Raw genomic sequence first — 57671 nt, forward strand, 5'->3', positions numbered from 1 at the left:
ATGTTAGTAGATTGGTGCATTTTGAAAATAGTCTAGTAAAATATTTCCCCTATATTGTACACGAGCAAAAAGTACAATTTTTTGCTTTACGTGATTTGTATACAAATTGGAATAGAAAAGCCAATCTTATTTCAAGAAAAGATATAGGAAATTTATACGAGAGACATGTACTACATTCCCTAGGTATTGCACAAATAATATCCTTTTGCGATTATTCCACAATATTGGATGTGGGGACAGGGGGTGGTTTTCCAGGAGTACCGTTGGCTATTTTGTTCCCAAATGTTCGGTTTCTTCTTTTGGATAGCACAGCGAAAAAAATAAAAATACTAGAAAATATCATCAGCAAACTTAATTTAAGAAATGTAAAATGCAAATGTATGCGAGCAGAATATGAGCGAGGACAATTTGATTTTATTATCAGTCGTGCAGCAATGCCCTTATTAGAATTGGTGAATATTACACAGAAAAATATCAGTATAAAGCAACAAAATACTTTACCTAACGGATTCCTTTGTTTAAAGGGCGGGAATTTACATGACGAGCTGGAACCATTTAAAAAAAGAGTGATAGAATACAAATTGAGCAACTATTTTCAAGAAGAATTTTTCAAGAAAAAAAAAGTAATCTATTTGCCCGTATAAAAATTTTATTTTAATTGTTTCTTTTCCCAGTAAAATAATTTTCATATTTCTTCGTTATTTCCGTATCACCTTTATTGAATTTCCATTCTCTATCTGAATAATACTAGATGGCTTTGCTGATTGAATTATATTCCTTTTATAATTCACCACATAATCCACAGACTCAATAATTTCATTACTTATTTCTGAAAAGGTAGTAGGAGTAGCTTGACCGCTAATATTGGCAGAGGTCGATACCAAAGGATTTTTCAATTGAAAACATAATTGCTTAGAAAAAAAATCTTTCGTTATACGAATACCTAAAGTACCATCGGAAGCAATCAAGTTAGGAGCTACATTTTTCGCTCCTGAGTAAATAATTGTTAATGGTTTCTTATGAAAAATATCTATCAAATCGGGAGTAATTTCAGGAAGATTTTCCACATAATTATGCAATTCATCGAAAGAATCTAGTAATATTAACATAGTCCTAGTATTAGGACGCTTTTTAATAAAAAAGATCCGCTCCACTGCCTCTTCGTTGGAGGCATCACACCCAAGTCCCCAGATAGTATCAGTAGGATAGAGAACAATTCCTCCGTTCCTCAAAATTTCACACGTTTTTGCTATTTCTTTTTGAATCAAAACTAAAATGCAAATTTGTTTTTTATTTATTGCCCATAGCTTTTAAACTCATATCAAGACTCTTTGCAGAATGAGTTAATGCTCCAATAGAAATATAATCTATACCCACTTCAGCATAATCACGAATAGTGTCATAAGTAATCTTTCCCGAAGATTCAAGCTTATATCTACCATTTACTCGTTCAACAGCTCTACGGGCATTTACTACATCGAAATTATCTAACATAATACGATCTATATTTCCTGTTTCTAACACCTCATCTAATTCGTCAAAGGTACGTACCTCTATCTCAATTGGAAGCTGCAATTTCTTCTTCTTGAGATATTTTTTTGTTTGGATAATGGCATTCCGTATACCTCCTGCAAAATCCACATGGTTATCCTTTATTAATATCATATCAAAAAGACCCATACGATGATTATCTCCACCACCAATCCGAACGGCTTCTTTTTCAAGCACACGTACACATGGCGTTGTTTTACGAGTATCTAATAGACGAGTATTTGTACCTTCTAATTTTTTAACATACTTACGAGTAATAGTAGAAATTCCACTCATGCGTTGCATAACATTCAATACCAATCGCTCGGTCTGAAGTAAAGACCGGATCTTTCCTTCTACTGTAAAAACCACATCTCCTTGCTTTACTTCTCTCCCATCTGAAACGTAAACACTTACATTCAAATTTGAATCAAATGTATAAAATATTTGCTTAGCAATTTCCACCCCAGCCAAAATACCTTCTTCCTTTATTATCAACTTCATTTCCCCTTTTGATAAAGGAGGAACAGTTGCAAAAGTTGTATGGTCACATTCTCCGATATCTTCCTTAAATGCTAACTGAATAAGTTCATTTATCAACTCTTGTTTCACGTTTTTTATTGAAAAATTTTCCTAATTTTTTTTACATAGTCTAATTTCTCCCAGGTAAACAATTCTACTTTTAGTTCTTTTTTTAGGTCTTTGGACTTTGCTACATTCGCATACCGAGGGGTAAACACTTTTTTTACTATTTTTGGTAGACGTCCCATATGTCCATAGGCCGCCGTTTCTTTATAAATTGGATTGCGAAGTTTCAAACGATTTTCAATTGCTTTGGGACGTAAGTCAAATATTTCCAATACTCTTTCTGCTATTTGACTATCTGTCAATTTGACCTTACTTTTACCATAAGTATTGACAAAGATATTTATGGGTTTAGTAACGCCTATTGCGTAGGATACTTGTACTAATACTTCTTCAGATACACCTGCTGCTACTAGATTTTTAGCAATATGGCGAGCAGCATAAGCTGCAGAACGGTCTACTTTAGAAGGGTCTTTACCCGAAAAAGCACCACCACCATGAGCACCTCTTCCTCCGTAAGTATCTACAATGATTTTTCTACCTGTTAATCCTGCATCACCATGGGGACCACCAATAACAAATTTCCCTGTCGGATTGATATAATATTTGATTTTGTCATCAAACAAAGCTTGTATATTTTCAGAATAATTAGCCTTAATTCGAGGAATTAAAATGTTTCTAACATCCTTCATAATTTTTGATTGCATAACTTCCGCTGTATCAAACTCATCGTGTTGTGTAGATATAACAATAGTATCTATACTTTTAGGGATATCGTTATCGTGATAACGAATAGTTACTTGTGACTTAGCATCAGGACGAAGATAAGGCATTAGCTCAGGCTCGTACTTTCGGATATTAGTTAATTCTTTCATTAATTGGTGAGACAAATCTAAAGATAAAGGTATGTAATTGGCTGTTTCATTCGTAGCGTAACCAAACATCATCCCTTGGTCGCCTGCCCCTTGATCAAGGGGACTCTCTCTCTCTATGCCTCGACTTATATCATTTGATTGCTCATGAATAAGACTAATTATACCAGAGGATTTAGACTCAAAATGATATTCACTTTTTGTATAGCCTATACCTTCTATCACTTCTCTAACTATTTCGGGGATATCTAAATATACTTTAGACTTTACCTCCCCTGCCAATATTATCTGTCCACTAGTTACTAATGTTTCACACGCCACCTTAGAATTAGTATCATACGCAATGAAATAATCTAATATAGCATCAGATATCTGGTCTGCTACTTTGTCTGGATGACCTTCAGATACCGATTCGGATGTAAATAAATAACTCATTTGTGAACATACAGATTCCTTTCCCTCTCAACTAAAAATCGTACAAAGATATAGTATTCCAATTAAAAAATCCTCTCCGGAAGAATACTATTTAGTAGTGTTCTCTCTATAACACAAAAATTATTAAACTTTATTCATGAGTTATAATTCAAACTGATACTGATACTGAAACTAAAATAAGATTTAATCTTCTGCAAAATTCTTTTGCAATACATCTCTGTAAGCACTAAATATCTTAGATTTTGATATCATCCCTATATAATGCTTTTCCTTGTCTATAACTGGAAGATTCCATGCTTTACTATCTTCAAACAAATACATAATTTCATCCATAGACATATCATTTCTGATTTTCGTTAAAGACGAAATCATAAATTTCTCAACATTGAATCGTTCGTATAATTCTGGACGAAACATGATATTACGAATATTGTCCCATAATACAACACCCTGCAAAATACCATTACTATCAATAACAGGATAAACACTTCGATTGGATTGTGCAATGACTTTAACCATATCCCCTAATGTCATTTCTGGATAAATAGTCTGAAAATCAGTTTCTATAAGTGTGTTCACGCATAAAAAATTTAATACAGCATGATCTTTATCATGAGTAAGAAGCTTACCTTCGTTTGCTAAACGAATGGAATGGATACTGTATTTTTCAAAAAGCAAGATGGTGAAATAAGCACTGCTAGAAACGATCATCAATGGCAAGAAAAGGCCAAATCCACCTGTTAATTCAGCAATTAAGAAAATAGCCGTTAATGGAGCATGTAATATTGCTGACATCATACCAGCCATTCCTATCAATGAAAAATTATTTTCTGGTAAAAAATTATTCCCTCCTAGCAGATTTAATAAATGAGAAAAAATAAATCCAATAGTACAACCTAAAAATAGTGATGGGGCAAAAATCCCTCCACATCCACCTCCTCCAGTTGTAGCTCCTGTAGCAAAAACTTTTGTAAAAATGACAAGCATAAAAAAAAGAACAGACACTCCAGAAATATTCATACCTGAAACAAACGTATTATTGAGTATTTGATCGTATTGGTTATTGATAAGATCGTCAATAATATCATAACCTTCTCCATAAAGAGGAGGGAATAAAAAAACAAGAATATTCAGTATAACAGCACCCAGAGCAAAGCGTTGCCAATAATTTTTTAAACGATTAAAAATACTTTCTATCCAAATCAACACTCGTACAAAATAGACGGTAATCAATCCACAGGTTACACCTAACAACAAAACATATGGAATATTTTTTATATCATGTGCTACTGTTTGATTGTATTTAAACATAGCTTCGGAACCTGTAAAAATATAAGAAATACTGGCTGCTGTTACAGAAGAAATTAAAAGTGGAAGAACCGAGACAGTGGTTAAATCTAGCATCAACACTTCAATTGTAAAGAGTAATCCTGCAATAGGTGCCTTGAAAACCCCAGCAATAGCTCCTGCTGCCCCACAACTTATTAACAACATAAGTGTTTTTTGGTCCATTTTGAACAATCGTCCCAAATTGGAGCCAATAGCTGAACCTGTTATAACACTTGGAGCTTCTGCTCCAACAGATCCTCCAAATCCTATTGTAACAGAACTTGCTATCAATGAAGTCCATAAATTGTGCATTTTGAGACGACTTTTTCGTTGAGAAATAGCATAGAGAATTTTAGTAATTCCATGCCCTATATCATTTTTAGCAATAAATTTCACAAACAATCCAGAGAATAAAATTCCTATTGCAGGACAAACAAGGTATGAGTATTCGTTATAAGTGGTATATATTTCATTTTTTAGAAAATATTGTATAAGACAAATGATCTTTTTTAATAAAACACCTGCAAATGCAGTCAAAATACCAGTTATAAAACTGAGTATAAGAATAAAATGTGGCTCTTTAATATGCTTTTCTCTCCAATGCCAATGGAGAACATAAGCAAATATATTTTTTACGCTCATTAATCTTTTAATGTTTATTAGAAATCCATTTACGGGCATTGACAAATGCCTCTATCCAAGGGCTTACTTCGTCTTTATTACGATTTTGAGGATAATATGCCCATTGCCATGGAAATACTGCTCGCTCAAGATGAGGCATTAAAGCTAAGTGGCGACCATCTTCCGAGCAAATACCAGCCACAGCATAGTCTGATCCATTTGGATTTCCTGGATAAGTATTGTAAACATATTTAGCAACAATGTGATATTCATGTTCTTTCATCGGCAACTGGAATTTTCCCTCACCATGAGCTATCCAAATACCCAACTTACTATTTGACAATGTACGAAACATTATTGAATGATTTTGAGGTATTTCTACCGATACAAATCCAGATTCAAATTTGTGTGAATTGTTATGAAGCATTAAATGTCGTTTTTTATTCTTTGAATAAATTAAACTAAGTTCGACCATTAACTGACATCCATTGCAAACCCCTAGACTTAATGTATTATCTCGAGCATAAAATTTTCTTAAAGCTGTTGCTGATTTTTCGTTATAACGAAAAGCTCCCGCCCAACCTTTCGCCGAACCCAATACATCCGAATTAGAAAATCCACCACAAAAAACAATCATGTTGATTTCTTCTAATGTTTCACGTCCAGTAGCTAAATCCGTCATATGTACATCTTTTACATCAAAACCTGCTAAATATAAGGCATAAGCCATCTCTCGTTCACCATTAGTTCCTTTCTCACGGATAATAGCAGCTTTAATACCTGATTGTATTTTTCTATCAGCAGAAATATTATAACTACTCAATTTCCCATCGAATGATTTCGGAAATACATTTATTAATATTTGATGTTTATAGTTTGCAAAACGTTCTTTCGCTCTAATTTTCCCGGATTGTTTCCTATCTAATAAATAAGAAGGGTAATACCATATATCACGTAAATAGTTTATATCAAGACGATATTGCATTTTTAAGTCAGATAATAAAATACAGCGTTCTTTCATTGGAGAACCAATATTAACTCTTCGTATTTTTTGTTCATTCAAATATTTTTCAACAACTTCCGTATCTTTCACTTGTATAATAATACCTACATTTTCACTAAAAATTTTTTTGATTATATCAACATCTCCTTTTCCCAAAGATGATAAACAAATCTTCATACCTCCTGTTTCATTGGCAAAGCACATTTCCAATAAAGTAGTTATCATACCTCCTGCCGAAATATCATGTCCTGATAAAATTAATCTCTCTTTTATCAATCCTTGAACAATATTAAAAGCCTTTTTGAAATATTGTGTATCATTCACTGTTGGAATATCCTGACCCACTGTATCCAAAGATTGAGCAAAGGCAGACCCCCCCAATTTAAAATTATCCGAAGAAAAATCGATATAATAAATTGTCGTATTAACATCATTAACCAACACAGGGGAAACAATTTTTCTGATATTTGAAACCTCTGCCGCTGCTGAAATAATAACTGTTCCAGGTGCATATACTTTACTATCTTTATATTTTTGAGTCATGGATAAGGAATCTTTTCCGGTTGGGATATTAATTCCTAAATCACAAGCAAATTGGGAACAGGCTTCCACAGCTTTATACAAACGGGCATCTTCACCTTTATTTTTACATGCCCACATCCAATTAGCACTTAAGGAAACACTTTTTAGTCCATTTTTCAAAGGAGCAAATAAAATATTGGTTAAGGATTCTGCTATAGCCATTACTGAACCAACAGCGGAATCGACCAAGGCTATTTGTGGTGCGTGACCGATAGCTGTTGCAATTCCAACTTGTCCATAGTAATCTAAAGCTACTACTCCTAAATCGCTTAATGGTAATTGTATTTCTCCAACACACTGTTGACGGGCTACCATTCCTGTTACTGAGCGATCTACTTTGTTGGTCAGCCAGTCTTTGCAAGCAACTGCTTCCAATTTTAATACTTGTTCAATGTATTTGAAAATATTGTCCTTATTGTATTTAGGGTTTTTAAATGATTCCTTGACAGTTACATCTCTAATAATCATATGAGGTGGTTTTCCAAAAAAATCATTTAAATGCATATCTAAAGGACGCTTACCATCTTTTTGTTCAAAAACAAATCGCATATCCCCAGTAGTTTTACCGACAATATACATTGGAGAACGTTCACGTTCAGATATTTTACTTACCCTTTCAACATCCTCTGTTTTTAACAATAATCCCATTCGTTCCTGACTTTCATTACCAATAATCTCTTTTGCTGATAAAGTTGGATCTCCTATTGGCAATTTATCGATTTCTATATATCCGCCCGTATTTTCTACTAGTTCGGAAAAGCAATTCAAATGTCCTCCAGCACCATGATCATGAATGGAGATAATTGGATTATTATTTGATTCGGAGAGAGTACGAATAACATTCGCTATTCGCTTTTGCATTTCTGGATTTGCCCTTTGTACAGCGTTCAATTCTATACCATTACAATATTCTCCTGTATCAACTGAAGATACAGCACCTCCTCCCATACCGATACGGTAGTTATCTCCTCCAAGAACAATTATTTTTTCTCCAACTTTCACTTTCCCTTTTAAAGCATCTTTTCGTTTTGCAAAACCTATTCCTCCCGCTAGCATAATTACTTTATCGTATCCATATAGTTTTCCATTCTCTTGATGTTCAAAAGTTAGAACTGAACCACAGATAAGAGGTTGCCCAAATTTATTACCAAAATCTGAGGCTCCATTGGATGCTTTTATCAAAATTTGCTCAGGACTTTGGTATAACCACTTCCTATTCACTCCTTTATTCCAAAGATAAGATGTCATATATACTGCTATACCTGCAATGGGTAATGATGCTTTGCCTCCCCCTAAACGGTCTCGTATTTCTCCACCACTTCCTGTTGAAGCTCCATTGAAAGGTTCTACTGTAGTAGGGAAATTATGCGTTTCCGCTTTTAGCGAGATAACAGTCTCTATTTCTTTTATTTCAAAAAAATCAGGTTTATATCCTGCAGCTGGAGCAAATTGCTTTATTATTGGTCCCTGATTGAAAGCTACATTATCTTTGTATGCTGAAACTAAATAATTGGGATTTTTTTCAGATGTCCTCCTGATTAATTGAAAAAGAGTGAACTTTTTATTCACTCCATCAATTATAAATGTTCCATTAAATATCTTGTGTCGGCAGTGCTCTGAATTCACTTGTGAAAAACCAAACACTTCACTATCAGTAAGATGTCTTCCTAATCTTTTACTTACTCCATTAAGATAATCTATCTCTTCTTCGCTTAAAGCCAATCCTTCCAAAGAATTAAAATTGGCAATATTTTTTACTAAAATGATACCTTCTGGTTTTTTATTTATGGTGAAAATATCTTGTCCAATGCTACGATATAATTGATAAAGCATTGGATCATATGTTGTTTTTAGTTCTTTTTCAGAAAGAGTTTGAGATAAAAGTTGAAACTTTTCTATTCTTAGAATTCCCTTTATGCCCATAATTTGGGTAATTTCCATTGCATTAGTACTCCATGGAGTAATCATTTCACGACGAGGTCCTACTACAAGGACATCTATATGACTGTCTTTTAGCAATTCTGCTCCCCCAAAAAGCCAAATCAATTTATCTATATCTGTACTATTTAATTCTTGAATTGTTTGGACTGCTAAAATAGAATTAGTAATTGCTTTAAAAAAAAATACCATTTCCAGATTATAAAAATTTTGTACACTTCTTTCCTCTGACAAAAATAAAGAAAATGTCCAAAATGCTAAGATAATAAATGAATAAGCAGTACGTAATTAATCAATCCCCTTTTTTCTATAAATTTGTATTATCAAAAATTTAAGATTTATGACATTATGGTAATGTTTTGTCATTCGCTGATTTTTTATTGGATTGAAATAGTGCCTCTATTATTTTTCCCTAAGATTTTGGAAACCGAATCGTTTGGAATTGAACGGACACAATCTCATATCCAGACTAGTTCGGCAAAATTAAAACTAGTAGAAACAGATTCTTTATATGATGTTATTAGCGAGATACCTGTAATCATAGAAAAAGACACTTTATTCTACATATATAAAGGCAGTGGAGGGCTACGCCCTATACAAAGAGCAATTCAAATTCAATCTACCATTGAAAAGCTAGGTAAAAAAAATGGAATAAATCCCGACAAAGTTTGTATTATCTCAGATAATTACACGACCAATATAACATATGATGGTAAGCCAATTATGACTTTGACCGATAAAGATGCTTACTGTACTCAAATGTCTCGAAGAGATTTAGCTGTATTGAATAAAACAATTATTGTTAAAGCACTGAAAACATTGCAAAAAAAACATAGGCTAGAAAATTCAATTAAAAATATTGTTCTAGTTTTATTAATATTAACAATTCAGTACATTTTATTTAAGGCAACAAATAAGGGGTATTGGAATTTGCGAAAAAAGGTAAAATTAATACGAAAAAAACGATTAAAGCCATTTTTTATCAAAAACTATGAATTGCTTAACGTTGGAAGACAAATAAGAATTATTTATGCTTTATTGAAAGCATTGAGATTCGTCGTTATTACTATTCAGTTACTAATATTTTTCCCTATTATTTTTAGCATCTTCCCTCAAACAGAAAATTTATCGATACAAATCTTTTCTTATATATGGAGTCCAATAAAAAAGATAGGTGTGGGCATTGTCCAATATATACCCAATTTATTTACTATCATAATTATTTGGATAATATTTTATTATGTAATAAAAGGAGTTAGAGCATTAGCAGAGGAAATTGAAAAGGAACGATTAAAATTACACGGATTTTATCCAGATTGGGCAAAACCAACATTTGGCATCATACGATTTTTATTATATGCTTTTATGATTGCTTTAATCTATCCCTACTTACCTCATTCTGAATCAGATGCATTTAAAGGTGTTTCAGTTTTAGTAGGCTTGATATTTTCCCTTGGCTCTAGTTCAGCTATCAGTAATTTAGTAGCTGGAATAATCATCACTTATATGCGTCCGTTCAAAATAGGAGATATGATAAAAATAAATGATATCATGGGAAATGTTATTGAAAAGACACCTATCGTAACTCGTATTTTAACTATAAAAAACGAAATAGTAACTATTTCTAATGCTACAGTAATTAATGCACAAACTACTAATCTGAGTGAATCGGCAAGAACAAACGGATTAATCTTACATTTCGATGTAACTTTTGGATACGATACTCCTTGGCGAATTATACATAAAATTCTTCTTGACGGAGCAGAAGCCACACCCAATATTTTAAAGGAACCCCATCCTTTTGTTCTCGAAACAAGTTTTGGGGATTTTTATACTACTTATCAAATAAACGCCTATATAAATGACGCTGATAAATTGATACAATCTTTTTCTGAACTAAGGCAAAATATTCAAGATAAATTCAGCGAAGCTGGTCTTAGTATGGTTGCTCCCCACTATTATAAGCAGAATATGAAAATGACAAGAGAAGCAAAATAACTTTTTTGCAAAGTTATTTTGCTTCTACCTAATTTATCTACCTAAATTTTTGAGTTTTTGTATTCTAGCTTTCATTTGACAAATAATAGTTTCATGATAATCATCATTATCTGCTGTTGTCATCCATTTAATTATTAAAACAAGTAACTCTCTATCATAAGGGAAAATATAGTACAAACACATATTGTAATCCACGATGATATCATCATTTTAAATTTGAGTAACTCAGTTTAAATTTGGATTTATTTGAGATTGCGTACGCACCTCGTTACCAACAACTTGCATACGACTTGTTGAATCCTTTTGTTTTTGTACACTAGTAGATGTCGCTGAAATAAAAAGATTTCTGGCAATATTTTTATTAGGAAGATCTTTTTCAATTTCTTTTTTTAAGATTTCATTATTAATTCGGCCAATTTGATCATTTATCTCTCTTGTTTTTATCGGCAAAATCATCTTTAAAAAGAATTTGATCAAGTATATAATAGAACCAATAATTAACACAAGACAAGCAAGCAGAAAACGGTAAGATCCATGGGATGAAATCAGACGTAAAAAAGCATTATTACTCCTCTTATTTTACCATTAATGAGAATAATTATTCTTTTCTACTTGAAAAGTATAACCAATAAATCCCAGAGTGTAGCAATAATAAGCATTGCCGATAAATATTGTTTCACAGTCTCTACCGTTACTTGACTACAATCGTTTATAATCTCAGGATTGTATCCTGTAAGAAAACAACCAAATCTTATCTATCAACTTTTCATATTTCTTGATATTTTTTATATAATCGAATCTTTTTCATTTAGAGAATCTCTCACTATATCTTTGATTATTTTTTGAAGCCTTTTTCAACTTCAATGACTTGTTTCAGTTTTTTTCGTTAAATCTACTCCGTAGAGGAGGAGTACATAGATAACTGATTGAATAAGCGATGAAATTCATCTTGTAAAATCTTTCTGGTAAGCAAAAAATATGTCTCTATAAATATTTCCTTGATTATTTTCCAAACCGTTCTCTATATTCTTGATTTCCTCAGTATACGAAAGTACTTTTTCTTTTATGATTTGAAGTTTTTCACTAGACTCATAAGCCCTTATTTGCTTTGGAGAGCAAAATGAAAGTCAACATCATGCATTTTATTTTCGTAACCAGCCTTAACTTTTCTTATCAAAATTTGTAAGTCATTTTGATAAGATCGACATTCGCCATCTAATTATCAGGATTTATTAACGCACCATTGTATCCTTGATTTTCAAGGTCTTTATAACGGAAAATTAAAAATTGACTTCTATCTCTTTCGTATAATCACAAATATCTTTCCATTTAATTGACTCATAATTAGGCAATATTCGTTCTATTTCCTCAATCACTATACCTCTTACGTTTGATTGATTTTGTAAATTGTCATTATATCAATTAAACGGTAATAATTTTTTATTAAAAAACTTATAATAAATCCATAAAAACAATAAACTTATTTCGTATATCCTATGTATTTCATACAGCTACAGACTAGTAAAAAAATACTAGTCATTTTCTATTATTAGAAATAATAAATGGTTTTTTACATTACTTAATGAAGTAATCTTTCATCAAGGAATCATAATAATTGCCTCTAGAGAGTTTTCCATTAATTAAAATAACAGCTTCTATTTTGCCTTTACAACATATTTTATTATCAATTTTGCGGCGAATACTTTGATGAAAAATAACTTTTGCTCCTTTTCGTTCAATCATCAAAAAAGAAATAAAAACATCATCTCCACGAAGCGAATATTTATAGTCTAATTCAACATGTGTTATAACAGAATCTATCCCTTTTTGATGTGCATCTGCAAAAGACAGTCCTATATAGAGTAAAAATTCATGTCTTGTATTTTCAAAATAATGCAAATAATTGGCATTATTTACAATTCCTTGTGAATCACATTCATAATCACGCACTTTCATTTCTATTTCAAAAAATTTTCCCATATAACGTTTATCTTAGTCTATTTGTTATTTTAAATATTTTATCCGAAGGACGTATTTTCTCGGATACGGGCATAGAAAATCGCTCTCCTTGTGCAGCTGTTTCTACGGGCAATAGATTTACCCGAATTTCATTGGCTTTCAAAAACAAAGCACCAGTTGTTGGTCCTGTAATTAATACTTTGTCACCTTTATGAAGTTCTTGTGTTTCCATCAAAAATTCACCTACCTGTATTTTGGGAAAATAATTAACAACTTTGCCAATGTACATTTTTTTTTCTAAAGCTTCGTTCCCATAGCAATTACTCCATTCACCCAGTCGCTGTCCTAAATAATAACCATTCCAGAAACCTCGATTAAAAACCCGCCTAAGTTGCCCATCCCAAGTATCTTTCATTTTTTCTGTAAAATTGTTTTCAAAATACGCCTTAATGGCTTTTTTATAGCATTCTGTCACTACTCGCACGTATTCTGGTCCTCTTGCACGTCCTTCTATTTTAAAAATTTCGATACCTGAATCTATCATTTTATCAATAAAACGTATAGTTTTTAAATCTTTAGATGAAAAAATATATTGGTTATCTATCTCTAATTCTATCTCCGATTGTTTGTCTTTAACAATGTATCCTCGTCTACAAACCTGATTACATTTGCCTCTATTAGCTGATGAATTCATTTCGTGTAAACTCAAATAACATTTCCCAGAAATTGCCATACAAAGAGCACCATGCGCAAATGCTTCTATACGTAGCAATTTACTACTAGGTCCCTTTATCTTTTGTTCAACAATTTGTCTACGAATTTCTTTTACTTGTTCAAGTGTTAATTCTCTTGCTAAAACTACTACATCTGCAAACTGTGCATAAAAACGAAGTGATTCTATATTGGAGATATTCAATTGTGTAGAAAGATGTATTTCCATACCCTTATCGCGAGCATAAAGCATTCCTGCTACATCCGCTGCAATAATTGCCGAAATTCCAGCATCTCGAGCAGCATTGATTATCGCACGCATGGAAACAAGATCGTTGTTGTAGAGGATAGTATTGACAGCAAGATACGTTTTTATTTGGTGTTGCTGACAGATTGGGACAATCTTTAGGATATCCTCTATTGTAAAGTTACTAGTAGAATTCGAACGCATATTCAAATCTTCAATTCCAAAGTAAACTGAATCAGCTCCTCCCTGTATTGCGGCAGACAAAGACTCGTATGAACCTATTGGAGCCATTACTTCAATGATCTTACTCTTTGCCATTTATCTCCTTGATTTATTTTCGTTCTTTTTTGAATCCCAACATTAAGAATTAGATGCCAAAGGTATACAAAAACACAGAGATAGCAAGAAAGTATTTTCTTAAATCTATCAATCTTAGGGATCTTATAAAAAAGTGTCTATTTTAAAATCTCCCCTTGATTTAAACTATTTTCTTATTCCAACCATAAAAACTTGTATAGACAGGGCCTAATCACGTATTAATAGATTAAAAACTGATTTTACAAAAAAATGTCGATTTTTTAAATATTCATATAAATACGCTTACACTTAAATATTATTGACTGAGCATATTTTAATTCTAAGCTAGAGTTTCATTTCAGAGCAATATAAATTAACTGACAATTCATTTATTCTGAAAATTTCAAAATATAGAAAATGATTTTACTTTTGTATTGAAGATTCTGAATTAGATATTATCAATGGTAAATCACAAATCAATACAATTGCTCCCTGGTTCTTATGCTCTGATAGAATCTCTTTTGCACGAAGGGGTGGATATTGTCTTTGGTTATCCGGGGGGGCAAGCTATACCCATTTATGACGCTTTGTACGACTATAAAGACAAGCTTCGTCATATTCTTGTTCGCCATGAACAAGGTGCTGTTCATGCAGCGCAAGGATATGCTCGTGTTTCGGGAAAAGTAGGCGTTACAGTGGTTACTTCTGGGCCTGGAATCGCTAATACAATTACAGGAGTTGCTGATGCGATGATAGATTCTACACCTATAGTGGTTATTGCGGGGCAGGTACCCTCCATTTTATTAGGCACTGATTCCTTTCAAGAAATAGATGTGATTGGGATCACTCAACCCATTACTAAATGGGCATATCAAGTACGAGATGTTGATGAAATCCCTTGGGCAATAGCTCGTGCTTTTTATATTGCTTTGTCCGGTCGTTTGGGGCCGGTTGTATTGGATATTACTAAAAATGCACAAACAGCACAAATTTCTTATCATCCTGTCTGTATTGATCATATCCGTTCGTATGTTCCGGTGCCAGGGTCAAGTAAAGAAAGTTTACAATCTGCAGCTAGCCTTATTAATCATTCCAAAAAACCATTAGCTTTGGTGGGACAAGGTGTGATTTTGGGCAACGCTGAGAAAGAACTGTTAGACTTTTTACAGCATGGAGATATTCCTGCCGCCTCTACTATGTTGGGGCTTTCTGCTTTGCCAAGTGATGAACCCTTAAATATGGGAATGTTAGGGATGCATGGTAATGTTGCTGCTAATTTGAAAACAAATGAATGTGATGTATTGATTGCCATTGGAATGCGTTTCGATGACCGCGTTACCGGAGATTTGAATACTTATGCTAAACAAGCTCAAATTATACACTTTGATATAGATCCTTCAGAAATCAATAAAAACGTTAAAGTCAATGTTGCCGTTTTGGGAAATATAAAGGAAACTCTTCCGGCGGTAAATAAATTATTAAAAAAAACACAACATACGGCTTGGAAAAAAACATTCAAATCTCTATTGGAACAAGAACTGAATACAGTTATCCAAAAAGAACTTTATTCTCAAGTAGGTCCTTTAAGAATGGGAGAAGTAGTACATAAAGTATCAGAAGCTACTGAAGGCAATGCAGTTCTGGTAACAGATGTAGGTCAAAATCAAATGATGGGGGTTCGTTACTTCAAATATAAACAAACTCGTAGTGTAGTAACTTCAGGGGGATTAGGAACAATGGGGTTTGGTTTACCTGCATCTATAGGGGCAAAATGCGGTGTTCCTAATCGTACAGTTTGTCTCTTTGTCGGAGACGGTGGATTTCAAATGACCATTCAAGAATTAGGAACAATTATGCAGTCAAATATTGATGTCAAAATCATTCTTTTGAATAATAGTTATTTAGGAATGGTTCGCCAGTGGCAGGAACTATTCTTTTCCGAACGATATTCTGAAACAGCTATGGATAATCCTGATTTCATTCAAATAGCATCTGCCTATCGCATTCCGGGAAGAAGTGTTTCTAGAAGAGAAGAATTAGATGAAGCTATTTACGAAATGTTAGAAACAAAGGGGACCTACTTGCTGGAAGCTAAAGTGTTATCAAAAAGTATGGTTTATCCAATGATTCCAGCTGGGGCATGCATTACACATATATTGTTAGGAGATGAAAAATAAAATACTTTATACAATAACAATATTTTCTGAAAATATTGTTGGCTTACTGAACCAAGTAGCTATTATTTTTACAAGGCGTGGACTAAACATAGAAACACTTTCTGTTTCTCAGTCTGCTCTTGAGGGTATCCATAAATTTACAATTACTACATTCGCTGATGCAGAAATCATATGTAAAGTAACAAAACAAATTGATAAACAAGTTGATATATTAAAGGCTTATTACAATATAGATGTAGACCTTGTTTTTCAGGAGATCGCTTTGTACAAAGTTTCTACATCTCGTTTGCTAGTTTTGAGATCTATTGAAGACCTTATTCGTCAATATAATGTTCGAATATTGGACATGACCGAAGTTTGGACTGTCTTAGAAAAGACTGGGCATTATGATGAAACACAAGCTTTGTTCACAGAGTTGAGTGAAAAGATAGGTGTTTTACAGTTTATTCGTTCTGGACGAATCGCCATTACAAAATCTAATGTAGAACGATTGAGTGATATGTTAGCGACAATAGAAGAAAAGATAAAAGCATGATAAAAGCATTGGAATCCTTGATAATAGAATCTTATTCTTATTAAGGAGCAGCTATCGATGAATAATACAAATCCGAAACTAATGATTTATGCCTTAACAGTTGTAAATTCATGATTTAGTAATAATTGCAAAACCGTTAAGAACACGTAGTCCTTTGCCGAAGGACTTCGTACAGAAGTACCGCAGTAGCAGCTGATACATTTAATGATGTAATATTCCCCAAGGTAGGGATCTTTACCAGTTTATCACAAAGATATAAAACAGCTGGCGAAATACCTTTATCTTCACTTCCTATTACGATAGCTGTTGGATATGTGTAATCAGTCTTTGTATAGAGAGTTGTAGCTTTCTCAGTAGCTGCATAAACTTTATATCCACACAGTTTCAGAAATTTGACAGCATTCATAATATTGGATTCACGACAAACAGATAGTGACATTAATGCTCCTGCAGAAATTTTTATAGCATCGGCATTAACTGAAACACTATTGACGAGTGGAATAACAATTGCATTTACTCCTGCACATTCACAACTACGGGCAATGGCTCCAAAATTATGTACATCAGTTATTCCATCTAATAATAAAATAAGTGGAACTTTTCCTTCTTCATATAAAAATGGAACAATACTCTCCAATTTTTGATAAGTGATGGTTGAAATAAAAGCAACTAATCCCTGATGATTTCTGCGAGTCAATCGGTCTAATTTTTCACGAGGTACTCGGCGAATAAGAATATCTGTTTCTTTTATGATGTTAAACAATTCATGAGACAGCTTACTCTGTAACCCTTTGCATATCAAAATTTTATCTATTTTTTTACCTATCTGTATAGCTTCTATAATGGCTCGTTTGCCGAAAATCATTTCAAATTCTTTCATTTTAATAATTCCTTGGCATTTTCTATAGCAGCACTTGTCAATTCCGAACTACTGAGTAATTGAACAATTACTCTTATCCTTTCTTTTTTAGATAACTGATGAATAAATATTTCCATAGAGGATTCTTTTCTTTGTTTTGTATATCACAAATTAATTGTCTCATCGTGCCGCTAATTACGGCAAACGGGTATTAATAACAATTACCTGCCATTACTCTGCCCATTTTCATTTTGTGCATTAGTTTTCCCATTTTATCAGCAATTTCTCCTGAAACATCCGTAATTCTATTTCATCAAAAATAATAGAAGGAAAGTGCTGTTACTTACAGCTAACAAAGCTTCTAGTCCCAACATTAGCCTTGGGAGCTTCACTATCTGAAGCTATTTGAAATATTACTCTCAAATCATTATTTTGATTTACTGGAAATAAGAATTTTAGATTGTCTGCCCAAAAGTATCCGGATTCTTATCTGTTATTTGACAATTAAACTGCATTTTTGGAATTCCTAAAGCACTAGCTTGCTTTTTTAATTGGGTTTCTAACAATATAGCTGCTTTACATCGAGTTCGAGTCAATTTTTGAGCTAATCAAAATATATTGGCCTATAATTCTTTCATTTGGCTTGATATATTCATCGTAATTCGCTATTTCTTTTAATTGTTTATTTAAAATGATTTTTCACTTCAATGAGTTTTCCCATATTATTTACTTTGTGTTTTTGCTATAAAGAATAAAGCAAATCTAGTCATTTGTTAACTTGTTGTAATCTATCAGGAGATAGTCCTAAACATTCTTGACCATACCTTCTATATCATTCAAATTCAAATGGACTGTTTGTAATTTATCTGCTATACTTATTCAACTTAGGGCACACTTTAGGGCACACTTTTCTTAAAGAAAAAACTATATTCAGAGATTTTTTCAATAAAAAAACAATTCCTTTTTCATCATGTGAAAGGGATTCCTATTCTCTTTGTTTTCTTTGCAATTCTACTTGTTCACCGAATTTTGGATTGGTCTCTTTCAACTGACTAAATTGAAAAGGAGATAATCTTATTCATTAGCAGATCTTTTAGATTTTTCTTTTAACCTTTGAAATTGATAATAAACAGATACGAAGGAAGTATAAACATTTTATACTCATTCTTTAAGTTTTTATTGCAGACTAATACATCCTGTAGTTAAAAGCTATTATCTTCCAATAATAAATTTCCATATTGTGAGAGAATATCAATTAAATAAAAACCTAATTCTTTCAAATCATTAATCCCATTGGAGCATCGAGTGCACGCAATTTACCTAACTTCCATATTTCTTTCTTTATTTATAATACAGTTTTTTGCTTTTGCATTATATTTTCTATGTTTTTCATTGAAAAAAGGATTAAATCCTAAAATTCAGAGATAAAGCTCCTGTAACGACGGATTTTCCAGAACCTATTTCGCCTGTAATGACAGAAAAATTTTTGGAGAAATTTATTTCCAATTTGGATATTAGGGCACAATTTCTTACGGATAAACTTTGAAGCATACTGGTTTTTTTGAAGGTTTAAATTTGCCATTAATTGTTAGAGTAAAGTAAGTTGTAATAAAATATGTTATGACTTCCCATATTAAAGATTTTTAAAGAAAATAGAATATAGAAAAAGCCAAACTGACTTTTCTTGCAATTTTCGATAGTATTCCAATACTATTATTGCTTTTCATCATGGCAATTTATTTCATAATTACATTAATGCCCTTTACATTTAATTATTCTGGAAAATCAACGTAAGGCTATAAGTATTCGAAGTACTTACTAAGGTATTTTCTTAGATGTTTCATTTGTAGAAAAAAACCATCTCAGAATGTAAGATCGTATGTGCACACCCGTGTACACATTAAATTTGCAAATGAAATATTTCCTATAGTGAATGAACTTTTTGTAAAAATTTTCTATATCACACGTGGTCACAATTTTCTTCCAATTCACTCAAAAATATCAATTTGTTGCTCATTAACATTTTCCACCTCTTTCTCTTGGGTAAATAGCCTAGAGGCTTAAAAACAATAAACTTACCAGGGAATAAAAGCTTTTTCATATTAAGTAAGTTTTGTAAAATGTAGTGAAACAAAATACCTGGATAGAACGCATTATTATAATAATTCAAGTACTTCGTTTTTTTGAAAACGAACATGTTTATTATGCACTTCTTTTTCTACTGTATTTTTTCGTTTTCAAAGTCCAAATCACCCAGTAGTTTTTGTGAATCAGGTTCAGGCAATGATTGTACGTTTTCTAATTTTTTTTCAATTTGTCTTGATCGGATGCCCGTTTTGGCCAATTCTTCACTTGCACTGTCAAGTTTCTTTTTTGCTGCTTCTACAACTTCGGCAAACTTACTGAATTGCGTCTTTACAGCACCTAATAAATCCCATATCTCACTTGTTCTTTTTTCAACAGCCAAACTTCTGAATCCCATTTGAAGACTATTAAGAAAAGCTGATATAGTAGTTGGCCCAGCAATTGTAATTTTGAATTCTACGTGTATACTTTGAAAAAGATTTGGTATGCGTAATACTTCCGCATACAATCCTTCAAAGGGTAAAAACATTATTGCAAATTCAGTTGTATTAGGAGGATCTATATATTTTTCATGAATATCTTTTGCAAACTTTTTTATTTTTGTCTCTAAATCTTTTTTAGAGCGTTCAATCATTTGTAAATCAGCTGTTTCATATGAAGACATAAGACTTTCATAATCTGCAGTTGGAAATTTTGCATCAATAGGTAACCATATAAATTCATGTGTTTCCTTTTTGCTAGGTATTTTTATCGCGAATTCAACATTTTCTTTGCTCCCCGATTTTGTTTTAACATTTTTGGCATATTGACTAGGCGGAAGAAGCTGTTCAAGTATTGCAGCAAGCTGATATTCACCCAGGACACCTTTTGTTTTAACATTGGATAATACTTTCCTTAAATCACCAACGTTACTAGCCACATTACGCATTTCACCTATTCCTCTTTGAAGTTTGTCTAAAGTGTTACTTACAGATTTAAATGATTCTGTAAATCTTTCTTCTAATGTATCATGTAGTTTTTCATCAACAGTTTTTCGCATTTCTTCAAGTTTCGCACTATTGTTTTTTTGTATTTCTGTTAGTTTCTTTTCTATTGTTTCCCTATTTTTTTCGAAAACAATATTTGTATCTTTTGCTAAAGAATCAATTCTTGCTGAAAATTTTTCTTCAAAATCTTTCAATGATTTTGTTAATTCTTCTCTACCATATTTATTAGCCATACTAACAGAATCTTGAATAGATTTGAATTCCCTATTCAATATTTCAGAGAAATTTGAAATATTTTTCGATAATTCTTCACGATTCATTTTTAGTGACGAAGATAATTCTTCTCTACTGTCTTTAGCAGATTTATTATTTTCATCTCTATTTCTTCTAAATTCATCACGAGTCGTTACATTATTTCTGTTTAAGAGAATAACATTAACAATTACAATTACCAAAACCAAAAATTGAAAAATCAACTCTAAATTCATGAAAGTGATCTTGTTAGTATTCTTGTTAGTATTTAAATATAAAAATCTTGCTATCGTTATTACAACGACATATTATAATGATAAGATGTAGTCAACAATATCTATTGCTACTTCTTTTTTCGATTTCAATGGGAACTCCTTTTGTTTTCCTATCATATTAATAATCGTTATTTTATTAGTATTTGTTTGAAATCCGGATCCTTTTTCTTTCAAAGAATTTAAGACAATGAAATCCAGGTTCTTTTTTTGTAATTTTTCTATTGAATTAGACAATTCATTTTCGGTTTCCAAAGCAAAACCCACCAAAATTTGTCCTGATTTCTTCATTTTACCTAAAGCAAGAGCGATATCTAGATTAGATGTCAATTCCAATGAAAACGGTTCATTTGCTTTGTGTTTAATTTTGTTTTCTGAATAATACAAAGGTTTATAATCTGCAACTGCAGCACAGAGTATTCCTATATCTATTTCTGAAAATTTGCTTAATGTAGCATTATACATTTCCTCTGCTGACTCAACATCAATCCTGAATATATTCGGATGAATAGTTTTCAATCGTACAGGACCACTTACTAAGATTACCTTTGCTCCTCTCTCAGCACATTCTTCTGCTAAAGCAAAGCCCATTTTTCCTGAAGAATAATTACTTATATAACGCGTAGGATCTATTCTTTCGTGGGTGGGACCAGCATTTATTAATATTTTCTTCCCTATTAATTGCTTTTTTTTTTCAAAAAAATACTCAATAATTTTTACAATTGTATCGGGCTCTTCCATTCTTCCCTTACCTTCTAAAGAACTGGCTAAATAGCCAATTGTAGGAAAAATAATATGATTTCCATATGATTGCAATTTATCAATATTATACTGTGTTGTAGGATGAATAAACATATCTGAATCCATGGCCGGTGCTACAAATACGGGGGCTCTCATAGATAAGTAAGTGGTTATAAGCATATTACTGGCTATTCCATTTGCCATTTTCCCAATAGTAGAGGCTGTAGCTGGTGCTATTAGCATAGCATCTGCCCATAAACCTAAGTTGACATGACTATGCCATGTACCTTCATTTGCAGCAAAAAAATCAATCACTACAGGTTTTTGGGTCAAAGCTGATAAGGTAACTGGCGTAATAAATTCCTTTCCTTTAGGAGTCATTACAATTTGTATTTCCACTCCTTTCTTTATTAATGCACGAGCAAGGTAAGCAGCTTTATAAGCTGCTATGCTTCCAGTAATTCCTAGTACAATCTTTTTCCCGTCCAACATAACATACCACACAAATATTTACAAAATCGATGCAAGTTAGTGTTTTTTTTTTACCTTCATGAAATTTTATTGAAAAGGCAAAAATTTATGAAAAAGGTTATCTCAACCAAAAATGCCCCAGAAGTTATTGGACCCTACTCACAAGCAGTAAAAGCAGGAGATTTTGTTTTTTTTTCTGGGCAATTAGGAATCAATCCGGCAACAGGAGAATTTATCTCGAATTCAATAACTGAACAAACTGAACAAATATTCAAAAATATAACTGCAATTTTAGATGAAATAGGGTTGACCTTAAAAAATATTGTCAAAACAACCGTTTTTTTGTCCGACATATCAAATTTTGCAGTAATGAATGAAATATATAGTAAATATTTTATACCTCATCCTTATCCAGCTCGTTCAGTTATTGCAGTAAAAACTTTGCCCAAAAATGCCCTGATAGAAATAGAAGTAGTTGCTATTTATTGATAAATTTGAGTTATGGCATCCAGAATATTAAAAATGATAGAAAAATTTAATAAGATGGTTGTTCAAAATTGCTATCTCCAATTTACCTGAGTATGCTTGTTGGGATAATAATGCTAAAATGCTATCTCAGTGAGGTCTTATCTATTCTTCAGTAAAAGTAAAATAGTAGAGTAAGGAGAAATATTACAAATGGCAGATTTCCTTCAACAACTCAATGAAAGTCAACGTGAAGCGGTTATCTACAATGACGGTCCAAGTCTAGTTATCGCTGGAGCTGGTTCAGGTAAAACACGGGTAATTACCTACAAAATCGCTTACTTATTAAAAAATGGCATTTCTCCTCATAGTATATTGGCTTTGACATTTACTAATAAGGCTGCAAGAGAAATGAAAGTACGCGTTACTGAAATTATAGGAGAGAATATGACTCGTTTATTATGGATAGGCACTTTTCATTCTATTTTTTCCAAAATACTTCGTAGAGAGGCATCCCGAATAGGGTTTTATTCCGATTTTACAATTTATGATAAACAAGATTCCAAAAATCTTATTAAAAATATTATTAAAGAAAAAAAGTTAGACGATAAAATATATAAACCTACATTTGTTCAAAACATTATTTCCAAAGCAAAAAACGCTCTAATTACTCCTAAGCAATATGCAAATAATTGTGATTTGATAGAACAATACAATCAAGCTCAAAAAGCTTATATATTATACGACATTTATTTAACCTATAGCAATCGCTGCAAGATTGCAAATGCTATGGATTTTGACGATTTACTATTTTATACCTACTTACTTTTCAACGAATGCAAAGAGATTGCTCAAAAGTATTGGAATCGGTTTCAATTTATTTTAGTAGATGAGTATCAAGATACAAATTTTGCCCAACATGAAATTATTCAGCAATTGACCATAGAACAACATCACCGGATATGTATAGTAGGAGATGATGCACAAAGTATTTATTCTTTTCGTGGAGCAAATATTAGTAATATTTTGAATTTCAGATCAATATATCCAGAAAGTAAATTATTTAAACTGGAGCAAAACTATCGTTCCACGCAAACAATAGTCAATGCAGCAAATTCACTTATCTCTAAAAATAGAGAACAAATACCAAAAACTATTTACTCTCAAAAAGCAATAGGTGAAAAAATCAGGTTGACTGGATTTTACTCTGATTATGAAGAAGGAAGTAGGGTAGCAAATTGTATTGCAGAAATGCACATGTTGAAAAAGTATGAATATAAAGATTTTGTTATTTTATACCGTACTAATGCACAAAGTCGGATCTTTGAAGAAGCGTTGCGTAAACTAAATATACCTTATAAAATATATGGAGGTTTATCTTTTTATCAACGTAAAGAAATCAAGGACGTAGTTGCCTATATGAGATTGGCTTCTAATCTAGCAGATGAAGAGGCAATTAGACGGATCATCAATTATCCGAATCGAGGTATTGGTGATATTACTGTGAATAAGATTATTGCAGCAGCTAGTTTTCACAATACAATCTTGTGGGAAGTGCTTTCTAATCCGTTGAGTTATAATTTGAAAATTAATGCTGCAACTTTCGAAAAATTGAAAAAATTCCAATTACTTATCAATCGCTTTGTAGAAAAAGTTTCCACTCAAAATGCTTACAATGCGGGACGAATGATTATTCGAGAAACTGGTCTAATTAATAATGAACTCTATGAAGATCAGACCCCAGAAAATATAAGTCGTATTCAAAACTTAGAAGAATTAAGCAATAGTTTATACACATTTGTCTCTTCTCGTATAGAAGAAGGAAATGCAAACATTAAAATAAGTGACTTTCTTGCGGAGATATTCTTACTTACAGATCAAGATACGGATAAAAATGAAAACATCAATTTTGTAACAATGATGACTATCCATTCAGCAAAAGGTTTGGAATTTAAAAATGTTTTTGTTGTGGGATTAGAAGAGGGTTTATTCCCTTCCGAATTGAGTAAACAAAACTTACAAGAAATAGAGGAAGAGCGTCGTCTGTTTTATGTGGCAATTACTCGTGCAAAGGAAAATGTTATTTTAACTTATGCTAAGAATCGTTTTCAAAATGGACAATTTCATGATAGATTACCCAGTCGATTTATTAAAGATATAGATGAACAATATTTATCATTGCCTTCAAAATCTCATGTTTGTACTAATTCTGGGGGAGGGGGGTCTTTCAAAGAAAGCTCTTTAATTAATCATCAAAATAATCAAAGTAATATTGGAGACTTGAGAATTGGCAACAAAATCAGGCATAAACGTTTTGGTGATGGGAGAATCGTGGCTTTAATAGGCAAAAACGATAACGCACAAGCAACTGTAGAGTTTGAACAAGTTGGAATCAAACAATTACTCTTAAAGTTTGCACGAATTGAGATGATTAATGATGATTAAATTTTTCAATTTGCTCTAGACTTAGAGCAGAAGAATATAAATTTCTTTGTTTCACACCCTCTTATCAAAAAAATCATAACTCCAACGATTATATAAATAAAAGAGCACTTATACAAGTACTCCCTTATTTGTATAATTAATTATTCGTTTTATTATCAGTTGTATGCTGTTTCTCCATGTTCGTAAACATCTAATCCTTCTTCTTCCATTCGCAATGATACTCTTATACCTACAATTTTATCTACAACACGAAATATTATAACTGTCATCACTGCACTATATATAATTGTAGCTATAGTTGCGACAACTTGTACTTCCAGTTGATGCCATCCTCCATATAGAGCACCTTCTACACCATGAGGACCACTAACCATTTTTGTAGCAAACACACCAGTAAGTATAGAACCAATTATACCTCCTATGCCATGCACACCAAAAGCATCTAAAGCATCATCATATTTTAATTTTGACTTGACTAAAGAAACCATAAAAAAACATACAAGCGAAGAAGTTGCTCCAATAAAGAAAGCCCCTAATAAATCTACTGTTCCAGCAGCTGGCGTAATAGCCACCAGGCCCGCAACTGCTCCTGTACATGCTCCAACAATAGTTGGTTTTTTTTCTCGTATCCAATCTATAGCCATCCAAACTATTACAGCTACGGCTGTAGCAAAGTGAGTTACAAGGAAAGCATTAGCTGCAAGCCCATTAGCTGCCAAACCACTTCCAGCATTGAACCCAAACCAACCCAACCATAAAAGTGCTGTACCGAGAAATACAAAAGGAATATTGTGTGGTGGAGGAGTTATACCATGTTTATAATTCTTTCTTTTACCTACCATAATTGCCATAATCAAGGCCGTAATTCCAGCATTGATATGTACAACCGTTCCCCCGGCAAAGTCAATAGCCCCAATGCCTTTCTCACCTATCCAACCACCTCCCCATACCCAATGGGCCATCGGATTATAAACAAAAATTGACCAAACAATCGCAAACACTAAAAAACCAGAGAATTTTACCCGCTCAGCAAAAGCACCAATAATTAAAGACGGTGTAATAACGGCAAACATACATTGGAACAATGCAAAAATAATTTCAGGAATGTTTGTCTCTGTCAAAGTGTTCAATCCAATACCCCTTAAAAAAACTTTGTCAAATCCACCCATAATAAAACCCAACGGATTTTTTTGCTCAGAAAATGAAGTCCCAAATACCCAACTATACCCAAATGCGAACCAAAGAATACTTACAACTGCCGTCAACACAAGGCATTGCATAATGACACTTAACACATTCTTCTGACGAACTAATCCTCCGTAAAACAGAGCCAATCCAGGTACTGTCATCAACATAACTAAAAGGGTTGCTACTATTATCCAAGCTGTATTTCCACTGTCCAATACAGTAGGCTTTATACATAATCCTTCCATATCAATTTTTTAATTATTTGTTAGTTATTTGTTAGTATATAAAGTTTCGTCTCCCTGTTCGCCAGTACGAATACTATATGCATTATCTATAGTCGAAACGAAGATACGCCCATCACCCACCTCACCTGTATGAGCAGATTTTTCAATTGCTTTGATAGCTTTTTCTACGTTTATATCACGAACAACAAGATTGATTTGAATCCGTTCAATAGAACTTGTATCATAAACAACTCCCCGATAAATTCTCTCTTGACGGGCTTTCCCTACACCCCTCACGTCTGAATAAGAAAACCACTCGATGTCAGCTTCTAACAAAGCTTCTTTTACCTCATCGAATCTTGTCTTACGAATAATTGCCTCAATCTTCTTCATACATTTTAACAATTTTTAAATTAGCCTGAAATTTTAAGCAGAAATAGTCTCCATTAAACATATTAAACATATTAAAATATATTAAATATATTAAATATATTTAATATATTATTAAATACATATCAAACCCCTATATCAACCCTATAATTAACAACCACCTTTATGAATACCCTCGGCGGGGGTAAATCATTTCGTCCCCAAAAGCAAGAATAAGATAAGTAAAGGACTCTAACTTTAACTTTCTAAATATTATAAAAAGAATGGAAACTTACCTTTTAGAACTTGAAAAATTGAAGAAAATACTGCAAATCTATGCGGCAATTTAAATAGCTCACAATTTATTTAACTATATGATGGAAGTTAAGTAATTTTCTTACTCCTTAAGATATGAAACACAAATCTATGTAGAGATAATAGATAAAACATATTCCTAAAGATTTGACTCAGTACAAAACTCCCATTTTTTTTTCCATAATTCATAGAAATAATGTGCTGTCATATCTACCTGCAAAGGAACTAGTGCAGCATATCCCTTTGACAATGCCCATTCATCACAACAAGTATTTTCTGGTTCTTCATTGGCAAATTCACCACCCAACCAGTAAATAACTCTATCGTAGGGATCTTTTAATTTTTCAATCTTTTCTTGCCAATTCCCCTTAGTTTGTGTACAAATTTTCAATCCCTTTACATCAGAAATACTGGGAACATTCAAATTCAAACAAATACCTTTAGGTAATCCTTCCAACAATACCTTTTCAGCCACTAGTTTTCCATATTTTACTGCTTGTGAAAAATCTGCATTAGGCGAATGGTCTGTTAATGATACTCCCATAGAAGGAATACCTATAATACATCCTTCTAATGTAGCACCAATAGTACCAGAGTAAATAACACACACAGCCGCATTAGAGCCATGATTAATTCCTGCAACTAATAAATCAGGCTTTCTACTCACAATAGAATTGACTCCCAATTTGACACAATCTACAGGCGTCCCTGAACAACTATATATTGTTAAATCTTCTTCTTTTCGTAACAAATCTATACGAACTGGATTTAGAGAAGTAATAGCTCCCGACATCCCTGATCGAGCTCCTTCAGGAGCAACAACTACAATTTCGCCTATTTTGCGAAAACCTTTTATTAGCTCATTCAATCCTTTTGCATAGATTCCATCATCATTAGTAATAAATACAAGCGGTCTTTTATTTTTTGACATAAATACTAAAAATCATATTTTCATTTGAGGTAACAAAGATAAATGAAATAAAACACATACTTCCATCTTCTTTCTCTTTTTGGCTATCCTTGTTTATTTTAAACTTGTAAAGTTATTTAAAGAGGAATTAATAATCTATAAATCGGACCACTAGGGGTAGTTAAAAAACTCACTAATTCAGATCAACTTACAAGTTATAAGTTTTATCAGGGATTTTAGATAAAAATATTACACAATACATAAAACTTTATCGTAATAACTTGTATTCTACAAAAGCCTCTATCGCTTCATAGTTTGCTAGACCTAATTGTCTATACAGCTCGGCAGTAGCCCTATTACGATCTTCGCTACGCTGCCAAAATAAACGTTCGTCGTTACCAAGAAATGGAGCACTTTCCATCTGAGACTGATGTCGAAGGATAGCATTTCTCTTGGTACGTAATTCTTCTGGTGAAAGAGGAACTGCCATTTCTATATCTTCTATTCTCCATTCCTGCCAAGCTCCACGATACATCCAAATTCGACAATTGTTGTTTAACCACTTTTCGCCTTTTAATTCATCAACGGCTGCCAGTACTATGTCTAAGCACATCTTATGTGTTCCATGAGGATCTGCAAGATCTCCGGCAACAAATATTCGGTCAGGTTGTAATTCACGCAAATAATCTATAATTATTCCTATATCTTTTTCTGAAAGAGGATTTTTTCTTATTTCCCCCGTTTCGTAAAACGGTAAATCTAAAAAACGAACCTTATTGGCACTTAATCCTAAATATCGGCAAGCTGCAATAGCTTCTTGACGACGAATACGTGCTTTTACAAAAAGGATATCTAGTATATCTACTCCATCTATTTCTTCTCCATGTAAAAGAAAACGAAGAATCTTATCATACTTCACCTTCAATATTGCATTAGTAGAATCATATCGTTGGCGTATATTTTCGAATAAAGAAATGTACCGTATTACATCTTCATCATTCACGGCAATGTTACCTGATGTTTCATAAACTACATATACATCATGATTTTGTTCAATCAATCGACGAAAAGTTCCACCCATAGAAATAATGTCATCATCAGGATGAGGACTAAAGATCGCTATTTTTTTAGGGTAAGGGAACGCCTTCTCAGGACGATTTGTATCATCAGTATTGGGTTTTCCACCTGGCCACCCGGTAATTGTATGTTGCAAATCATTAAAGACACGAATATTTACATTATAAGCTGAATTATAAATCGAAAGTAATTCTTCCAAGTGATTATCTTGATAGTCTTTATTGGTGAGTTTTAAAATAGGTTTATCTATTTTTTGACACAAATGCACAATAGCACGCCGAATTAACTTATCATTCCATTCACAATGAGTAACTAACCATGGTCGACTAATTCGAGTCAATTGATGTGCAGCTCTTCTATCTATATGAAGACAAATATTCAAATGATTGCAAAGGTGGGAAGCAATAGTATCAGGCTCGTTACCTTCAACAACATCATAAACACTACTAGCCTTTTCTCCTCCAAAGGCAATCATTACTATCCGTTTTGCTTGCATAATAGTAGATAAACCCATAGTAATAGCGCCTATTGGTACATTATTAATAGCACCAAAAATACTATCGGAAGCTTCTTTCTTTGATGGCATATCAAGCATAACTAGACGAGTAGAAGAATTGATACCTGAGCGCAGCATATTAATACCAATATTACCACTTTCACTCAATCCCAACAACATAAAATCTATACCTCCAACTCTTGCAATGATTTCTTCATATTGAAGACAATGACTTAGAATAACTTCCTTGTTTATTCTTCCATTAAGAGTATATATTTGTCGTGATGGGATATTAATGTGATCTATTAAAGTACTTTTCAAAAAACTAAAACTACTATTGGAATGTGGTTGCAAAGGGTAGTATTCATAAAGATTAAAGAGTATGACATTTTGGAAACTCAATCCTTCTTCCCGATGCACACGAATTAATTCTTGATAGATTGTTTGTAGAGAATTTCCGCTTTGTACAGCTATTGCTATCGGTTCGTTTATTGTTTGCCTTTCCCGTATCGCTTTGGCTATTTCTGTACATATTTGTGAAGAGGCTTCTTTTTCTGATTCATAAATTTTAACTGGCAACTTTTCCTGACGAGTTTCAAATTCGTTCTGTAATTGATAATATCGACTCGGAATATGTTCTAATATAATTTTTGAACTCAAATCTAATTTCATAGCACTATTCTTATTTTAAGAATTTTTAAGAATACCAATTCGTTTTATAATATTAATCGATAAAATATCAATAAAATATCAATAGAATATCAAGTAATATAATAAAATATTAATCAATAAACCGTCGAGTTAAATTCTCGTAAGCATCTATGCGACGATCCCTTAAAAAAGGCCATACGCGACGTATTTCTTCTTGTCTATGAAAATTTATATCAACAATTAGGTTTTCTTCTTGCATATCTGAAGCTTGAGCTATTATTTCACCTTGTCCTCCACAAACAAAACTGTTCCCCCAAAATAGAATTCCGTTTGTTTGTCCAGAAGAATCATATTCGTGTCCAACACGATTGACAGTCACGGAAGGTAGTCCATTATGAATAGCATGTGCTTGCTGTGAAATTATCCATGCATTTTTTTGTTTTCTTTTTTCTTCATCTGTGTCAGAACTTTCGTATCCAATAGCTGTAGGGTAAATTAAAATATCTGCTCCAGATAGTGCCATTAAACGAGCAGCTTCTGGATACCATTGATCCCAACATATTAGTATACCAAGCCTTCCAAGAGATGTTTGTATAGGTTGAAAACCCAAATCACCTGGAGCGAAATAAAATTTCTCGTAATAAGCAGGATCATCAGGAATATGCATTTTACGATATCTCCCTACAATATTTCCATCCCTTTCTATAACTACAGCTGTGTTATGATAAAGGCCTAATGTCCTTCTTTCAAACAAAGATAAAATCAAAATAATTCCAAGCTCTTGAGCCAATTTGCCGAATAATCTTGTAGAATATCCAGGTATACTTTCACTTATATCAAAAGCCTTTATATTTTCTGTTTGACAAAAATATAAACTATTGTGCAACTCGGGCAGCACAATCAATTGAGCTTCTCGAGCAGCACACCAGCGAATATTAGTAATTAATTTATGTATATTCGATTGAATATCAGAAGTGTTAGACTGCTGTACTAATCCTAATTTTATTAGTTGTGTCTGTATTGAAGTGTTATGGAACAAATTTTGTCTCATAAAAGGAATCCTTTAGGTATTTGCATTGTTACACAATGTAAGCTTCCACGTTGTTTAATTAACGGCAAACAATTTATTCCAATAATTTTTTTGTCTAAAAAAGCCTTCTGCAAAGACATTTGAGCTATTTCATCCAAATAAGAATCATAAGTTGGTATTAAGACAGCATCATTGATTATTAAAAAATTGGCATAAGTAGCAGGTAAACGTTTCCCCTGATAATAAATAGCTTCTGCCATCGGAAGTGGAACTAATTGATATGGATTCCCTTCCAAAGTTTGGAAGGTACTTAATTCTTTTTCCATTAAGGAAAGTTCCTCAAAATGCTCATCGTTTTTATTCGTACATTGCACAAAAGCAATAGTTTTTCTACTACAAAATCTTACTAAAGTGTCTATGTGAGCGTCCGTATCATCTCCAAAGAGGTAACCGTTATTTAACCACAGTACTCTTTTAACTCCAAATATTTTTTTGAATACATTTTCCAAATCAAATTGAGTCATGGATTCATTTCTATTTAGAGACAAAAGACAACGAGCAGTAGTCAAAAGAGTCCCATTCCCATCACTTTCAATACTTCCACCTTCTAAAACTATATCTATTTTTTTATAACCTACTGCTGGAGCAAAAATTTTACTTGCATATAAATGATGAGTTATCTGATTATCATAGTTCGCAGGGAATTTTAATCCCCAACCATTAAAATTAAAATCCAGAATGCACGGTTTATTTCCAATAAAGATCGACAACGGACCATGATCACGAACCCAACTATCATTGGAAGGAAGTTCACAAAAAATAATTTTAGAATAATCTATATCTCCTAATGCATCCCGTACTTCGTCAATTGAAACACAAATAACAACTAATTTCTCTTTCAGGATAATTTCTTTAGCAATGGATACAAAACAAGATTTAACTTCATTCAAAATGGGCTTCCAATCAGTATTCACATGAGGAAACGTAAGCATAACTCCATCTTGTAGTCCCCATTCCGCTGGTAGTGTTATTGACTGCATCTTTTACTACTATTCCTCAATTCTTGCTTCAATATTTATGTATGTATAACTATTTCTAAATAAAATAGCTTAAATAGTTTAAGCATTCTAATTATATATATTTTCTGTAAATGAATCAGCTGCACCTTCCCAAATACTGTATTCAAATATTATTTGTAAAAATATAAAATTTCTTAATTTTATTATTATAACATAACACAGTTTCTTACTATGACACTTATGGATGGACGTGCTATTGCAGCACAAATCAAATTGGAAATAACTAAAGAAGTACAGCAAATTGTAATAAATGGTGAGAAAAAACCTCATTTAGCAGCAATATTAGTAGGACATGACTGTAGTAGTGAAACCTATGTAGCTAACAAAGTTAAAACTTGCGAAGAATTGGGGTTTCAATCTACGCTTATTCGTTATGAAAGTGATTTAATTGAAAATAAATTATTGGCAACGGTTGAGAAACTAAACCAAGATTCTAATATAGATGGTTTTATTATTCAATTACCATTGCCTAAACATATATCCGAACAAAAAGTAATAGAAGCTATAGACTACAAAAAAGATGTAGACGGTTTTCATCCTGTTAATGCAGGACGGATGGCTATTGGGCTTCCTTGTTTTGTACCGGCAACTCCAGCAGGTATTCTCGAATTATTAAAAAGATATAAAATAACAACAGCAGGTAAGCATTGCGTAGTATTGGGAAGAAGTAATATTGTAGGAAAACCGATTGCAAATTTGCTGATGCGAAAAGCTTATCCAGGGGATTGTACAGTAACGGTCTGTCATAGTCGTACGAAAAATATTTTAAAGCACTGTTTGGAAGCTGATATTATCATTGCCGCAATGGGTGTGCCAGAATTTTTAAAAGGAAATATGGTCAAAGACGGAGTTGTCGTGATTGATGTTGGTACTACCCGTGTTCTTTCAACAGAAACTGATTCTGGTTTTAAACTAAGAGGAGATGTGCGTTTCAAAGAAGTTGCTCCAAAATGTTCTTATATTTCCCCTGTCCCTGGTGGAGTAGGTCCAATGACTATTATATCTTTAATGCGAAATACGCTCCTTGCAAGAAAGAAAGTTATTTATTCATGACGAAAGATAAAAATACTGCATGTATTGATATACAAGGTGCTCGTGTACATAATCTAAAAAATATAAACGTGACTATTCCTCGTAATAGTTTTACGGTCATTACTGGTTTAAGTGGTAGCGGTAAATCTTCATTAGCTTTTGACACTCTTTTTGTAGAGGGACAACGACGATACATAGATACTTTTTCCGTCTATGCTCGCTCCTTCCTGCATAATGTGGAACGTCCTGATGTAGATCGAATTACGGGTTTAAGTCCAGTAATTTCCATTGAACAAAAAACTACTAACCGTAGTCCACGTTCTACAGTTGGAACGATGACAGAAATTTATGATTACCTGCGCTTACTTTTTGCTCGTGTTGGTGAAGCTTATTCTTACATAAGTGGCGAAAAAATGGTTAAATACACAGAAGAACATATTTTAGAATTGATTATAAGCCGTTATAACGGAAAAAAAGTTTACTTATTGTCTCCTATTGTAAAGAATAGAAAAGGACATTATAGAGAACTGTTCGAACAATTTGCTAAAAGGGGATTTTTGAATGTTCGCATTGATGGCAAACTAAAAGAAATTATCCCAGCGTTAAGGCTTGATCGTTATAAATACCATTCTGTAGAAGTGGTTATAGACAAACTGCTAATTACTGATAAGGATAAAAAACGAATCAAAAAGAGTGTATATACAGCAATGAATTATAGTGATGGATTATTAATGGTATTGGAATTAGAATCTGGAAATGTCAGTTATTTTAGCCGTCATTTGATGTGTCCTTCTACAGGATTGTCATATAACGACCCTGCTCCTCACAATTTCTCCTTCAATTCCCCTCATGGGGCATGTTCAAAATGCAAAGGAACAGGACAAATAAATGAAATAGATAAAAATCTAATTATGCCACACCCAGAATTAAGTATTTATCAAGGAGGTATCGCACCTTTAGGGAAATACCGTGAAATATTGATTTTTAATCAATTGGAAATTACTTTAAAAAAGTATGGAATTGATTTACACACTTCTCTAAAAGATTTTTCTGAGGAAGCCATTAATGATATTATGAATGGAGTAACGGAACAAATATCTATTCATTCCGATGCGGCTTATTCCAATTCCAACCATTGCTTATCATCATTTGAAGGAATATATAAATATATCCTTATTCAAAAGGAACAAGGATCTTCCCGTTCAGCAACTCAGTGGGCAACTAAATTTATTACTACAGCAATTTGTCCAGAATGTAATGGACAACGATTAAACAAAGAAGCTCTTCATTATCGTATAAATGGGAAAAACATTGCTGATTTAACATCTCTGGAAATTCCAGAATTATTCAATTGGATCAATACTACTGAACTCTGCTTGAATAAATATCAAAAACAGATAGCAATAGAAATCTTAAAAGAAATACGAACTCGTACCCAGTTTCTTTTGAATATAGGATTAAATTATCTTACGCTTAATAGATCTTCTGCTTCATTATCGGGGGGAGAAGGTCAACGAATTAGATTAGCAACACAAATTGGTTCGCAGTTGGTAAATGTACTTTATATATTAGATGAACCAAGTATTGGTCTTCACCAGCGAGATAATATTCGTCTAATAGGAGCATTGAAGCAACTGCGAGACATCGGCAATTCGGTTATTGTAGTCGAACACGATAAGGAAATGATAATGAATGCAGATTACATTGTCGAGTTAGGTCCAAAAGCAGGAAAATTGGGTGGAGAAATTGTTTTTACAGGAACTCCTGAAGAGTTACTAAAAAAAAATACTCTAACTGCCTCTTATATTAGTGAGAAGAAAAATATTTTAATATCGAAAAAAAGGAAGGGGAATAAGAAAAATATTTTTTTGAAAGGTGCAAGTGGTAATAATCTTAAAAATGTAGATATCATTTTTCCTTTAGGTAAATTCATCTGTATAACAGGAGTATCTGGTAGTGGAAAATCCACTTTGATCAACGAAACTCTACAGCCTATAATTAGCCAAAAATTGTATAACTCACTCAAAGAACCATTACCTTACCAGTCAATAGAAGGGATAGAAAATTTAGATAAAATAGTAAATGTAGATCAATCTCCCATTGGGAGGACATTTCGCTCGAATCCAGCAACTTATATCGGCATTTTTTCTGAAATACGTAACCTTTTTACCGAACTTACCGAATCGAAAATAAAAGGTTATAAGCCAGGACACTTCTCTTTCAATATTAAAGGTGGTCGTTGCGAGGTTTGCAAAGGGAATGGATACAAAACTATTGAAATGAATTTTCTCCCTAACGTATATGTTCCCTGTGAACAATGTCAAGGGAAGAGGTATAATCAGGCAATATTAGGGATTCTATACAAAGGAAAATCTATTGCTGATGTACTAAACATGACTATTAATCAAGCAATAGAATTCTTCAAATATTTTCCATCCATAAATAATAAAATAAAAGTATTGCAGGAAGTAGGATTAGGTTATATCTGTTTAGGACAACCGTCCACTACATTATCTGGAGGTGAAAGCCAACGAATAAAATTAGCTACTGAACTATCAAAGCAAGATACAGGAAAAACGCTTTACATACTTGACGAACCTACTACGGGATTGCATTTTGAAGATATAAGAGTTTTGTTAGAGGTAATCAATCGTCTGGTAAATAGAAAAAACACTGTGATCATCATCGAACATAATATGGAGGTAATTAAATCTGCTGACTATGTAATAGATATGGGACCAGAAGGTGGGAGAGATGGTGGAGAAATCCTCTTTGCAGGAACGCCTGAACAACTAATACAATCAAAAAAGGGATATACTTCCCACTTTTTCCGAACCAGCTTTATTTAAAATAATCTCTTATACAGAATTAAAGAAATTTTGATTTGTCATCAATTGTATTCACATGAGTAAGAATAAGTATGAGAGCCAAAAATCGCGATGACTTTACTTTTTCTCTTTTTTACTTTATTTCTCGATCATAAATTTTTGTGTTTTTTCTTAAAGGCTTAAAGGAAGGGGAAATAAATTCTTTATAAGAAAAACGTTGAATATGAATTTCTTTCACTCTATCGTACAATTTTTTCTTCAATTTCTCTATATTTTGTTTCTTGCGCGCTGAAATAAATACACAATTTTCATGTAACTTGCCCCCCCACGTTTTTTTTAACTCATCTAATGGAACATTTGCCTGGTCTCTTGAGATTAAGTCATTCTTATCTCCAGTAATATGTAAAAGAGCATCTATTTTGTTAAAAACAACTATATAGGGTTTTTTTTCTTTGTTGATTTCATTCAGAGTTTGAATTACTACTTTCACTTGTTCCTCGAATGATGGATGAGAAATATCTACAATATGTATCAATAAATCGGCTTCACGTACTTCATCAAGTGTGGATTTAAATGACTCTATCAATTCAGTTGGAAGTTTACGTATGAATCCTACTGTATCGGTAAGGAGGAAAACTAAATTATTGATAGTTACTTTACGAACAGTGGTATCTATAGTAGCAAATAGTTTATTTTCGGTAAAAATATCGGATTTGCTTAATAAACTCATTAGTGTAGATTTTCCTACATTGGTATAACCTACCAAAGCTACGCGTACCATCCGTCCGCGATTGCTTCTTTGAACTACCTTTTGTTTATCAATCTTTTTCAGTTCTTTTTTTAGATGAATAATTTTATTGAGAATAATACGACGATCGGTCTCCAATTGGGTTTCACCAGGTCCACGCATTCGAAAACCACCACTTTGCCTCTCAAGGTGTGTCCATAAATGAGTTAAGCGAGGAAGCATATAATTATATTGTGCTAATTCCACCTGTTTTTTTGCATGAGCTGTTTGTGCTCGAGAAGCAAAAATATCTAAAATCAAGCTTGTCCGATCCATAATTTTAACTTTCAAGATGGTTTCTAAATTTCGTAATTGCTTAGTAGTAAGTTCATCATCAAAAATGACAATATCGATTTTATTATTTTTATTCTCTGTGAAGTCTTTGATTTCCAGCAGTTTCCCACTTCCAACAAAACTGACTGGATGAGAATAGTCCAATCGTTGTGTAAATCGCTTGACCGATTGAATCCCAGCTGTTTTGGCAAGAAATTCCAATTCATCAAGGTATTCACCCAACTTCGTTTCACTTTGTTCAGGGGTAATCAAACCAATTAATATTGCATTATTTATCATAATGAACCACTATGAATAACATGTTATTATAATTGCTGTAAGACAATATAGGAAAATATTCCTTTAATAAATAAACCGAAATTTATTTATATTTGCGAATCATTACATCAAAACTTAATTGTCCAATGAGTATTTTTAAAACAAAACCGATTTCTGTTTTGCTTTCTGAAGCAAAACAGGAAGGGGAAAATACATTAAAAAAAACATTCGGTCCTTTCAGCTTAATAGCTTTGGGATTAGGGGCTATTATTGGTGCAGGATTATTCTCCATTGTTGGGATTGCTGCAGGTAATTATGCGGGACCCTCTATTATTATTTCATTTCTAATTGCAGCAGTTGGATGTTGTTTTGCAGGGTTATGTTATGCCGAATTTGCCTCTATGTTACCTGTAGCAGGAAGTGCTTATACCTATTCTTACGCTACTTTGGGTGAATTTGGTGCATGGATAATAGGCTGGAATTTAGTATTGGAATACGCTGTAGGAGTACTTACTATTAGTATTAGTTGGAGTCGTTATTTCGTAAAATTTCTAGAACAATTATCAATACACGTTCCTAGCGAATGGACAATAGGACCATGGGAAGGAGGAATTATAAATCTACCTGCTGCTCTCATTATCGTTTTGATAAGTTTTTTATTGACAAGAGGAACAGAAAGTAGCTCGAAAATAAATAATGTTATTGTTTTTTTGAAAGTAGCTGTGGTTCTCGCTTTTATCATCTTAGGTTGGAGATTTATTAATTACGAAAATTACGTTCCCTTTATACCTAAAAACGAAGGGAAGTGGGGTGAATTTGGATTTAGTGGAATCATTCATGCAGCTGCCCTTATCTTCTTTGCTTATGTCGGTTTTGATGCAGTGAGTACTGCTGCACAAGAAACTAAGAATCCTCAACGAGATATGCCTATTGGTATCATGGGTTCTTTGATATTATGTGCCATATTGTATATCCTTTTTTCTTTTGTAATAGTAGGTGTAACTAACTATACAAAATTTCAAGGGAAAGATGGTATTGCACCAGTAAAGGTTGCTATTGATCAAATGGGAACTTTTCAATGGTTAAATTATGCTATCATACCTTCTATTCTTATTGGATTTGTATCTGTCATATTAGTAATGCTATTAGGACAGAGCCGTGTTTTTTATTCTATGAGTCGTGATGGGCTACTTCCTCAATTATTTTCAGACATACATCCCAAGTATCATACACCGTATAAAAGCAATGTTTTATGCATGATGGTCGTTAGTATTTGTGCTCTTTTTGTACCTGCACGCATAACAAGTGAACTATCAAGTATTGGGACGCTTACGATTTTTATTATTGTTTGTTTCGGTATATTAATTATGAGAAAAAAGATGCCAGATGTCCATCGTACTTTTCGTACTCCTTGGGTGCCATTCATCCCTATATTAGGCATATTTACATGCCTCTCTATGATGTTTTTTTTATCATTTGAGACATGGATACTTTTAATTCTTTGGACATTAATAGGGTATGATATATATGTTTTTTATGGTTTCAACCATAGTAGATGGGGAGCTAAAAACAAAAAAAGTTTCAATACATTGTCTGTTATAGGAGTGAGCTTTTCTATTCTTCTATTAGCACTTACTATCGCTCGTCAATATCAAATTGAGTGGAAACAGACGAAAATTGTCGTTTCATGGGTAATATCTTTATTCCATATCATAATGTATATTTCCTTCTTTTTCAAAGAAAAAGATGATTGTAAATTGTAATATAAGAATTACAGTAATTTTTTTTTTACTACAAAAACAGCAAAACACTTTAATAAAAGTTGGAAACAATATATCGTTATTTATCGCCCATTGGATGTTTGGAAATAAAAGCAGAGGAAAAAATACTTACAAGGTTGTATTTATGTAAAAAAAACGCATTATCGGACAATTTTATATCTAACCATCCAATTATTCAACAAACTTGTATTCAATTGAATGAGTATTTTGCAAAAAAACGCCAATCCTTCGAACTTCCACTTGACATAATAAAAGGAACAGTATTTCAGAAAAAGGTATGGGAAGAATTACAACTCATTCCCTATGGAAAGACAATCAGTTATTTACAACTAGCACAAGCTATTCATTGCCCAAACGCTTATAGAGCAGCAGGAACAGCAACTAGTAAAAATCCTATTATTATTATAATTCCTTGCCATAGAGTAATTAATACTAATGGGAGATTGGGTGGGTATACCTATGGGGTAAAAATTAAAAAGCAATTGTTAGATTTAGAACAGTAATTTTCTTCCAATTAGATTGGAAAGATATAAAAAATGTTATTCGCACTTGGAATAACCGCAGCTGGCACAACTTATACAACCCTCTTGATATACTAAGCTCTCTTGTCCACAATTCGAACATTTTTCTCCCTTCAATTTTGTGCCTGTTTTTATGTATTTTTTCAATGCTCTTTCCACACCACTTTTCCATGTATTGATAGATCTATCGTTAAGATGTAAACTATGTACAAGGTCTATAACTTGTTCTAATGGCATGGCATACCGTAATACACCAGAAATCAGCTTGGCATAATTCCAATATTCTGGATTAAATTTGGCAGAAAGGCCTTCTATTGTTGTTTTGCACCCATGTTTATTAGAATATTGAAAATCGTAACGTTTGTCTCCGTTTTCATCTACATTTTTGATAATAACTCCTCTCGAAACACTTTTAGGAAGAAAAATACCATTTTCTTCATCGTTAAGGCCAGTAAATATTTCGTAAGGAAAATTATTCAGTAGTCCTATGAAAGCAATCCATTTTTCTTTATTATTTTGAAATCTTACAACATCAGCTTCCAATTTACTCGGACGTTTTGCTAGAAATGAAACTCGATACAAATTGATGGCTGGTGATATAAAATCAGCTTTCTCCGATTGGTTTACGCCAGACTTCATTTCTTGCAAATTTTCTCCATATTCTTTGCCTCCATCAATTTTATGATTCTCTTTCGAAGTGGTTACTAGAACACCATTGCGAGACCCATCACGATAAACTGTACAACCTTTACACCCAGATTTCCATGCTTCAATATACAGATAATTAACTAATTCTTCTTTTGTTTCATTGGGTAAGTTAATTGTAACACTAATAGAATGATCTACCCATCTTTGTATACGACCCTGCATTTTAACTTTTTGTAACCAATCTACATCATTAGATGTAGATTTATAATAAGGTGATTTTGCAACTAAAGCATCTATTTCTCGTTGTGCATATTTTCTTGTTGTAGGATAACCTTGTACTTCCATCCACTTAACAAACTTATGATGAAACACTGTATACTCTACCCACGAGTCGCCCATTTCATCTACAAAGTCTATTTTTGTTATCTCATCACTCGGATTAACCTTACGTCTTCGTTTATAAACAGGTAGAAAAACTGGTTCAATTCCCGAAGTTGTTTGACTCATCAAAGAAGTTGTACCAGTAGGAGCAATAGTGAGACAAGCAATATTCCTGCGGCCAAATTGTTGCATATCTTCAATTAACTGAGAGTCTACTTCTTTTAAGCGATGAATAAAAGGATTATTTTTTTCTAGTTCAATATTGAATATCTCAAATGCACCACGTTCTTTGGCTACTTCTACTGAAGCTCTATAAACGGACAGAGCTAATACCTTTTGAATTCTTTCTGCAAAATTAGTTGCTTCTTCTGTTCCATAACGAAATCCCAAAGCTGCCAACATATCACCTTCAGCAGTAATACCAATCCCTATTCGCCTTCCGATTAAAGTTTTGTGACGAATCTTTTCCCATAGTAATTGTTCAGTATGTTTTATTTCATCTGATTCATAATCAGATATTATTTTCATGAGAATAGCATCTATTTTCTCTACCTCTAAATCAACAATATTGTCCATCATTCGTTGGGCCAATGCTACATGCTCCTCAAATAAATCAAAATCAAATTCAGCTTCTTTTTTAAATGGCTGTTTTACATAAGAATACAAATTAATGGCCAGTAGACGACAACTATCGTATGGACATAAGGGTATTTCACCACAAGGATTTGTTGAAACTGTTCCAAATCCACTATCAATATAACAATCAGGAATAGATTCCCTTAAAATAGTATCCCAAAACAAAACTCCAGGCTCCGCAGATTGCCAAGCATTATGAATAATCTTATTCCAAAGATCCTTAGCATCTATTTCCTTTATGATTTGAGGATTTTCAGAATCAATAGGGAATCTTTGAATAAAAGAACGATTTGATTCGACTGCTCTCATAAACTCATCTGTCAGTTTAACTGAGATATTTGCCCCTGTTACCTTTCCTTCTTCTATTTTAGCATCAATAAATGACTCTATTTCAGGATGTTCTACAGACATTGATAACATCAAAGCTCCACGCCTACCTTCTTGTGCTACCTCACGTGTGGAATTAGAATATCGTTCCATAAAAGGAACCATTCCTGTCGAAGTGATAGCTGAATTATTCACGGGACTTCCTCTAGGACGAATGTGAGATAAATCATGCCCAACACCTCCTCTACGTTTCATCAGTTGGATTTGTTCTTCATCAGTTCTCATTATCCCACCGTAAGAATCCGTCCTATTTCCGATAACAAAGCAATTAGATAGAGAGGTTAATTGATAACTATTCCCTATTCCAAACATGTTTCCACCCTGTGGGATGAGATAATTGAAATCTGAGATAACTTCAAGAATATTTTTTTCAGTAAGAATAGGATTAGGATATTTTTGTTCAATTCTTACAATTTCTCTTGCTATACGTTGGTGCATTTCATTAGGAGTACTTTCAAAGTACTCTCCCTTATTGCTTTTTAGTGCATACTTATCAACAAATACTTTAGCAGCCAATTCATCGCCGCAAAAATAATCAAGAGAACTTTTATATACTTCTTCAAAAGTCATATAATTTACTTCTAATTTCGTTCCCTGGTTTCAAATGTTCAAATCCGGGTTTATTAAGCAAAGCAAACATATTCTTTTTATATGATTCTACACCTGGCTGATCGAAAGGATTAACTTCCAATAGATAACCACTGATACCACAGGCTCTTTCAAAAAAATACAGTAGTTGCCCTAAATGATATTCATTCAATTCCGGAAGTTCTATCTTAATATTTGGGACATCTCCCTCTACATGAGCAATTTGTGTACCTAATTCTGCCATTTTATTAATATAATCCACTCGCTTACCCGATAAAAAATTCAATCCGTCCAAATCTTGACTATCCAATGGAACTTCTACTTTATATTTAGGACTAGCAATAGATATTACTGTTTCAAAAACAGTCCTTTCTGCCTCCTGAATCCATTGTCCCATAGAATGTAGATCAGTAGTAAAATCTACTACAGCCGTAAAAATACCTTTATGTTGTTTCCCTTCACTTTCACTATAGAGTTGTTTCCACCATTCAGCAACATAATGCAACTTTGGATTAAAGTTAGCAAGAATTTCTATTTTCTTACCAATTTTGTACAATTCGTTACGAGTGGATGCATAAAGTTCAGCTGGATTATTTTCAAAAGGGATATCACTTGATGTTGCTCTCTCCATATCAGTTGCACCCGCAATTAGTTGCTTAATATTTATTCCGGCTATCGCAATCGGTAATAATCCTACTGGCGTTAGGACAGAAAAACGGCCTCCTATATCATCTGGTATAATATAAGTCTTGTATTTCTCTTTGACTGCCAAATTATGTAAAGCACCTCGTGCTTTATCTGTTACAGCAACAATGTGCTTTTGAGCATTCATTTTCCCTATAGAATCTTCCAATTGTTTTTTCAAAATACGGAAAGCCAATGCTGGCTCAGTAGTAGTACCAGATTTAGAAATATTTATAATACCAAATTTTTTCCCTTCTAAATATTCAGACAATTCGTATAAATAATCTTCACTAATATTATGACCAGCATAAACAACTACTGGTCGTTCATTTTTCAAAGCACCGAATGAATTTGCAAGAGCAGTAATTACTGCTCTTGCACCTAAATAACTGCCACCAATACCAACTATTACAACAACTTCACAGTCAGTACGAAAACTATTGGCAGTTAACTGAATATCATCCATATCTTTTTCTATAACAGAAGAAGGGAAATGTAACCATCCCAGAAAATCTCTTCCTTTTCCATTTCCAACTTCCAACATTCTATTACATTCTTTAGTTTTAACTGCTTGTGCAACAACTTGCTCTTTTGTCATTGCTTTTAATGTTTTAAACATCGAGCTGCTCAATTTGATATCTAATTTCATAGCTTTATAATTTTTCTTACCCAAGTATCCTCGATAATTTTTGCACTACAGACCTCACTGGTTTTTTTTCGTACAAAACAGAGTATACTGCATCTAATATGGGCATATCCACGCGGTATGTGTTATTAATTTCTTTGATACATTTAACCCCGAAATATCCTTCTGCAACCATTCCCATTCCCATTTGGGCTGCTACAATAGAATATCCTTTGCCTATCATTATTCCAAAAAGTTGATTACGACTAAATCTCGAATAAGCCGTTACCAATAAATCGCCCAAATAAGCCGAATCATACAAATTTCTTGACATAGGACTTACAATTTTAACAAAATGTTCCAATTCCATCATTGAATTAGAAATAAGAACCGCTCGAAAATTATCACCATACTTTAAGCCCTGACAAATACCAGCTGCAATAGCATATACATTTTTTAATGTCGAAACGTACCCTATACCAGAAATGTCCTTACTAACAATTACTTTCACATAGTTTGTAGTAAATAATTTTGCCAATCTCTGCCCATACTCTTCATTGTCACATCCCACTGTGATATAAGATAATCTTTCCAAAGAGACTTCTTCAGCATGGCAAGGTCCTCCTAACATAGCAATACTATCTACCGAAACATCGTAATTTTTAATAAAAAAATCACTTACTAAAATATTTTCATCAGGGACAATACCTTTGATGGCTGATACAATAAATTTGCCTTTCAATGGCAAGTAAAGAGTTTGAAGATGCTGTTTGAGAAATGGAGAAGGAACGACAAAAAATAAAATATCACATTTTTCAACAACTTCATTAATATTACTATGAAAGGATATCCTCTCTATATCAAACTTTACATTTGGCAAATAAAACGGATTATGTTTTAATGCTTTGAATTCTTCAATCTGCTCTATACGACGCATATACCAATGAAAGTTAAGACAATTGTCAGAAATAATTTTAGAAATAGCGGTAGCCCAACTACCACCTCCTAATATTCCTATTTCACATGCATTATTCATTTGGACTATTTTATTTTTAATAATCTAATTTCTCCGGACGCATATGAGGGAAAAGAAGTACTTCTTGAATAGAAGTTTGTTTTGTTAACAACATTACTAAACGATCCATCCCAATTCCCATTCCTGAAGTTGGAGGCATTCCATATTCCAATGCACGTAAAAAGTCTTGATCTATAAACATTGCTTCATTATCTCCTTTTTTCGAAAGCTTCAATTGATCTTCAAAACGTTTACGTTGATCAATTGGATCATTCAATTCCGAATATGCATTAGCTAATTCAAATCCATTTACTATCAATTCAAAACGTTCTGTCAATTCGGCATTTTGTCGATGGCATTTACAAAGGGGAGACATCTCTTTCGGGTAGTCAATTATAAATGTTGGTTGAATATATTTCCACTCACATTTTTTACCAAATATCTCATCAATGAGTTTCCCACTACTCATTGTTTTATCTTCTTCTATATGTAGAAAACGACAAACCTCTCGCAATTGATTTTCATTCATTCCAGCAATATTAACACCCGTATTTTCTTCAATAACATCAATCATAGTAATTCTTCTATAAGGAGCTTTGAAATTGATTATATATTCTCCTATCTTCAACTCTGTGCTACCCAAAATCTCTATGCAAATATGTTCAAGCATTTGTTCGGTAAAATTCATCATCCACTTGTAGTCTTTATAAGAAACATAAACTTCTACAACTGTAAACTCCGGATTGTGTACTTTATCAATACCCTCGTTACGAAAATTACGAGAAAATTCGTAGACACCTTCAAATCCACCAACAATTAACCGTTTCAGATATAACTCATTAGCAATACGTAAATAGCAAGGGATATCTAATGCATTATGGTGGGTAACAAACGGACGAGCAGCTGCTCCACCCGGTATACTTTGCAAAACAGGGGTATCTACTTCTATGTAACCTTTTTCATTGAAAAAGCTACGTACAGAATTGAAAATTTTTGTTCTTTTCAGAAAAATATCCTTAGTACCCTCATTGACAATTAAATCTACATATCGTTGACGATAACGTAATTCAACATCATTATAAGAATCATAAGTCATTCCATCTTTAGATTTGACAATAGGTAGTGGACGCAAAGATTTAGAAAGTAACGTCAAGCTATTCACATGTATAGATATCTCACCTGTTTGTGTACAAAAAACATATCCCTTTATACCAATAAAATCGCCAATATCTAGTAATTTTTTAAATACTATATAATAAAGATCCTTATTCTCATTCGGGCAAAGACTATCGCACTTAATATAAAGTTGTATTCTGCCAACAGAATCTTGAAGCTCCACAAAAGAAACCTTACCCATAATCCGACGACTCATCATTCGCCCTGCAACAGACACCTCCCATCGTGGAGAATCCTCTCTAAAGCCCCTTTTTATTTCTGTGGAATAATCCGTTACAATGTATTCGTCGGCAGGATAGGGGTCAATTCCTCTACTTTTTAATTCTTCTAGACTTTTACGACGAAATATCTCTTGTTCACTCAAATCAATTATCTATCATTAGTTATATACCATGAAAAAAGTAAATGTAGAAATAATATTTTTAGAAATATAGGTCTCAAATTAATTTCATAAAATTTCTCTAATTGTTCCATTGCTTACATAAAAAAGTTTATAAGCATGTTGCATTTTTGTTAAAATATTATCTAGATGTTTACGGTTAGTATCAGTAATAAATATTTGTCCGAAAGTTTTTTGGGCTAACAGGCGAATAATTTTTTCTACTCGCTTAGCATCTAGTTTATCAAATAAATCATCTAGCAACAATATAGGGATAGACAGCCCCTTTTGAACCAAAAAACTAAATTGTGCCAATTTCAAAGCAATCAAATAAGTTTTATTTTGACCCTGTGAACCAATTTTACGAATTAAAAAATTATTAAGTAAAAAGTTAAAGTCATCCTTATGAATTCCTGTGCTAGTAAATCCTAATATTTTATCCCGTTCTCTTTTTTCATACAATAATTCAAATAAGGAATGATCGTCTAAATGAGACACATATTCCAAGTCTATTGTTTCATTCTTATCACTAATGGTATAATAATATTCCTTAAATAAAGGCAAAAAGTCAGTTGTAAAATTCTTTCTTTTTTGATATATAATTTCACCAGTAGTCCCCATTTGTTCTTCCCATATTTCAAACTCTTCGCCAGATAGAGAAGGAAGAGCATTCCTTAATAAAAAATTCCTTTGTTGTAAAGCTTGATTATAATAAATCAATGTTCTCAAATATTCTTTGTCGTATTGACTAATAAGCATATCAGCAAATTTTCTACGCTCATTACTTCCGAATTGGATCATATTTGTATCGTTGGGAGAGACCATCACTGTCGGAATTAATCCAATATGTTCGGAAAGTTTCTTATACTCTTTTTTATTCCGTTTGAAAATTTTTCGTTGTTTAAGCTTTATGCCACAGTAAATCTCCTCTATGTTGTCCTTATCTTTGTAAAAAGCATGAAGAACCGCAAAGTCTTTATTGTAATTAATTAATTGAGAATCTGTCAGATTAGTGTGATTTTTTGTAAAAGCGAGGTAATACAGAGCATCAAGCAAATTTGTCTTTCCCATACCATTATCTCCAAGCAAATAATTTATTTTAGGAGAAAAAGAAAGCGAGCCTTCTTCTATATTTTTGAAATTCAATATGGTTACTATTTCTATAATCACACTGTATAAGTTATATGGATAATATATGCATTATTTAGATACAAATAAAATTATGTTCTTACTACTACTACTACTACTACTACTACTACTACTACTACTTCTTCTTCTTCTTCTTCTTCTTCTTAGAAGAAGCATTCTGTATTATCTTGTGGCTTACAAGTAATTTTAGTAAAAAATCGTATATATGAATATAAAACAAAAGATAGATAATTTAAGACAAGAAATAGATAATTGGAATTATCGATATTATGTAATATATCAACCAATTGTCAGTGATTTTGAATTCGATAAAAAATTAAAAGAACTAGAAAAACTGGAAGCTCAATATCCGGAATATTACGACTATTATTCTCCTACACAACGAATAGGAAACGATATCAATAATAATTTCGCACAAATAAATCATATTTATCCAATGCTTTCTCTTTCTAATACTTATTCATGGGAGGGAATAAATGACTTTTATAATAGAATAAAAAAAATACTTAATGAAAATTTTGTAATTGCTTGCGAATTAAAGTACGATGGAGTTTCTATTTCTTTGATTTATGAAAGTGGTTTATTGTTACGTGCTGTTACACGAGGAGATGGAACTACCGGAGATGATGTTACAACAAATATTCGTACAGTTAAAAGTATTCCTTTAAAATTATATGGGAATAATTATCCTAGGTTCTTTGAAATACGAGGTGAAATAGTTTTTCCTTGGGCCGCTTTCAACAAAATAAATAAAGAAAGAATAGAAAACAGTGAACCCCCATTTGCTAATCCTCGGAATGCTGCTGCAGGGACATTGAAAACACTCAATCCGCAAGTCGTTTCACAGCGTAATTTAGATGCTTATTTATACCAACTTTTAGGTGATAATCTTTCTAGCGATAGTCATTATGAAAATCTACAACTTGCCCAAGGTTGGGGATTTAAAGTTTCAAATATTATCAAATGTTGTAAAACGATAGATGAAATTGAAAATTTCATCAACTATTGGGGTAAATGGAAAAAAAGTCTGCCTTTTGCAGTGGACGGTGTTGTATTAAAAGTGGATTCTATTCGTCAACAATCACTTTTGGGACGAATAGCTAAATCACCGCGCTGGGCCATTGCTTACAAATTTCAATCAGAAACTGTCAAAACAACCTTACATTCTGTAGATTTTCAAGTAGGAAGAACTGGAATTATTACACCTATTGCTAATTTAGAACCAGTATTACTATCTGGCACAATAGTTAAACGGGCCTCGTTACACAACGAAGATATCATTAATGCCCTTGATTTACACATTGGCGACCAATGCTACGTAGAAAAAGGGGGAGAGATTATCCCTAAAATTACCGGTATAAACAAAGAAGCACGATTGACATTTGGAAACAAAGCAGTGAATTTCCCTAAAAATTGCCCAGCTTGCAATACGCCTTTAATACGTTTTCAAAATGAAACAGCTTACTATTGTCCAAACTATACTCAATGCAAACCCCAAATAAAAGGGATGATAACTCATTTTGCAAGCAGAAAGGCTATGAACATTAATGTAGGGGAAGAAACGATTGAAACATTTTACAGAGCAGGATTAGTTCGTGATATTGCCGATCTTTACGAAATAAAAATAGATGATATTCTTCAATTAAAGCGATGGGCAGAAAAAAGTGCAATCAATTTCGTAGAGAGTGTACAACAATCTAAACAAGTTCCTTACGAACGTGTTTTATACGGACTAGGAATCCATTTCGTAGGTGAAGTCGTAGCTAAGAGATTAGCTAAAGCATTCCCTACAATAGAACAACTATCAATAGCGAATAATGAACAACTAACGACAATAGATGGAATCGGTAACCAAATAGCTCAAAGTGTTATTCAATATTTTAGTAATGAAAACAACCTTCAATTAATTAGACGCTTAAAATTATATGGATTACAGCTATTTACGATTCAAAAGATATTTATCGATAACAAATTAGCAGGTAAAACATTTATCATCAGCGGAATATTTCGTAAATATTCTCGCGACAAGTATAAAGAATTGATAGAAAACAACGGAGGGAAAAATGTCTCTTCTCTTTCGGCAAAAACCGATTTTATTCTTTCTGGTGTTAATATGGGACCTGTCAAATTAATAAAAGCTCAACGGTTCGGAATAAAAATAATTTCAGAAGATGAATTCCTCAAAATGATAGAATAGCAAATTAATAACTCAAATTAAATGTTTCCACAAGTATAATTAAGACAGGATTTTTTTTAGTTAGAAACTCGAACTTTTCTTTATCGGTAAAGAGTTGTTGTTGAGGATATACTTGATTTCTTTCATTATCTATATCTTCAGTACTCTTTTTCAAAGAAAATCTCAATTTATTTACTTTGAGTAACAAATCGGGAATTTCTGATTCTATGATAGATTTTTTTTCACTGACAAAAACTTGTTCTTGTTTAACTGAAACATTTTTCTCTTTTGCGATCAAAGGTTCGATCACTCTTTTTTTTTTATCTTTTCCATCAGTCAGTAACTGACAACATAGTTGACACAGACGAATAAGTAATAATTCTACAAGCAAACGTTTGTTTTTACTATATCTATAATTTAAATCACATTCATTGCTAAGTTCAAGGGCATTGTACAAAAAATCACTTGTGCATTGTTTGGAAAGATTCAGATATTTCTCTCTTATAGCGGAATCACCTATTTCAAATAAAACAATAGTTTGTGGATCCTTACAAACCATTATATCACGAAAAAAGTCAGATAAACCCACAATAACTTGCTGTAAATCAAAACCTTTTCTTATGATCTTATTGAGAATAAGTAAACTACAACTTACATCTCCAATAAGAATAGCTTCTACTAATCGAAAATAGTACTCATAATCCAATACATTCAAATTTTCAATAACTGATTGATAAGTAATATTGTTAGCAGAAAAACTAGCCACTCGATCAAAAATGGATAAAGCATCACGCATTCCACCATCGGCTTTTTGAGCAATAATGTTTAAAGCTTCTCTTTCAGTAGAAATATTTTCATTTTGAGCTATATATTCCAAGTATTCAACTATATCGTTAATAGTGATCCTACTAAAATCATAAATTTGACAACGTGATAAAATAGTTGGAATAATCTTATATTTTTCGGTAGTGGCCAATATAAACATTGCATGATGAGGTGGTTCTTCCAATGTCTTCAAAAATGCATTAAATGCGGAAGTAGACAACATATGAACCTCATCTATAATATAAACTTTATAATGTCCTATTTGAGGAGGTATTCGCATTTGCTCCGTCAAAAAACGAATATTTTCTACTGAATTGTTAGAAGCAGCGTCCAACTCATAAATGTTATGAGAACGATTTTCATTAAATGATTGGCAAAAATCACATTCATTACAAGCTTCACCGTCTTCTTTGAGACATGTACAATTGATAGTTTTTGCAAAAATACGGGCACAAGTAGTTTTTCCCACACCACGTGGTCCACAAAAAAGGTAAGCATGTGCCAATTTGCTATTTTGAATAGCATTTTTAAGTGTTGTAATTAATGGTCTTTGTCCAACTACCGATTGGAAAGTAGCAGGACGATACCTTCTTGCTGACACGATATAGTCACTCATAAAATATACTTAACCTATCGGGTTAATTCAAAATATTTAATTTGTATTTGGTCAATTTATAAAAAAAAATAAAACAATTTGGTAATAACTTACAAATATTTATTTTTGTGCAAATATATTTCTCGATTGATGATTATAAAATGGATGTTATGGAAAATTTATTGGTAACTATTCAGGAAAATTTTACGTCTTTTAAAAAAGACGCTACTGCTCAAATAGAAAAAGGGAATAAAGCTGCAGGCACGCGTGCAAGAAAAATTTCTTTAACCATTGAAAAAGCTCTAAAAGAATTTCGTAAGAAATCCATTAAGGCATCGAATGAATAAACAAAACTTCTTTTTACAGAAGAGAAGGATAAAGTTTATATGCATTGTCCTTCCTCTTTGTATGTGAAAAACCTAAGTGAACGATTCGAAAATATCTCGAGGAGATTGGGTTCCTATAACAACAAAAAAACAACTATCTATCAACAGATAGATGGTTGTTTTACATTGCAACAATGAATATTAATAATTTAATAACACCTATGCTATTGTTGACATAAACTAAATAATCATTAAAACCCAGATTTTATTTGGGTGTATCTCTTGTGCGGAAAAAACTTTCAAGCAGAAGATGAACTGTTCGTAGATTTACTTTGATTGGAAATTGTAAATCAATCTGAAGAAGAAAGTGGAGATAGGGGAGGGGAGATGAGAAAGAAGAAGTCATTCAAGCAGTGAATATTTGTAGTATATCTTTACTAAAAGATACAGTATATCTTTACTAAAAGATACAAAGACCCCCCTTTAGTCTTCTAACCTAATTCGTATCGTAGATGTTTTATTCACGCATAGCGTAGATTAATTCAAAGGTACTTATTCCCAAAAATGGGAAAAGTGATGTACTGGACCATGACCCTTACCTATACTATATTTAGAACCAACACGTATGGCTTGTATAATATAAGTTTCTGCCTTTCTTATCGCATCATTTAGAATACAGCCACAGGCTAAATAAGCTGCTATCGCCGAAGATAATGTACAACCTGTTCCATGCGTATTTTTTGTTTTTATACGAGGATGGGAAAAATACAATATCTCATCTGTTTCTGCATTATAAAATACGTCTGTCAAAGTTTCTTCTTCTAAATGTCCTGCCTTTAATAAAACAGACACCTTTCTGCCGAAAGATAAATCTTTTACAGCTAGCAAAAAATCCTCTGCATTGGTTATAGTTCTGTCTAATAATATCTCTGCTTCTTGAATATTAGGTGTTACTACGCGCACAAATGGAATAAACTCATTTTTTAACGTATCTATAGAATTGTTAGAAAGTAAAAAATCTCCTGAAGTTGCAACCATAACTGGGTCCAACACAATATTTCGTATGGTATTATAAGTCAAAAATGAATTTCGTACTGCACGAATCAATTCAGAAGAATAAAGCATACCTATCTTTACTGAATCTGTTCCAATATCATTAAGTACAGAATGAATCTGCCCTATTACGAATGAAATAGGAATAGGATGAATATTTTTAACACTTATTGTATTTTCATCCACTATAGCTGTAATTACTGTTGTTCCATAACAACCACACGCAGAAACAGTTTTCAAGTCTGCTTGTATCCCTGCACCTCCACTCGGATCGCTTCCGGCAACAGATAATACCCGTTTATAGTGTTTCATTACAAACCATGCTCTTAGTTAATTTCATTGCACAAAAATGAGGACCACACATAGTACAATGATCATCTTCTGCCAGTTTTCCACTGGCTTTGTACTGTTCTAATGCTTTTTCAGGGTCGAGAGAAAGATTAAATTGATCTCTCCATCTAAAATCAAAACGCGCCTTGCTCAGAGAATCATCTCTTATTTGTGCTCCAGGATGCCCTTTCGCGATATCCGCAGCGTGGGCAGCTATTTTATAGGCAATAACCCCGGCTCTTACATCTTCTTTATTAGGTAAACCAAGGTGTTCTTTTGGAGTAACGTAGCAAACCATGGATGCACCATAATAAGCTATTTGAGCTGCCCCAATAGCAGAAGCAATATGGTCATAGCCTGGCGCAATATCAATAGTAAGAGGTCCTAACGTATAGAAAGGAGCTCCATTACAATATCTTGTTTGTTTATCCATATTTTCCTTCACCTTATTAATAGGAACATGTCCTGGCCCTTCTATCAAAACTTGCACATGGTGTTTCCATGCTTTTTGTGTCAATTCTCCTAACACTTTTAGTTCAGCAAATTGGGCAGCATCATTTGAATCCGCAATAGAACCAGGACGAAGACCGTCCCCCAAAGAAATGGCTACATCATACTGTTTCAGTATCTCACATATCTCGTCAAAATGCGTATAAAGAAAGTTTTCCTTTTCATATAAATTCATCCAATTAGCAAGGATTGCACCCCCACGAGATACAATACCTGTTGTTCTTCTTTTAATTAAAGAAAGTGAATCTTTAAGCAGTCCTGCATGAATGGTAAAATAATCTACACCTTGTTCACATTGCTCAATAAGTACATCACGATATAATTCCCAACTTAGTTGCTCTATATTACCGTTTACTTTTTCAAGAGTTTGATAAATAGGAACAGTACCTACTGGAATAGGACAATTACGAATAATCCATTCGCGAGTTTCACTTATATGAACACCAGTGGATAAATCCATTATTGTATCACTTCCCCATTTACAACTCCACACTGTTTTTTCAATCTCTTCCTCTATACTAGATAATAAAGTAGAAGTCCCTATATTGGTATTTACCTTCACTAAAAAATGAGTTCCAATAATCATTGGTTCAGCTTCCGGATGATTAATATTGGCAGGGATAATAGCACGTCCAGCAGCAACTTCACTCCGAACAAATTCCGGTGTAATATGAGACAAAACACCCAAATCTTTATTCTGCACATTTTCACGAATAGACACATATTCCATCTCTGGAGTGATAATTCCCTGTTTAGCATAATACATTTGTGTAATATTTTTCCCACTTCTCGCTCTACGAGGAAAATGAATAATAGGAAAACAGACATTGTTAATAAGACGAATATTTGCTATTCTCTCATTACAATAATGAGAGGAAAAACCCTCTAATTGTTCTGTATCGTTTCTGTCCTCTATCCATTTTTCTCTTATTCTTTCCAGTCCTTTATGGATATCTGTAACAACACAGGGGTCGGAATAATGACCGCTAGTATCATAAACAATGACTGGAAGATTAAATTTCCTTTCCTGTTTTTTGTTTTCTTTCTTTTCAACAGTATCTGTCAAATGAATTCTACGCATTCCTACACGAATATCATGTAGCTCTCCCGGCATATATATTTTTTCCGATGAAGGATACTCTATACGAATTTTTTTTTTCTTTTTTATGCACATATCTCAAGAAATAATATGAAACAACTTAATCTGCAATCCTTACAACCTAAAATAAATTTAATCTCAAACTAAAAATTGGAACAAATCAAGCACGCTACTCCGATAGGAGTGTATGCAAATATTGATCAATTAAACAACAAATACAAATTTAACAATTGTATTCAGGTATTGTTAAACTTGGGTTAAATGATATAAATAATGTAATAATATATTGGAACATAGGATAGATCAAAAATGGAATAATATCATTGAAAATACCCAAATCCCAATATTACTTTAATAATTCTAAAGGTACCCCCCCCATGCACATGATTTAAATAATTAATCAAAAACAATGTTTACGATTTTATTAGGAATGATAATTATTTTTTTTGGTATTTTGTTTTTCAACCATTTTTTTGAACTTTCACATTTTAATACTGTATCCTTAACATTTTCCTCAGATATTTTTTTTGGAAAATTCAATATGAAACGAGCTTTACCATTGAACGAAACAGTATATTTCACATTTTCTTCTTTTAAATATTCCTCATTACACTTAGGGAATTGTGAATCGAAAATTGTTGCTTCATTACCTAATAGATGCCATAATTCTTCAGCAATATGAGGGGCAAAAGGAGCAAGTACAATAACTAAATCGCTCAGTATAGAATGCTTACTGCATTTCAATAATGTCAACTCATTTATACAAATCATAAAAGCCGCTACAGAAGTATTGAAAGAAAAATTTTCAATATCCCAACTCACCTTTTTAATCAATTTGTGAATTGATTTCAGCTCTTTATCAAGAGGTAAAGAGTTTGAAACTTTAAGTACATCATTTTCAAAAAATAAATTCCATAAACGTTTTAAAAAACGAGCAATTCCATCTATCCCCTTTGTATCCCATGGTTTAGATTGTTCCAATGGTCCCAAAAACATTTCATATAAACGAAATGCATCCGCTCCAAATCTATTTACTATATTGTCAGGACTAACTGTATTGAACATAGACTTTGACATCTTTTCTATTGCCCAACCACAAACATATTTCCCATTTTCCAAAATAAATTCGGCATTTTTATATTCTGAGTTCCAATCTCTAAAAGATTCAATATTCAAAACATCATCAAAAACTAGATTGATATCTACATGAATAGGGGTAACATCGTATTGATGCTTTAGCCCGTAAGAAACAAACGTATTAGTATTCTTTATTCGATAAACAAAGTTGGAACGTCCCTGAATCATCCCTTGATTGATTAATTTCTTGAAAGGTTCTTCTTTTGCAACAATACCTAAATCGAACAAAAATTTATTCCAAAAACGACTGTAAATCAAGTGTCCTGTAGCATGCTCTATTCCACCAATATATAAATCTACATTTTGCCAATATTCATTAGCTTCAGAAGAAACTAAACATTCACTGTTATGTGGGTCTTCGTACCGTAAGTAATAAGCCGAAGAACCAGCAAATCCAGGCATAGTAGTTAATTCCAACGGATAACCTTTGTATGTCCAATTTTTAGCACGCCCTAGTGGAGGTTTTCCAGTTTCAGCAGGTAAAAATTTATCTATTTCTGGAAGTTTAATAGGAAGGTCTTCCTCATCTACAGCATAGGGTATTCCATTTTTATAGTAAATAGGAAAAGGTTCTCCCCAATATCGTTGGCGACTAAAAATAGCATCGCGTAAGCGATAATTAACCTTGATTTTTCCTAAATTTTCATCTTTTATATATTCTTTCACTTTTTGAATAGCCTGCTTTACTGATAAACCATTTAAGAAATCGGAATTTGTCATAATCCCCTCTTTAATGTCAAAACTTTCTTTAGATATATCAATATCCTCAATTAAAGGAATTATTGGTAAATCAAAATGTTTAGCAAAAGCATAATCACGACTGTCATGTGCAGGAACAGCCATGACAGCTCCTGTCCCATAGTCAGCTAATATATAATCGGAAATCCAAATAGGAATCGTTTCCCCACTTATTGGGTGTACAGCATAAGAACCCGTAAATACTCCTGTTACTTTTCTATTGCTGATACGTTCTCTTTCAGTACGCCTCTTCACCAAATTTAAATAGGAATCGACCGAATCCTTTTTCTTAGAAATTATTGTCTGTGTGAGCCATTCACTTTCAGGAGCAATTACTATAAATGTAACTCCAAAAATGGTTTCAGGACGAGTGGTAAAAATCATAAATTCAATATTTTCATCCTTAATTTTAAACCTTAATTCTACTCCTTCTGAACGTCCTATCCAATTGCGCTGCATCTTTTTCAATGAATCCGTCCACTCTATTTTATCCAACCCTTCTAACAAACGTTTAGCATAAGCTGAAATACGTAAACACCACTGACGCATCTTACGTTGTTCCACTGTATAACCACCACGTATAGATATACCTCCACTTATTTCATCATTGGCTAAAACAGTTCCCAAAGCTGGACACCAATTCACTACAATATCTGATAAATAAGCAATACGATAATTCATTAGTATTGCCTGCTTGCTTTTTTCATCTTTCATTTGCCACTCATTTGCTGTCAAATGAATTTCTTTGGTACAAGCAAGATGTAATCCTCCAGTTCCTTGATTTTCCAAAATTTTTACCAATTCAGTAATAGGCCGCGCCCTTTGTGCTTCTTTGCAATAATATGAATTGAACATTTGAATAAACACCCACTGTGTCCACTGATAATATTTAGGGTCACAAGTGCGAATCTCTCTATCCCAATCAAAACAAAAACCAATTTTATCTAATTGCTTCCTGTAACGATTGATGTTTTCCTTA

At 32.8% G+C, this 57671-nt stretch carries 40 protein-coding genes and 1 pseudogene (1 of these 41 cut by a window edge); 12 read left to right on the forward strand and 29 right to left on the reverse strand.

Annotated elements, in window-relative coordinates:
- Window positions 1–14: 14 nt before the first annotated feature.
- On the forward strand, window positions 15–644 hold the full coding sequence (gene rsmG / locus CFPG_RS03450; protein ID WP_012573619.1) for a 16S rRNA (guanine(527)-N(7))-methyltransferase RsmG: 630 nt from the start codon (window positions 15–17) through the stop codon (window positions 642–644).
- 54 nt (window positions 645–698) lie between these two features.
- Here rsmG and CFPG_RS03455 read toward each other — a convergent pair whose 3' ends face one another.
- From CFPG_RS03455 to purL, 5 genes are all read right to left on the reverse strand, one after another.
- Entirely contained in the window at window positions 699–1265 is a 567-nt protein-coding gene (locus tag CFPG_RS03455; protein WP_041572547.1) for an L-threonylcarbamoyladenylate synthase, read from the reverse strand.
- Window positions 1266–1290: 25 nt separating this feature from the next.
- A complete protein-coding gene (gene nadC, locus CFPG_RS03460; protein WP_012573621.1) occupies window positions 1291–2142 on the reverse strand; it encodes a carboxylating nicotinate-nucleotide diphosphorylase in 852 nt (283 codons plus the stop codon).
- A gap of 5 nt (window positions 2143–2147) precedes the next feature.
- A complete protein-coding gene (gene metK, locus CFPG_RS03465) occupies window positions 2148–3422 on the reverse strand; it encodes a methionine adenosyltransferase (RefSeq protein ID WP_012573622.1) in 1275 nt (424 codons plus the stop codon).
- Between the two features lie 183 nt (window positions 3423–3605).
- On the reverse strand, window positions 3606–5393 hold the full coding sequence (locus CFPG_RS03470; protein ID WP_050720688.1) for a chloride channel protein: 1788 nt from the start codon (window positions 5391–5393) through the stop codon (window positions 3606–3608).
- A 7-nt stretch (window positions 5394–5400) separates the two neighbouring features.
- A complete protein-coding gene (purL, locus tag CFPG_RS03475; protein ID WP_012573624.1) occupies window positions 5401–9087 on the reverse strand; it encodes a phosphoribosylformylglycinamidine synthase in 3687 nt (1228 codons plus the stop codon).
- A 156-nt stretch (window positions 9088–9243) separates the two neighbouring features.
- Here purL and CFPG_RS03480 point away from each other — a divergent pair, with 156 nt between their 5' ends.
- Window positions 9244–10893 (forward strand): mechanosensitive ion channel family protein, encoded by a 1650-nt coding sequence (locus CFPG_RS03480; RefSeq protein WP_012573625.1) that lies wholly within the window; start codon window positions 9244–9246, stop codon window positions 10891–10893.
- Between the two features lie 33 nt (window positions 10894–10926).
- On the opposite strand, the gene CFPG_RS05525 is transcribed toward CFPG_RS03480, so the two are convergent.
- The 4 genes from CFPG_RS05525 to CFPG_RS03495 form a co-directional block, all read right to left on the reverse strand.
- Window positions 10927–11088 carry a hypothetical protein gene (locus CFPG_RS05525; RefSeq protein WP_265347967.1) on the reverse strand — a complete coding sequence of 54 codons (162 nt, stop codon included), beginning with the start codon at window positions 11086–11088 and terminating at the stop codon, window positions 10927–10929.
- A gap of 30 nt (window positions 11089–11118) precedes the next feature.
- A complete protein-coding gene (locus CFPG_RS03485) occupies window positions 11119–11349 on the reverse strand; it encodes a hypothetical protein (protein WP_041572422.1) in 231 nt (76 codons plus the stop codon).
- 1119 nt (window positions 11350–12468) lie between these two features.
- Complete coding sequence (locus CFPG_RS03490) at window positions 12469–12873, reverse strand: acyl-CoA thioesterase (RefSeq protein WP_012573626.1); 405 nt, start codon at window positions 12871–12873, stop codon at window positions 12469–12471.
- A gap of 7 nt (window positions 12874–12880) precedes the next feature.
- The gene (locus CFPG_RS03495) at window positions 12881–14128 is read right to left on the reverse strand and encodes a peptidase U32 family protein (RefSeq protein ID WP_012573627.1); all 1248 of its coding nucleotides are present in this window, start codon (window positions 14126–14128) and stop codon (window positions 12881–12883) included.
- 440 nt (window positions 14129–14568) lie between these two features.
- Between CFPG_RS03495 and ilvB the strand changes: the two genes are divergently transcribed.
- Entirely contained in the window at window positions 14569–16284 is a 1716-nt protein-coding gene (ilvB, locus tag CFPG_RS03500) for a biosynthetic-type acetolactate synthase large subunit (protein WP_012573628.1), read from the forward strand.
- Window positions 16274–16819, forward strand: coding sequence for an acetolactate synthase small subunit (gene ilvN / locus CFPG_RS03505; protein ID WP_012573629.1), 546 nt, complete (start codon window positions 16274–16276; stop codon window positions 16817–16819). Before ilvB ends, ilvN begins: the two co-directional genes overlap by 11 nt.
- A gap of 136 nt (window positions 16820–16955) precedes the next feature.
- Here the strand turns inward: ilvN and rlmB are convergent, their stop codons facing one another.
- The 4 genes from rlmB to coaBC form a co-directional block, all read right to left on the reverse strand.
- Window positions 16956–17699: a 23S rRNA (guanosine(2251)-2'-O)-methyltransferase RlmB gene (rlmB, locus tag CFPG_RS03510; RefSeq protein ID WP_012573630.1), complete on the reverse strand. Its 744-nt coding sequence runs from the start codon at window positions 17697–17699 to the stop codon at window positions 16956–16958.
- Between the two features lie 1383 nt (window positions 17700–19082).
- Window positions 19083–19229 carry an AAA family ATPase gene (locus tag CFPG_RS05530; protein ID WP_265347968.1) on the reverse strand — a complete coding sequence of 49 codons (147 nt, stop codon included), beginning with the start codon at window positions 19227–19229 and terminating at the stop codon, window positions 19083–19085.
- Window positions 19230–19896: 667 nt separating this feature from the next.
- Window positions 19897–20943, reverse strand: coding sequence for a DNA recombination protein RmuC (locus tag CFPG_RS03520; RefSeq protein WP_265347969.1), 1047 nt, complete (start codon window positions 20941–20943; stop codon window positions 19897–19899).
- A gap of 366 nt (window positions 20944–21309) precedes the next feature.
- Complete coding sequence (coaBC, locus tag CFPG_RS03525) at window positions 21310–22506, reverse strand: bifunctional phosphopantothenoylcysteine decarboxylase/phosphopantothenate--cysteine ligase CoaBC (protein ID WP_012573632.1); 1197 nt, start codon at window positions 22504–22506, stop codon at window positions 21310–21312.
- Window positions 22507–22593: 87 nt separating this feature from the next.
- Between coaBC and CFPG_RS03530 the strand changes: the two genes are divergently transcribed.
- Both CFPG_RS03530 and CFPG_RS03535 read left to right on the forward strand, forming a co-directional pair.
- Window positions 22594–22974, forward strand: a complete 381-nt coding sequence (locus CFPG_RS03530) for a RidA family protein (RefSeq protein WP_012573633.1) — start codon at window positions 22594–22596, stop codon at window positions 22972–22974.
- A gap of 189 nt (window positions 22975–23163) precedes the next feature.
- Window positions 23164–25395: an ATP-dependent helicase gene (locus CFPG_RS03535; protein ID WP_012573634.1), complete on the forward strand. Its 2232-nt coding sequence runs from the start codon at window positions 23164–23166 to the stop codon at window positions 25393–25395.
- A 155-nt stretch (window positions 25396–25550) separates the two neighbouring features.
- Here the strand turns inward: CFPG_RS03535 and CFPG_RS03540 are convergent, their stop codons facing one another.
- From CFPG_RS03540 to CFPG_RS03565, 6 genes are all read right to left on the reverse strand, one after another.
- Window positions 25551–26828: an ammonium transporter gene (locus CFPG_RS03540; protein ID WP_012573635.1), complete on the reverse strand. Its 1278-nt coding sequence runs from the start codon at window positions 26826–26828 to the stop codon at window positions 25551–25553.
- A 24-nt stretch (window positions 26829–26852) separates the two neighbouring features.
- Entirely contained in the window at window positions 26853–27200 is a 348-nt protein-coding gene (locus CFPG_RS03545) for a P-II family nitrogen regulator (RefSeq protein ID WP_012573636.1), read from the reverse strand.
- Window positions 27201–27630: 430 nt separating this feature from the next.
- Window positions 27631–28422 carry a 5'/3'-nucleotidase SurE gene (gene surE, locus CFPG_RS03550; RefSeq protein ID WP_012573637.1) on the reverse strand — a complete coding sequence of 264 codons (792 nt, stop codon included), beginning with the start codon at window positions 28420–28422 and terminating at the stop codon, window positions 27631–27633.
- Between the two features lie 247 nt (window positions 28423–28669).
- Entirely contained in the window at window positions 28670–30646 is a 1977-nt protein-coding gene (locus CFPG_RS03555) for a glucosamine-6-phosphate deaminase (RefSeq protein WP_012573638.1), read from the reverse strand.
- A 109-nt stretch (window positions 30647–30755) separates the two neighbouring features.
- A complete protein-coding gene (locus CFPG_RS03560) occupies window positions 30756–31676 on the reverse strand; it encodes a carbon-nitrogen hydrolase (RefSeq protein WP_012573639.1) in 921 nt (306 codons plus the stop codon).
- Window positions 31673–32695 carry an agmatine deiminase family protein gene (locus CFPG_RS03565; RefSeq protein ID WP_012573640.1) on the reverse strand — a complete coding sequence of 341 codons (1023 nt, stop codon included), beginning with the start codon at window positions 32693–32695 and terminating at the stop codon, window positions 31673–31675. Before CFPG_RS03565 ends, CFPG_RS03560 begins: the two co-directional genes overlap by 4 nt.
- 210 nt (window positions 32696–32905) lie before the next feature.
- Between CFPG_RS03565 and folD the strand changes: the two genes are divergently transcribed.
- Window positions 32906–33787 carry a bifunctional methylenetetrahydrofolate dehydrogenase/methenyltetrahydrofolate cyclohydrolase FolD gene (gene folD, locus CFPG_RS03570; RefSeq protein WP_012573641.1) on the forward strand — a complete coding sequence of 294 codons (882 nt, stop codon included), beginning with the start codon at window positions 32906–32908 and terminating at the stop codon, window positions 33785–33787.
- Window positions 33784–36615 (forward strand): excinuclease ABC subunit UvrA, encoded by a 2832-nt coding sequence (gene uvrA, locus CFPG_RS03575; RefSeq protein ID WP_012573642.1) that lies wholly within the window; start codon window positions 33784–33786, stop codon window positions 36613–36615. Before folD ends, uvrA begins: the two co-directional genes overlap by 4 nt.
- A gap of 112 nt (window positions 36616–36727) precedes the next feature.
- On the opposite strand, the gene hflX is transcribed toward uvrA, so the two are convergent.
- Window positions 36728–37954: a GTPase HflX gene (gene hflX, locus CFPG_RS03580; RefSeq protein WP_012573643.1), complete on the reverse strand. Its 1227-nt coding sequence runs from the start codon at window positions 37952–37954 to the stop codon at window positions 36728–36730.
- Between the two features lie 125 nt (window positions 37955–38079).
- Here hflX and CFPG_RS03585 point away from each other — a divergent pair, with 125 nt between their 5' ends.
- Both CFPG_RS03585 and CFPG_RS03590 read left to right on the forward strand, forming a co-directional pair.
- Window positions 38080–39696 carry an amino acid permease gene (locus tag CFPG_RS03585; protein WP_012573644.1) on the forward strand — a complete coding sequence of 539 codons (1617 nt, stop codon included), beginning with the start codon at window positions 38080–38082 and terminating at the stop codon, window positions 39694–39696.
- Window positions 39697–39755: 59 nt separating this feature from the next.
- Window positions 39756–40217 carry a methylated-DNA--[protein]-cysteine S-methyltransferase gene (locus tag CFPG_RS03590; RefSeq protein ID WP_012573645.1) on the forward strand — a complete coding sequence of 154 codons (462 nt, stop codon included), beginning with the start codon at window positions 39756–39758 and terminating at the stop codon, window positions 40215–40217.
- A 36-nt stretch (window positions 40218–40253) separates the two neighbouring features.
- Here CFPG_RS03590 and CFPG_RS03595 read toward each other — a convergent pair whose 3' ends face one another.
- The 5 genes from CFPG_RS03595 to recF form a co-directional block, all read right to left on the reverse strand.
- A complete protein-coding gene (locus CFPG_RS03595; protein ID WP_012573646.1) occupies window positions 40254–42857 on the reverse strand; it encodes an adenosylcobalamin-dependent ribonucleoside-diphosphate reductase in 2604 nt (867 codons plus the stop codon).
- A complete protein-coding gene (locus tag CFPG_RS03600) occupies window positions 42847–44208 on the reverse strand; it encodes a glucose-6-phosphate isomerase (protein WP_012573647.1) in 1362 nt (453 codons plus the stop codon). Before CFPG_RS03600 ends, CFPG_RS03595 begins: the two co-directional genes overlap by 11 nt.
- 16 nt (window positions 44209–44224) lie before the next feature.
- Window positions 44225–45220: an NAD(P)H-dependent glycerol-3-phosphate dehydrogenase gene (locus CFPG_RS03605; RefSeq protein WP_012573648.1), complete on the reverse strand. Its 996-nt coding sequence runs from the start codon at window positions 45218–45220 to the stop codon at window positions 44225–44227.
- A 16-nt stretch (window positions 45221–45236) separates the two neighbouring features.
- Window positions 45237–46748 carry a lysine--tRNA ligase gene (lysS, locus tag CFPG_RS03610; protein ID WP_265348062.1) on the reverse strand — a complete coding sequence of 504 codons (1512 nt, stop codon included), beginning with the start codon at window positions 46746–46748 and terminating at the stop codon, window positions 45237–45239.
- Window positions 46749–46823: 75 nt separating this feature from the next.
- A complete protein-coding gene (gene recF, locus CFPG_RS03615) occupies window positions 46824–47924 on the reverse strand; it encodes a DNA replication/repair protein RecF (protein WP_012573650.1) in 1101 nt (366 codons plus the stop codon).
- Window positions 47925–48108: 184 nt separating this feature from the next.
- Here recF and ligA point away from each other — a divergent pair, with 184 nt between their 5' ends.
- Window positions 48109–50100 (forward strand): NAD-dependent DNA ligase LigA, encoded by a 1992-nt coding sequence (ligA, locus tag CFPG_RS03620; RefSeq protein ID WP_012573651.1) that lies wholly within the window; start codon window positions 48109–48111, stop codon window positions 50098–50100.
- Between the two features lie 139 nt (window positions 50101–50239).
- Here the strand turns inward: ligA and CFPG_RS03625 are convergent.
- A pseudogene (locus CFPG_RS03625) lies at window positions 50240–51520 on the reverse strand (DNA polymerase III subunit gamma/tau); the annotation flags it as partial.
- Window positions 51521–51669: 149 nt separating this feature from the next.
- Between CFPG_RS03625 and CFPG_RS03630 the strand changes: the two are divergent.
- On the forward strand, window positions 51670–51846 hold the full coding sequence (locus tag CFPG_RS03630; protein WP_041572553.1) for a histone H1: 177 nt from the start codon (window positions 51670–51672) through the stop codon (window positions 51844–51846).
- 531 nt (window positions 51847–52377) lie between these two features.
- Here CFPG_RS03630 and thiD read toward each other — a convergent pair.
- The 3 genes from thiD to leuS all read right to left on the reverse strand — a co-directional run.
- Entirely contained in the window at window positions 52378–53190 is an 813-nt protein-coding gene (gene thiD, locus CFPG_RS03635) for a bifunctional hydroxymethylpyrimidine kinase/phosphomethylpyrimidine kinase (RefSeq protein ID WP_012573654.1), read from the reverse strand.
- Window positions 53177–54886, reverse strand: a complete 1710-nt coding sequence (gene thiC, locus CFPG_RS03640; protein ID WP_322107773.1) for a phosphomethylpyrimidine synthase ThiC — start codon at window positions 54884–54886, stop codon at window positions 53177–53179. Before thiC ends, thiD begins: the two co-directional genes overlap by 14 nt.
- Before the next feature lie 327 nt (window positions 54887–55213).
- Window positions 55214–57671: the 3' portion of a leucine--tRNA ligase gene (leuS, locus tag CFPG_RS03645; protein ID WP_012573656.1), read on the reverse strand. The gene runs 299 nt beyond the window's last position; 2458 of the gene's 2757 nt are visible here — the last part of the coding sequence; the start codon falls outside the window, past its right edge; its stop codon occupies window positions 55214–55216.

This window comes from Candidatus Azobacteroides pseudotrichonymphae genomovar. CFP2, from assembly GCF_000010645.1.
GTDB lineage: Bacteria > Bacteroidota > Bacteroidia > Bacteroidales > Azobacteroidaceae > Azobacteroides > Azobacteroides pseudotrichonymphae.

What these genes read in the sequence shown, in the direction of transcription:
- CFPG_RS03565 (WP_012573640.1), bottom strand. Translation starts at nt 32,695, where the DNA reads ATGCAGTCAATAACACTACCAGCGGAATGGGGACTACAAGATGGAGTT.
- ilvB (WP_012573628.1), top strand. Translation starts at nt 14,569, where the DNA reads ATGGTAAATCACAAATCAATACAATTGCTCCCTGGTTCTTATGCTCTG.
- CFPG_RS03485 (WP_041572422.1), bottom strand. Translation starts at nt 11,349, where the DNA reads ATGATTTTGCCGATAAAAACAAGAGAGATAAATGATCAAATTGGCCGA.
- CFPG_RS03545 (WP_012573636.1), bottom strand. Translation starts at nt 27,200, where the DNA reads ATGAAGAAGATTGAGGCAATTATTCGTAAGACAAGATTCGATGAGGTA.
- uvrA (WP_012573642.1), top strand. Translation starts at nt 33,784, where the DNA reads ATGACGAAAGATAAAAATACTGCATGTATTGATATACAAGGTGCTCGT.
- hflX (WP_012573643.1), bottom strand. Translation starts at nt 37,954, where the DNA reads ATGATAAATAATGCAATATTAATTGGTTTGATTACCCCTGAACAAAGT.
- CFPG_RS03540 (WP_012573635.1), bottom strand. Translation starts at nt 26,828, where the DNA reads ATGGAAGGATTATGTATAAAGCCTACTGTATTGGACAGTGGAAATACA.
- CFPG_RS03585 (WP_012573644.1), top strand. Translation starts at nt 38,080, where the DNA reads ATGAGTATTTTTAAAACAAAACCGATTTCTGTTTTGCTTTCTGAAGCA.
- CFPG_RS05530 (WP_265347968.1), bottom strand. Translation starts at nt 19,229, where the DNA reads ATGCTTCAAAGTTTATCCGTAAGAAATTGTGCCCTAATATCCAAATTG.
- CFPG_RS03470 (WP_050720688.1), bottom strand. Translation starts at nt 5,393, where the DNA reads ATGAGCGTAAAAAATATATTTGCTTATGTTCTCCATTGGCATTGGAGA.
- folD (WP_012573641.1), top strand. Translation starts at nt 32,906, where the DNA reads ATGACACTTATGGATGGACGTGCTATTGCAGCACAAATCAAATTGGAA.
- CFPG_RS03600 (WP_012573647.1), bottom strand. Translation starts at nt 44,208, where the DNA reads ATGAAATTAGATATCAAATTGAGCAGCTCGATGTTTAAAACATTAAAA.
- coaBC (WP_012573632.1), bottom strand. Translation starts at nt 22,506, where the DNA reads ATGTTGGACGGGAAAAAGATTGTACTAGGAATTACTGGAAGCATAGCA.
- ligA (WP_012573651.1), top strand. Translation starts at nt 48,109, where the DNA reads ATGAATATAAAACAAAAGATAGATAATTTAAGACAAGAAATAGATAAT.
- rlmB (WP_012573630.1), bottom strand. Translation starts at nt 17,699, where the DNA reads ATGAAAGAATTTGAAATGATTTTCGGCAAACGAGCCATTATAGAAGCT.
- CFPG_RS03535 (WP_012573634.1), top strand. Translation starts at nt 23,164, where the DNA reads ATGGCAGATTTCCTTCAACAACTCAATGAAAGTCAACGTGAAGCGGTT.
- CFPG_RS03630 (WP_041572553.1), top strand. Translation starts at nt 51,670, where the DNA reads ATGGAAAATTTATTGGTAACTATTCAGGAAAATTTTACGTCTTTTAAA.
- CFPG_RS03595 (WP_012573646.1), bottom strand. Translation starts at nt 42,857, where the DNA reads ATGACTTTTGAAGAAGTATATAAAAGTTCTCTTGATTATTTTTGCGGC.
- surE (WP_012573637.1), bottom strand. Translation starts at nt 28,422, where the DNA reads ATGTCAAAAAATAAAAGACCGCTTGTATTTATTACTAATGATGATGGA.
- thiD (WP_012573654.1), bottom strand. Translation starts at nt 53,190, where the DNA reads ATGAAACACTATAAACGGGTATTATCTGTTGCCGGAAGCGATCCGAGT.
- CFPG_RS03555 (WP_012573638.1), bottom strand. Translation starts at nt 30,646, where the DNA reads ATGAAATTAGATTTGAGTTCAAAAATTATATTAGAACATATTCCGAGT.
- CFPG_RS03605 (WP_012573648.1), bottom strand. Translation starts at nt 45,220, where the DNA reads ATGAATAATGCATGTGAAATAGGAATATTAGGAGGTGGTAGTTGGGCT.
- CFPG_RS03560 (WP_012573639.1), bottom strand. Translation starts at nt 31,676, where the DNA reads ATGAGACAAAATTTGTTCCATAACACTTCAATACAGACACAACTAATA.
- CFPG_RS03490 (WP_012573626.1), bottom strand. Translation starts at nt 12,873, where the DNA reads ATGGGAAAATTTTTTGAAATAGAAATGAAAGTGCGTGATTATGAATGT.
- CFPG_RS03530 (WP_012573633.1), top strand. Translation starts at nt 22,594, where the DNA reads ATGAAAAAGGTTATCTCAACCAAAAATGCCCCAGAAGTTATTGGACCC.
- metK (WP_012573622.1), bottom strand. Translation starts at nt 3,422, where the DNA reads ATGAGTTATTTATTTACATCCGAATCGGTATCTGAAGGTCATCCAGAC.
- ilvN (WP_012573629.1), top strand. Translation starts at nt 16,274, where the DNA reads ATGAAAAATAAAATACTTTATACAATAACAATATTTTCTGAAAATATT.
- CFPG_RS03480 (WP_012573625.1), top strand. Translation starts at nt 9,244, where the DNA reads ATGGTAATGTTTTGTCATTCGCTGATTTTTTATTGGATTGAAATAGTG.
- CFPG_RS03495 (WP_012573627.1), bottom strand. Translation starts at nt 14,128, where the DNA reads ATGGCAAAGAGTAAGATCATTGAAGTAATGGCTCCAATAGGTTCATAC.
- purL (WP_012573624.1), bottom strand. Translation starts at nt 9,087, where the DNA reads ATGGTATTTTTTTTTAAAGCAATTACTAATTCTATTTTAGCAGTCCAA.